Origin of the sequence: Neoroseomonas marina (assembly GCF_012927745.1) — a bacterium.
Taxonomy (GTDB): domain Bacteria; phylum Pseudomonadota; class Alphaproteobacteria; order Acetobacterales; family Acetobacteraceae; genus Neoroseomonas; species Neoroseomonas marina.
In genome coordinates this window covers 441,091-495,574 of sequence record NZ_JABBKX010000003.1, presented here as the reverse complement: position 1 = coordinate 495,574, position 54,484 = coordinate 441,091, and the positions used below count along the sequence as shown (strand labels likewise).

At 69.8% G+C, this 54,484-nt stretch carries 53 protein-coding genes and 1 pseudogene (2 of these 54 running past the window's edge); 28 read left to right on the top strand and 26 right to left on the bottom strand.

The features are described 5' to 3' along the window. The 8 genes in view from GWK16_RS12500 to GWK16_RS12465 are tightly spaced (at most 9 nt apart) and all read left to right on the top strand, a layout consistent with a single transcriptional unit that may run on beyond the window. A protein-coding gene (locus GWK16_RS12500) for an SUF system Fe-S cluster assembly regulator (protein WP_170054285.1) crosses the window boundary here: on the top strand, positions 1-373 show its 3' portion. Its footprint begins 74 nt before the window's first position; only the last 373 of its 447 coding nucleotides appear in the window; its start codon lies off the left edge, out of view; the stop codon is at positions 371-373. Positions 374-378: 5 nt separating this feature from the next. Beyond that, positions 379-1,875: a Fe-S cluster assembly protein SufB gene (gene sufB / locus GWK16_RS12495; protein WP_170054284.1), complete on the top strand. Its 1,497-nt coding sequence runs from the start codon at positions 379-381 to the stop codon at positions 1,873-1,875. Then, positions 1,875-2,621 carry a Fe-S cluster assembly ATPase SufC gene (gene sufC, locus GWK16_RS12490; protein WP_170054283.1) on the top strand — a complete coding sequence of 249 codons (747 nt, stop codon included), beginning with the start codon at positions 1,875-1,877 and terminating at the stop codon, positions 2,619-2,621. The genes sufB and sufC overlap by 1 nt, the downstream gene beginning before the upstream one ends. Next, complete coding sequence (sufD, locus tag GWK16_RS12485; protein WP_170054282.1) at positions 2,618-3,910, top strand: Fe-S cluster assembly protein SufD; 1,293 nt, start codon at positions 2,618-2,620, stop codon at positions 3,908-3,910. The genes sufC and sufD overlap by 4 nt, the downstream gene beginning before the upstream one ends. Then, positions 3,910-5,157: an aminotransferase class V-fold PLP-dependent enzyme gene (locus GWK16_RS12480; protein ID WP_170054281.1), complete on the top strand. Its 1,248-nt coding sequence runs from the start codon at positions 3,910-3,912 to the stop codon at positions 5,155-5,157. The genes sufD and GWK16_RS12480 overlap by 1 nt, the downstream gene beginning before the upstream one ends. Then, positions 5,154-5,627, top strand: a complete 474-nt coding sequence (gene sufU, locus GWK16_RS12475) for a Fe-S cluster assembly sulfur transfer protein SufU (RefSeq protein ID WP_170054280.1) — start codon at positions 5,154-5,156, stop codon at positions 5,625-5,627. The genes GWK16_RS12480 and sufU overlap by 4 nt, the downstream gene beginning before the upstream one ends. After that, positions 5,620-5,994, top strand: coding sequence for an SUF system Fe-S cluster assembly protein (locus GWK16_RS12470; RefSeq protein ID WP_168039540.1), 375 nt, complete (start codon positions 5,620-5,622; stop codon positions 5,992-5,994). The genes sufU and GWK16_RS12470 overlap by 8 nt, the downstream gene beginning before the upstream one ends. 9 nt (positions 5,995-6,003) lie before the next feature. Beyond that, complete coding sequence (locus tag GWK16_RS12465) at positions 6,004-6,372, top strand: HesB/IscA family protein (protein ID WP_170054279.1); 369 nt, start codon at positions 6,004-6,006, stop codon at positions 6,370-6,372. On the opposite strand, the gene GWK16_RS12460 is transcribed toward GWK16_RS12465, so the two are convergent. The 8 genes from GWK16_RS12460 to GWK16_RS12425 all read right to left on the bottom strand — a co-directional run bounded on the left by GWK16_RS12460 (position 6,373) and on the right by GWK16_RS12425 (position 12,982). After that, positions 6,373-6,681, bottom strand: coding sequence for a putative quinol monooxygenase (locus GWK16_RS12460; protein WP_170054278.1), 309 nt, complete (start codon positions 6,679-6,681; stop codon positions 6,373-6,375). Positions 6,682-6,766: 85 nt separating this feature from the next. Then, entirely contained in the window at positions 6,767-7,909 is a 1,143-nt protein-coding gene (locus GWK16_RS12455) for an ABC transporter permease (protein ID WP_170054277.1), read from the bottom strand. Continuing rightward, positions 7,906-8,850 carry an ABC transporter ATP-binding protein gene (locus GWK16_RS12450; protein ID WP_170054276.1) on the bottom strand — a complete coding sequence of 315 codons (945 nt, stop codon included), beginning with the start codon at positions 8,848-8,850 and terminating at the stop codon, positions 7,906-7,908. The genes GWK16_RS12455 and GWK16_RS12450 overlap by 4 nt, the downstream gene beginning before the upstream one ends. Then, a complete protein-coding gene (locus GWK16_RS12445; RefSeq protein WP_170054275.1) occupies positions 8,847-9,794 on the bottom strand; it encodes an HlyD family secretion protein in 948 nt (315 codons plus the stop codon). The genes GWK16_RS12450 and GWK16_RS12445 overlap by 4 nt, the downstream gene beginning before the upstream one ends. Next, complete coding sequence (locus tag GWK16_RS12440) at positions 9,791-10,423, bottom strand: TetR/AcrR family transcriptional regulator (protein WP_170054274.1); 633 nt, start codon at positions 10,421-10,423, stop codon at positions 9,791-9,793. The genes GWK16_RS12445 and GWK16_RS12440 overlap by 4 nt, the downstream gene beginning before the upstream one ends. 232 nt (positions 10,424-10,655) lie before the next feature. After that, positions 10,656-10,970: a hypothetical protein gene (locus GWK16_RS12435; protein WP_170054273.1), complete on the bottom strand. Its 315-nt coding sequence runs from the start codon at positions 10,968-10,970 to the stop codon at positions 10,656-10,658. Between the two features lie 67 nt (positions 10,971-11,037). Then, positions 11,038-11,988, bottom strand: a complete 951-nt coding sequence (locus tag GWK16_RS12430; RefSeq protein WP_170054272.1) for an MBL fold metallo-hydrolase — start codon at positions 11,986-11,988, stop codon at positions 11,038-11,040. Between the two features lie 28 nt (positions 11,989-12,016). Next, positions 12,017-12,982: an MBL fold metallo-hydrolase gene (locus GWK16_RS12425; RefSeq protein ID WP_170054271.1), complete on the bottom strand. Its 966-nt coding sequence runs from the start codon at positions 12,980-12,982 to the stop codon at positions 12,017-12,019. Positions 12,983-13,139: 157 nt separating this feature from the next. Between GWK16_RS12425 and GWK16_RS12420 the strand changes: the two genes are divergently transcribed. Further along, the gene (locus tag GWK16_RS12420; RefSeq protein ID WP_170054270.1) at positions 13,140-14,183 is read left to right on the top strand and encodes an FkbM family methyltransferase; all 1,044 of its coding nucleotides are present in this window, start codon (positions 13,140-13,142) and stop codon (positions 14,181-14,183) included. Here GWK16_RS12420 and GWK16_RS12415 read toward each other — a convergent pair. From GWK16_RS12415 to GWK16_RS12400, 4 genes are all read right to left on the bottom strand, one after another. Beyond that, positions 14,146-15,453 carry a class I SAM-dependent RNA methyltransferase gene (locus GWK16_RS12415; RefSeq protein WP_338144461.1) on the bottom strand — a complete coding sequence of 436 codons (1,308 nt, stop codon included), beginning with the start codon at positions 15,451-15,453 and terminating at the stop codon, positions 14,146-14,148. The two genes, GWK16_RS12420 and GWK16_RS12415, sit on opposite strands and share 38 nt — an antisense overlap. Then, entirely contained in the window at positions 15,450-15,872 is a 423-nt protein-coding gene (locus tag GWK16_RS12410; protein WP_170054269.1) for a DUF2721 domain-containing protein, read from the bottom strand. Before GWK16_RS12410 ends, GWK16_RS12415 begins: the two co-directional genes overlap by 4 nt. 16 nt (positions 15,873-15,888) lie before the next feature. Continuing rightward, positions 15,889-17,085: an acyl-CoA dehydrogenase gene (locus GWK16_RS12405; RefSeq protein ID WP_170054268.1), complete on the bottom strand. Its 1,197-nt coding sequence runs from the start codon at positions 17,083-17,085 to the stop codon at positions 15,889-15,891. Between the two features lie 98 nt (positions 17,086-17,183). Continuing rightward, positions 17,184-19,091 (bottom strand): DEAD/DEAH box helicase, encoded by a 1,908-nt coding sequence (locus GWK16_RS12400; protein WP_211187338.1) that lies wholly within the window; start codon positions 19,089-19,091, stop codon positions 17,184-17,186. Between the two features lie 188 nt (positions 19,092-19,279). Between GWK16_RS12400 and GWK16_RS12395 the strand changes: the two genes are divergently transcribed. Next, positions 19,280-19,975: an alpha/beta fold hydrolase gene (locus tag GWK16_RS12395; protein WP_170054267.1), complete on the top strand. Its 696-nt coding sequence runs from the start codon at positions 19,280-19,282 to the stop codon at positions 19,973-19,975. 62 nt (positions 19,976-20,037) lie between these two features. Here the strand turns inward: GWK16_RS12395 and GWK16_RS12390 are convergent. The 3 genes and pseudogenes from GWK16_RS12390 to GWK16_RS12380 all read right to left on the bottom strand — a co-directional run. Further along, a pseudogene (locus tag GWK16_RS12390) lies at positions 20,038-20,358 on the bottom strand (DUF1214 domain-containing protein); the annotation flags it as partial. 97 nt (positions 20,359-20,455) lie between these two features. After that, positions 20,456-21,412: a Bug family tripartite tricarboxylate transporter substrate binding protein gene (locus GWK16_RS12385; protein WP_170054266.1), complete on the bottom strand. Its 957-nt coding sequence runs from the start codon at positions 21,410-21,412 to the stop codon at positions 20,456-20,458. A gap of 2 nt (positions 21,413-21,414) precedes the next feature. Continuing rightward, the gene (locus GWK16_RS12380; RefSeq protein WP_170054265.1) at positions 21,415-22,368 is read right to left on the bottom strand and encodes an ATP-grasp domain-containing protein; all 954 of its coding nucleotides are present in this window, start codon (positions 22,366-22,368) and stop codon (positions 21,415-21,417) included. Between the two features lie 207 nt (positions 22,369-22,575). Between GWK16_RS12380 and GWK16_RS12375 the strand changes: the two genes are divergently transcribed. The 7 genes from GWK16_RS12375 (at position 22,576) to parE (ending at position 31,163) form a co-directional block, all read left to right on the top strand. Further along, positions 22,576-22,965 (top strand): PH domain-containing protein, encoded by a 390-nt coding sequence (locus tag GWK16_RS12375; protein WP_170054264.1) that lies wholly within the window; start codon positions 22,576-22,578, stop codon positions 22,963-22,965. Positions 22,966-23,016: 51 nt separating this feature from the next. Beyond that, positions 23,017-23,904 (top strand): DUF817 domain-containing protein, encoded by an 888-nt coding sequence (locus tag GWK16_RS12370; RefSeq protein ID WP_170054263.1) that lies wholly within the window; start codon positions 23,017-23,019, stop codon positions 23,902-23,904. Positions 23,905-23,954: 50 nt separating this feature from the next. Beyond that, on the top strand, positions 23,955-25,541 hold the full coding sequence (locus GWK16_RS12365) for an MFS transporter (protein ID WP_170054262.1): 1,587 nt from the start codon (positions 23,955-23,957) through the stop codon (positions 25,539-25,541). A 64-nt stretch (positions 25,542-25,605) separates the two neighbouring features. Continuing rightward, the gene (gene dps / locus GWK16_RS12360; RefSeq protein WP_170054261.1) at positions 25,606-26,109 is read left to right on the top strand and encodes a DNA starvation/stationary phase protection protein Dps; all 504 of its coding nucleotides are present in this window, start codon (positions 25,606-25,608) and stop codon (positions 26,107-26,109) included. Next, positions 26,096-26,995: an SH3 domain-containing protein gene (locus GWK16_RS12355; RefSeq protein ID WP_170054260.1), complete on the top strand. Its 900-nt coding sequence runs from the start codon at positions 26,096-26,098 to the stop codon at positions 26,993-26,995. The genes dps and GWK16_RS12355 overlap by 14 nt, the downstream gene beginning before the upstream one ends. Before the next feature lie 1,000 nt (positions 26,996-27,995). Beyond that, positions 27,996-28,922, top strand: coding sequence for a hypothetical protein (locus GWK16_RS25270; RefSeq protein WP_248291320.1), 927 nt, complete (start codon positions 27,996-27,998; stop codon positions 28,920-28,922). A gap of 258 nt (positions 28,923-29,180) precedes the next feature. Next, positions 29,181-31,163: a DNA topoisomerase IV subunit B gene (gene parE / locus GWK16_RS12340; RefSeq protein WP_170054257.1), complete on the top strand. Its 1,983-nt coding sequence runs from the start codon at positions 29,181-29,183 to the stop codon at positions 31,161-31,163. Positions 31,164-31,366: 203 nt separating this feature from the next. On the opposite strand, the gene GWK16_RS12335 is transcribed toward parE, so the two are convergent. Next, positions 31,367-32,506, bottom strand: a complete 1,140-nt coding sequence (locus tag GWK16_RS12335; RefSeq protein WP_170054256.1) for an acyl-CoA dehydrogenase family protein — start codon at positions 32,504-32,506, stop codon at positions 31,367-31,369. A gap of 21 nt (positions 32,507-32,527) precedes the next feature. Here GWK16_RS12335 and GWK16_RS25870 point away from each other — a divergent pair, with 21 nt between their 5' ends. Then, positions 32,528-33,181 (top strand): winged helix-turn-helix transcriptional regulator, encoded by a 654-nt coding sequence (locus tag GWK16_RS25870; RefSeq protein ID WP_408903918.1) that lies wholly within the window; start codon positions 32,528-32,530, stop codon positions 33,179-33,181. Between the two features lie 6 nt (positions 33,182-33,187). On the opposite strand, the gene GWK16_RS12325 is transcribed toward GWK16_RS25870, so the two are convergent. Beyond that, complete coding sequence (locus tag GWK16_RS12325; protein ID WP_170054254.1) at positions 33,188-34,474, bottom strand: NCS2 family permease; 1,287 nt, start codon at positions 34,472-34,474, stop codon at positions 33,188-33,190. Positions 34,475-34,577: 103 nt separating this feature from the next. Continuing rightward, positions 34,578-34,961, bottom strand: coding sequence for a helix-turn-helix domain-containing protein (locus GWK16_RS12320; protein WP_170054253.1), 384 nt, complete (start codon positions 34,959-34,961; stop codon positions 34,578-34,580). Positions 34,962-35,249: 288 nt separating this feature from the next. On the opposite strand from GWK16_RS12320, the gene GWK16_RS12315 reads away from it, so the two are divergent. Both GWK16_RS12315 and GWK16_RS12310 read left to right on the top strand, forming a co-directional pair. Next, positions 35,250-36,404: an aminotransferase class V-fold PLP-dependent enzyme gene (locus tag GWK16_RS12315; protein WP_170054252.1), complete on the top strand. Its 1,155-nt coding sequence runs from the start codon at positions 35,250-35,252 to the stop codon at positions 36,402-36,404. Between the two features lie 4 nt (positions 36,405-36,408). After that, positions 36,409-37,251 (top strand): hypothetical protein, encoded by an 843-nt coding sequence (locus GWK16_RS12310; RefSeq protein WP_170054251.1) that lies wholly within the window; start codon positions 36,409-36,411, stop codon positions 37,249-37,251. On the opposite strand, the gene GWK16_RS12305 is transcribed toward GWK16_RS12310, so the two are convergent. From GWK16_RS12305 to GWK16_RS12295, 3 genes are all read right to left on the bottom strand, one after another. Continuing rightward, entirely contained in the window at positions 37,235-37,939 is a 705-nt protein-coding gene (locus tag GWK16_RS12305; protein WP_170054250.1) for a hypothetical protein, read from the bottom strand. The genes GWK16_RS12310 and GWK16_RS12305 overlap by 17 nt on opposite strands. 169 nt (positions 37,940-38,108) lie before the next feature. Next, positions 38,109-39,548: a type I glutamate--ammonia ligase gene (glnA, locus tag GWK16_RS12300; RefSeq protein WP_170054249.1), complete on the bottom strand. Its 1,440-nt coding sequence runs from the start codon at positions 39,546-39,548 to the stop codon at positions 38,109-38,111. A 206-nt stretch (positions 39,549-39,754) separates the two neighbouring features. Beyond that, positions 39,755-40,093: a P-II family nitrogen regulator gene (locus GWK16_RS12295; RefSeq protein ID WP_168039481.1), complete on the bottom strand. Its 339-nt coding sequence runs from the start codon at positions 40,091-40,093 to the stop codon at positions 39,755-39,757. Between the two features lie 312 nt (positions 40,094-40,405). On the opposite strand from GWK16_RS12295, the gene GWK16_RS12290 reads away from it, so the two are divergent. Continuing rightward, positions 40,406-41,599: an aminotransferase gene (locus GWK16_RS12290; RefSeq protein ID WP_170054248.1), complete on the top strand. Its 1,194-nt coding sequence runs from the start codon at positions 40,406-40,408 to the stop codon at positions 41,597-41,599. Between the two features lie 443 nt (positions 41,600-42,042). Next, entirely contained in the window at positions 42,043-42,240 is a 198-nt protein-coding gene (locus GWK16_RS12285; RefSeq protein WP_170054247.1) for a hypothetical protein, read from the top strand. A gap of 97 nt (positions 42,241-42,337) precedes the next feature. On the opposite strand, the gene GWK16_RS12280 is transcribed toward GWK16_RS12285, so the two are convergent. The 3 genes from GWK16_RS12280 to pdxR form a co-directional block, all read right to left on the bottom strand. After that, positions 42,338-42,589 (bottom strand): DUF3297 family protein, encoded by a 252-nt coding sequence (locus GWK16_RS12280; RefSeq protein ID WP_170054246.1) that lies wholly within the window; start codon positions 42,587-42,589, stop codon positions 42,338-42,340. Between the two features lie 359 nt (positions 42,590-42,948). Beyond that, complete coding sequence (locus GWK16_RS12275) at positions 42,949-44,196, bottom strand: Hsp70 family protein (RefSeq protein ID WP_211187337.1); 1,248 nt, start codon at positions 44,194-44,196, stop codon at positions 42,949-42,951. 81 nt (positions 44,197-44,277) lie between these two features. Further along, positions 44,278-45,708 carry a MocR-like pyridoxine biosynthesis transcription factor PdxR gene (pdxR, locus tag GWK16_RS12270; protein ID WP_170054244.1) on the bottom strand — a complete coding sequence of 477 codons (1,431 nt, stop codon included), beginning with the start codon at positions 45,706-45,708 and terminating at the stop codon, positions 44,278-44,280. 75 nt (positions 45,709-45,783) lie between these two features. Between pdxR and GWK16_RS12265 the strand changes: the two genes are divergently transcribed. Further along, complete coding sequence (locus GWK16_RS12265; protein ID WP_170054243.1) at positions 45,784-46,503, top strand: pyridoxamine 5'-phosphate oxidase family protein; 720 nt, start codon at positions 45,784-45,786, stop codon at positions 46,501-46,503. A 143-nt stretch (positions 46,504-46,646) separates the two neighbouring features. Then, entirely contained in the window at positions 46,647-47,675 is a 1,029-nt protein-coding gene (locus GWK16_RS12260) for an amino acid ABC transporter substrate-binding protein (RefSeq protein WP_170054242.1), read from the top strand. 42 nt (positions 47,676-47,717) lie between these two features. Here GWK16_RS12260 and GWK16_RS12255 read toward each other — a convergent pair whose 3' ends face one another. Then, on the bottom strand, positions 47,718-49,862 hold the full coding sequence (locus GWK16_RS12255) for a malate synthase G (protein ID WP_170054241.1): 2,145 nt from the start codon (positions 49,860-49,862) through the stop codon (positions 47,718-47,720). A gap of 178 nt (positions 49,863-50,040) precedes the next feature. On the opposite strand from GWK16_RS12255, the gene GWK16_RS12250 reads away from it, so the two are divergent. From GWK16_RS12250 to GWK16_RS12240, 3 genes are all read left to right on the top strand, one after another. Further along, entirely contained in the window at positions 50,041-51,612 is a 1,572-nt protein-coding gene (locus tag GWK16_RS12250; RefSeq protein ID WP_170054240.1) for a gamma-glutamyltransferase, read from the top strand. Positions 51,613-51,764: 152 nt separating this feature from the next. After that, positions 51,765-52,073: a PilZ domain-containing protein gene (locus GWK16_RS12245; RefSeq protein WP_170054239.1), complete on the top strand. Its 309-nt coding sequence runs from the start codon at positions 51,765-51,767 to the stop codon at positions 52,071-52,073. 135 nt (positions 52,074-52,208) lie between these two features. After that, positions 52,209-53,201 carry a Bug family tripartite tricarboxylate transporter substrate binding protein gene (locus tag GWK16_RS12240; protein ID WP_170054238.1) on the top strand — a complete coding sequence of 331 codons (993 nt, stop codon included), beginning with the start codon at positions 52,209-52,211 and terminating at the stop codon, positions 53,199-53,201. A 125-nt stretch (positions 53,202-53,326) separates the two neighbouring features. Here GWK16_RS12240 and GWK16_RS12235 read toward each other — a convergent pair whose 3' ends face one another. Further along, the gene (locus GWK16_RS12235) at positions 53,327-54,226 is read right to left on the bottom strand and encodes a polysaccharide deacetylase family protein (RefSeq protein ID WP_170054237.1); all 900 of its coding nucleotides are present in this window, start codon (positions 54,224-54,226) and stop codon (positions 53,327-53,329) included. Between the two features lie 104 nt (positions 54,227-54,330). On the opposite strand from GWK16_RS12235, the gene rutA reads away from it, so the two are divergent. After that, a protein-coding gene (gene rutA, locus GWK16_RS12230; protein ID WP_170054236.1) for a pyrimidine utilization protein A crosses the window boundary here: on the top strand, positions 54,331-54,484 show its 5' end (the start). It continues 932 nt past the right edge of the window; 154 of the gene's 1,086 nt are visible here — the first part of the coding sequence; its start codon is at positions 54,331-54,333; its stop codon lies off the right edge, out of view.

Genomic DNA, 54,484 nt, shown 5'->3' with positions numbered 1-54,484 from the left:
GGTGCTGACCGCGCCGGGCCTCGCCGCGGCGACCGGGCTGGGAGAGCCGACGGTGGCGAAGGTGCTGAAGATCCTGTCCCATGCGGGCCTGGTCGAGGGGCGGCGCGGGGCGGCGGGCGGCTACCGCCTGGCGCGGCCGCTGGCCGAGATGCCATTGACCGACGTGATCGCCGCGATAGACGGCCCCATCGCGCTGACCGCCTGCGTGGACAATTCGATCGGCCTTTGCGATGCGGAGGCGACATGCCCCGTGCGCGGCCGGTGGGACCCTGTGAACGATGCCATCCGCCGGGCGCTGTCCGGCATTTCCATCGCCGACCTCGCGCGCGTGCCGGCCATCGTGCCGCACCCCGACGTCGTCGCCGCGGAGTAGAGACGATGCCTGCCGTCACCGAGACGATCGAAACCGTCCAGTCCGTCACCGAGTCCGGCTACAAATGGGGCTTCGAGACGGACATCGAGATGGAGTTCGCCCCCAAGGGGCTGAACGAGGACATCGTCCGCTTCATCAGCGCGAAGAAGAACGAGCCCGAATGGCTGCTCGAATGGCGCCTGCGCGCCTTCGCCGCCTGGAAGGCGATGGAGGAACCGCGCTGGGCGGCGGTGAAGTATCCGCCGATCGACTACCAGGACAGCTACTACTACGCCGCGCCCAAGCAGAAGGTCGCGCCGAAGTCGCTCGACGAGGTCGACCCGGAGCTGCTGAAGACCTACGCCAAGCTTGGCATCCCGCTGCGCGAGCAGGAGATCCTGGCGGGCGTCGAAGGCGCGGGGTCCACCCCGGCCGAGGGGCGCATGCCGGTCGCTGTCGATGCCGTGTTCGACAGCGTCTCCGTCGCGACCACCTTCAAGGACCGGCTGGAGAAGGAAGGCATCGTCTTCTGCTCGATCAGCGAGGCGGTGCAGACGCATCCCGAACTGGTGCGGAAGTATCTCGGCACCGTGGTGCCGCAGGGCGACAATTTCTTCGCCGCGCTGAACAGCGCGGTCTTCACCGACGGGTCCTTCGTCTACATCCCGAAGGGCGTGCGCTGCCCGATGGAGCTGTCGACCTATTTCCGTATCAACGCCAAGAGCACCGGGCAGTTCGAGCGCACGCTGATCGTTGCCGACGAGGGCTCCTACGTCTCGTATCTGGAAGGCTGCACGGCCCCGATGCGCGACGAGAACCAGCTGCACGCCGCGGTGGTGGAGCTGGTCGCGATGGATGACGCGACCATCAAGTATTCCACCGTCCAGAACTGGTACCCCGGCGACGCCGAGGGCAAGGGCGGCATCTACAACTTCGTCACCAAGCGCGGCGCCTGCCGCGGCGCGCGGTCCAAGATTTCCTGGACGCAGGTGGAGACGGGGTCGGCCATCACCTGGAAGTATCCCTCCTGCATCCTGCAGGGCGAGGATTCGGTGGGTGAGTTCTACTCCGTCGCCATCACCAACAACTACCAGCAGGCCGACACGGGCACGAAGATGTTCCACATCGGCCCGCGCACCAAGTCGACCATCGTGTCGAAGGGCATCAGCGCCGGGCACGGGCAGAACACCTATCGCGGCCTGGTGCGCATCGGCGCGAAGGCGACGGGCGCGCGCAACTTCACCCAGTGCGACAGCCTGCTGATCGGCGATCTGTGCGGGGCGCACACCGTGCCCTACATCGAGAACCGCTGCCTGTCCGCCAAGGTGGAGCACGAAGCGACTACCAGCCGCATCGCGGAGGACCAGCTTTTCTATTGCCGCCAGCGGGGCCTGAGCGAGGAAGAGGCGGTCGGGCTCATCGTCAATGGCTTCTGCCGCGAGGTGCTGAAGGAACTCCCGATGGAGTTCGCGGTGGAAGCGCAGAAGTTGCTGCAGATTTCTCTGGAAGGGAGCGTGGGCTGATGCTCCGCATTGAAGGACTCACCGCCGAGATCGACGGCAAGCAGATCCTCAAGGGGATCGACCTCGAAGTGCCGACCGGCGAGGTGCACGCCATCATGGGCCCGAACGGGTCCGGCAAGTCGACGCTGTCCTACGTGCTGTCCGGGCGCGAGGGCTACGAGGTCACGGGTGGGTCCGCCACCTTCGACGGCCACGACATCCTGGCGATGGAACCTGAGGAACGCGCGGCCGCCGGCCTGTTCCTGGCCTTCCAGTATCCGGTGGAGCTGCCGGGTGTCGGCAACGCCACTTTCCTGCGCACCGCGCTGAATGCCCAGCGCAAGGCGCGCGGCGAGAGCGAACTCGACGCGATGCAGTTCCTCAAGCTCGCGCGCGAGCGGATGAAGGCGCTGTCCATGTCCGACGACATGCTGAAGCGCGGCGTGAATGTCGGCTTCTCGGGCGGCGAGAAGAAGCGCAACGAGATCCTGCAGATGGCGCTGCTCAAGCCGTCGATCGCCATCCTGGACGAGACGGATTCCGGCCTCGACATCGATGCGCTGAAGATCGTCGCCGACGGCGTGAACGCGATGCGCGGGCCGGATTTCTCGGCGCTGGTCATCACGCACTACCAGCGGCTGCTCGACTACATCGTGCCGGACCGGGTGCATGTGCTGATGCAGGGCCGCATCGTGAAGTCCGGCGGGCCGGAGCTCGCGAAGGAGCTGGAGGCGCAAGGCTACGCTGCCGTCCAGGCGGCGGCATGACGGCACCCGTCGCCACTGGCGCCGCCGGCTTTCTCGCCCGCTATGAGGGCCTGAAGGTCCACCTGCCCGGCGCCCGCAAGCCCTGGCTGAACACGCTGCGCGCCGACGCCGCCGTCCACTTCGCCGCGCGGGGCTTCCCGACGCGGCGCATCGAGCAGTGGAAGTACACCGACCTCGCCCCCGTCGCGCAGTCCTCCTTCGCGGAGCCGCTGACGATGGTGGAAGGCGCGATCGCCCTGCCGGTGGCGAACGCGGCACATCGCGCGGTCTTCGTGGACGGGCGATTCCGTTCCGATCTCTCGACGCTGGATGGGCTGGCCCATCGCGTCGGCAGCCTGGCGCAGGATCTCAACGCCGCGGAGCCCTTCCTCGGCGCGCTGGCCAAGCCGGGCAGCGAGCCGCTGGTCGCGCTGAACACCATGCTGTTCGAGGACGGGCTGTTCATCGACCTGCCGGAGGGTCTCGATGGCGGGCTGCTGGAACTCGTCTCGATCGCCGTCGATCCGGGGCGTCCCTTCGCCTTCCATCCGCGGCACCTGATCCGCCTCGCCGCCGGTGCCAGGCTGACGCTGATCGAGACGGCCACCGGCCGCGGCCAATGCCTGCACAACCCGGTCTTCGAGATCGAGGTCGCCGAGGGCGCAACCTTTACGCACGGCCGGATGCTGCAGGAGGAAGCGACCGTCTTCCACCTGTCCACCATCTACGCGGCGATCGCCGCGGGTGGCACCTACGACAACTTCACCGTCGCCGCGGGCCCGCGCCTGACGCGCAACGAGATCCATGCCGCGCTGACCGGCCCCAAGGCCGCCTGCCACATGAACGGTGCGCAGATGGCCGCCGATGGCCAGCATGTGGACACCACCACGTCGCTCGATCACGCCGCACCCGATTGCGCGTCCCGCCAGACCTACAAGACGGTGCTGGCCGGCCGGTCGCGCGGGGTCTTCCAGGGCAAGATCTTCGTGCATCAGGCCGCCCAGAAGACCGACGGCTACCAGATGAACCAGGCGCTGTTGCTCAGCGAGAACGCCGAGATCGACAGCAAGCCACAGCTGGAAATCTACGCCGACGACGTGAAGTGCAGCCACGGTGCGACGGTGGGCGCGCTGGATGCGGACAGCCTGTTCTACCTCCGCTCCCGCGGCATCCCCGAGAGCCAGGCCAAGGCCATGCTGGTGGAGGCCTTCCTGCATGAGGCGGTGGAGACCGTGACCGACGAGACGCTCCGCACCGCGCTGACGCGGGCGCTGGACAATTGGTGGGCCCGCCAGGGGGCGGCTGCGTGATGGACACGCTGACCCCGGCCACCTTCGACGTCGCGCGCATCCGGCAGGATTTCCCGATCCTGTCGCAGCCGCAGGCGCGTGGGCGGCCGCTGGTCTTCCTCGATTCCGGCGCGAGTGCCCAGAAGCCGCGCGCCGTCATCGATGCCATGGTCCGTTGCATGGAGACGGCCTACGCCAACGTCCATCGCGGCGCCTATCGCCTGTCCGAACTCGCGACCGATTCCTACGAGGCCGCGCGCACCGCGACCGCCCGCTTCCTGAACGCCGCCGACGCGCGCGAGATCGTCTTCACGAAGAACAGCACCGAGGCGATGAACCTCGTCGCCCATTCCTGGGGCCGCGGGGTGATGACGCCGGGCCAGGCTGTGCTGATCTCCGAGCTGGAGCACCACGCGAACATCGTCCCGTGGCAGATGCTGCGCGACGACAAGGGCATCGAGCTGCGCGTCTGTCGCGTGACCGACGCCGGCGAACTCGACATGGACGACCTCGAGCGCAAGCTCGCCGACGGCAAGGTCGGGCTGGTCGCGGTCGCGCACATGTCGAACGTGCTCGGCACCGTGACGCCGGTCGAGCGCATCGTGGCGCTCGCCCATGCCCATGGCGCCAAGGTCCTGTTCGATGGCTCCCAGGCCGCGGTGCACCGGCGCGTGGACCTGCAGGCGATCGGCTGCGACTTCTACTGCTTCACCGGCCACAAGCTGTATGGCCCCACGGGCATCGGCGTGCTCTGGGCGAGGCTGGAGCACCTAGATCGGATGCCGCCCTTCCTCGGCGGCGGCGACATGATTTCCGTCGTCACCTTCGAGAAGTCGGAATGGGCCGCCGTCCCGGCGAAGTTCGAGGCCGGCACGCCGCCGATCATCGAGGCCGTCGGCCTGCATGCCGCGATCGACTATGTCACTGCCATCGGCATGCCGGCGATCGAGGCGCATGAGCGCTCGCTGGTCGACCACGCCATGGGCGCGCTGTCCGAGGTGCCGGGCCTGACGCTGCTGGGCCGCGCGCAGGATCGCGGCGGCGTCTTCGCCTTCGCACTCGACGCTGCGCATCCGCACGACCTCGCGACGCTGCTCGACCGCGCGGGCATCGCGGTGCGCGCCGGGCGGCATTGCGCCGAACCGCTGCACGCGCGCTTCGGGCTCGACAACGGCACGACGCGGGCTTCCTTCGGGCTCTATACGACGAAGGAGGAAGTGGATCTGCTCGCGCGCGCGCTGACCGAGGCGCGGGAGTTCTTCAAATGAGCGGCCTCTTCGACGACCTGCGCGACCTCTATCAGGAGGTCATCCTCGACCACGGCCGCAAGCCGCGGAACTTCCGGCGACTGGAAGATGCGGACGCGACCGCGCGCGGCGACAATCCGATGTGCGGCGATCGCATCGAGCTGTTCCTCAAGATGACGCCCGACCACCACATCGCCGAAGCCGCCTTCCAGGGCCGCGGTTGCGCCATCTCGACCGCCTCCGCCTCCCTGATGACCGAGGTGGTGAAGGGCAAGACGGCCGATGAGGCGAAGGACCTCGGCGCGAAGTTCCGCGAGTTGGCCATGACAGGCACCTGCCCGGATTGCGGCGCGGCGCTGCAGGACGACATGGAGCGCCTGGCGCCGCTCTCGGGCGTTCATGAGTTTCCGTCCCGCGTGAAGTGCGCGACGTTGGCGTGGCACACGCTGAACGCCGCCCTCGACGGGACCAAGGAGGCGAGCAGTGAGTGAACCCGCCACCACCGAGACCCGCGCCGCCTGGACGCCGGACGGCGAAGTGAAGCCGCCGGCGCCGAAGGTGAGCGAGGATGCGGTGATCGCCGCGATCTCCACCGTCTATGATCCGGAGATCCCGGTCGACATCTACCAGCTCGGCCTGATCTACGCGATCGAGATCGAGGACGACGGCAAGGTGAAGGTCGAGATGACGCTGACCACGCCGTCCTGCCCCTCCGCCCAGGAACTGCCGGGCCAGGTGGAGGACGCGGTGCGTGGCATCGAGGGCGTGTCCGACGTGCTGGTCGAGGTCGTCTGGGATCCGCCCTGGGACCAGTCCCGTATGAGCGAGGATGCCCGCCTCGCGCTGAACATGTTCTGAGGTGCGCCGATGAACACGACGATCGAAGCCCCGCGCGCGAAGCGTGCCCTGCCGCCGGTGATGTCGCTCACCCATGCCGCGGCGGACCGGCTGCGGGGGCTCTATGCCAAGGGCGAGCACGGCAAGCTGCTGCGCATCGGGGTCAAGACCAAGGGCTGCTCAGGATTGTCCTACGACCTGTCCTGGACGGACGAGCCCGCGCCGACCGACGAGGTCATCACCGACAAGGACGTGACCGTCCTGATCGACCGCAAGGCAACGCTGTTCCTCATCGGGACCATCATGGACTACGAGGTGAAGGCGATGACCGCCGGCTTCACCTTCACCAACCCGAACGAGAAGGGCCGCTGCGGCTGCGGCGAATCCTTCCACGTCTGATCAGGCGCGCCGGTCGGTTCGGACCGGCGTCCACATCCCGATGTCCCGCGGGGCGTCCAGCAGCTCGGGCAGTGTCGCGTGCCAGGCGGCGCGGTAGGGGCGCGCCAGCTGTACCTCCAGCACGTCCCGGTGGTCCTGCCAGACCTCGTGCAGCAGGAAGTGCCGCGGATCGGACGGATCCTCGTGCAGCGTGACGCTGACGAAGGTCGTTTCCACGCGCATGGCGTCGAGCACCCCGTTCAGCAGATCGAGGAACCGGTCGCGCTGACCGTCCCGAACCCGGAAGGCGATGACATAGGCCACGGACATGGATGGCGGCTCCTGACGATGGGAGCAGCCTAGCGGGCCGCATGTTCGTGGCGATGACCTTGGAGGTCATATCCGGGCCGCGACGTCAGTCCAGCGTCTGCCGGTAGCGCATCACCGCGAGCACCGAGACCGCGCCGAGGAAGGCCAGCATCGGCCATATGTCCGGCCAGGTGTCGACCAGCGTGTTTCCCTTCAGCATGACGCCGCGCACCACGCGCAGGAAATGCGTCAGCGGCAGTGCCTCCCCGATCGTCTGGGCCCAGTCCGGCATGCCGCGGAAGGGGAACATGAAGCCCGACATCAGGATGGAGGGCAGGAAGAAGAAGAAGCTCATCTGCATCGCCTGGAGCTGGTTGCTCGCGACGGTCGAGAACAGGAAGCCCACGGCGAGGTTCGCCACGATGAAGACCAGCAGCCCTGCGGCCAGCACCAGCGGGTCGCCCACCATCGGCACGTGGAACAGCAGCGTCGCGGCGGTCAGGATCACCAGCACCTGGATGCCGCCCACCAGGATGAAGGGCGTGAGCTTGCCGATCATCACCTCGACCGGCCGCACGGGCATGGCGAGCAGGTTCTCCATCGTCCCGCGTTCCCGTTCCCGCGTCACGGCGAGCGCGGTCATGATGATCATGGTCATCGTCAGGATCGTGCCCATGAGCCCGGGGACGATGTTGTACTGGGTCAGGCCTTCGGGGTTGTAGCGGCGCTGGATGCGCAGATCGACCGGCGGCTGCCCCTGCGCGAGGCCGGCCAGCGGCCCGTCGAGCAGCGGCGCCAGCGCCGACTGCACGATCCGGTCGAGCGCGCCGGCGGCATTGCCCGTCGCGGCCGGGTCCGTCGCATCCGCCATCACCAGCAGGGCAGGGCGGTCGCCGCGCATCAGGTCGCGCCCGAAGCCGGTCGGAATCTCGACGGCGAACTGCACCTCTCCGCGCGCGAGCAAGCGGTCGAGCAGGTCGGGATCCTGCGCGACGGTGGTGACGCGGAAGTAGGTGCTGGTCTGCAGCGCCGTGACGATCGCGCGCGAGAAGGAGGAATTATCCTGGCTCAGCACCGCCGTCGGCAGGTTGCGCGGGTCGGCGTTGATGGCATAGCCGAACAGCGTCAGCTGGATAATCGGGATGCCGACCATCATCGCGAAGGTCAGCCGGTCCCGCCGCATCTGGATGAATTCCTTCACCACCATGGCGGCGAGGCGATGCCAGGCGAAATGCGGTCCTCTCCTCATCGCGACGGCGCTCCGCTCGGCACCGGCGCTTCCGCCATCAGGTGGATGAAGGCGTCCTCGAGCGAGGGCTTCGCCGCGGACCAGGCGAGATCCGGCTCGGCGCGGAAGGGCGCGATCGCCTCGGCGAGTGCTGCGGCCTGCGATCCGCTGACATGCAGCGTCGCGCCGAAGGGCGCGACCATCTCGACGCCCGGCCGCGCGGCGAGGTCGCGCGCCAGCGTGCCGATGCGCCGCTCGGGGCCGCTCACATGCCAGGTCGACAGGCCCGAATGGGCGATCACCTCCGCCACCGTGCCGACCGCGAGCAGCCGCCCATAGGCGAGGTAGGCGATGCGGTGGCAGCGTTCCGCCTCATCCATGTAGTGCGTGCTGACGAGGACGGTCATGCCGCCCTCGGCGAGCGTGTGGATCTCGTCCCAGAACTCCCGCCGCGCCTTGGGATCGACGCCGGCGGTGGGTTCGTCCAGCAGCAGCAGTTCCGGTTCGTGCAGCACGCAGGCGGCGAGCGCGAGCCGCTGCTTCCAGCCGCCCGACAGCGTGCCCGCCAGCTGCCCGCTGCGCTTCGCCAGCCTGAGGCGGTCCAACGCGCGATCCACCGTCTCGCGACGTCGATCCAGGTCATAGAGCCGCGCGACGAAGTCGAGGTTCTCGCGGATCGTGAGATCCTCGTAGAGGCTGAAGCGCTGCGTCATGTAGCCGACGCGCCGCTTGATCTCCCAGGCCTCGGTCAGGATGTCGCGGCCGAGGCAGGTGCCGCTGCCGCCATCGGGCACGAGCAGGCCGCAGAGCATCCGGATCGTCGTCGTCTTGCCGCTGCCGTTGGGGCCGAGGAAGCCATGGATCTGCCCGCGCGCGACATCGAGGTCGAAGCCGTCCACCACCGTCTTGTCGCCGAAGCGCTTGGTCAGGCCCCGGACGGAGATGGCGGGTGCGTCGGTCATGGCCGCGCCCGCACGCTCACCGGCTGGCCGGGCGTCGGGGCGCCGGGCAGGGGCGTGAGGATCGCCTCCATGCGCCAAACCAGTTTCGCGCGCGTCTCCCGGCTGTAGATGACCGGCGGGGTGTACTCGGCCTCCTGCGCGACGCGGCTGATCCGCGCGGTCAGGTCCTGCGGGCAGCCGGAGCAATCCACTGCGACGGTGTCGCCAGGGCGGAAGGCGGCGCGCCGGGCCTCGGGCACGAAGAAGACGACCTTGACCGCCTCCGGCGGCAGCAGGCTGATCACCGTGCCGCTCGTCGGCACCCATTCGCCGGGTCGCCGCAGCACGTCGTCGATGACGCCGGCGGCGGGGCTCGTGACGTTACGTTGCGTGAGGTGCCATTCGGCCTGCACCAGCGCCGCGCGCGCGGCATTCACCGCCGCACGGGCGGACGCAATGCGGTCCTCGCGCGCCGGCAGCCGCGCGGTGGCGAGATCGGCGCGGATGCGGTTGCGCTGGGCTTCGGCCTGCTCGGCCGTCGCGCGCGCCTGGTCGAGCGCCTGTTCCGAGGCGACGCGTGTGCGGGCGAGCTGGTCCTGCCGGCGGAACTGGATGCGCGCGAGGTCGAGCGCGGCTTCGGCTTCGGCGAGTTGCGCCTCGATCGAGGCGATCTCCTCCGGCCGCGCGCCCTTCAAGAGGTCCGCGAGGTCGCTTTCCGCCTTGTCGAGCGTCGCGCGCGCCTGCGCGACGGCGGCGCGCTGGAGGTCGCTGTCGAGCGTGAACAAGGACGCGCCAGCCGCGACCTGCGCGCCCTTGGTCACGTCGACGCTGGCGACCCAGCCGGCCTCGGGGGCGGCGATGCGCAGGTACTCGGCATCGACATAGCCCTGGAAGACGCCGTCGGGCGGCGGCTTGTCGCAGCCGGCGAGGGCGAGCAGCAGGAGGACGGGGGCGAGGCGCCTCATGACGCAGGCTCTGGGCGGAGGCCGCGGAGGAAGAGGTCGAGGTGCTGGCGCAGCAACGTCTCGGGCGGCAGGGGGGCATCCTCGATCGGGGCGAAGGTCGTCCGCCACAGCGCGGCGAGGATCATCGGCGCCATGAACAGCCGCGCCGTCACCTCGGGGTCGAGCGGGCGGAACTCGCCGCTTTCCATCCCGCCCCGCAGGATGCCGGCGACGAGGGCCAGGCCGCGGCCGATCACCTCGTGCCGGTAGAAGCGGGCGAGGTCGGGGAAGTTGCCCGCCTCGGCCAGCACCAGCTTGGGCAGGGCGACGAGCCTCGCATCGGCGGCGACCTGGGCGAAGGCAGCGATGATCATGTGCAGCCGCTCGGTCGCCGAGCCCCGGGTGGTGGCCATCAGCCCCTGGATGCGCTCGATGCGCGGCACCAGGTTGGCGCGGACCAGCGCCTCGAACACCGCCTCCTTCGAGGGGTAGTAGAGGTAGATCGTGCCCTTGGAGACGCCGGCGCGGGCGGCAATGTCCTCCATCCGCGTGGCGGCGAAGCCCTTCTCGCGGAAGGTGTCGAGCGCGGCATCGAGCAGTTCGGCCGGCCGGGCGTCCTTGCGCCGGCGGCGGGGGGTGGGGGCCTGCATCGGGGCCTCTTTTTGACTGACCGGACAGTCAGTAAAGAATAGCACAGCTTACGTCAAGCACGCGGTTGCGCAGCCTTCTGGAGCAGACGGCGATCGGACGGCGCAACCTCGTCGGGAAGGCGGGGCGACGATCCGGCGCGCGGTGGAGCGAAGCGCCGGTGCCGATCGAATGGCCCCGATTGCGCGCGCAAACGATGGGTTGGGGACGTCGCCGAGAGCGCTGGCGAAGGAACTAGCTAGTCGGCGGGCCGCAGCGGCGCCAGAGCGGGTCGAGCCCCGCAGCCTCGACCTGCATCAGGTTCTCTCCGCGCAGGCGCATCGTCACGCGCTGGCTGCCCCCGGGATCGGAGGCGGGGGCGGTGTAGGCGAAGTCATGCCGTCCATAGTCGCCTTGGAGCCGCGCGCCGCCCGGCGTCACGATGCTGGGCCCGGCGATGGACAGGCGCAGCCCGCCCTCGGTGCACCAATGCCCGTCGATGGCATCGGCGCGGGCGGGCGTGGCGAAGGCAAGACCCGCGACGGCGGCGGCAAGGGCGACGAGGCGCATGGCGATCCTCCTGCGGCGGAGAGGCTAGCCTCTCCGCGCTTGCGGCCGCCACATCCGACCGTATCGGTCAGGCGTTGGCCGGCACCAGTCGGTAGCCGGTCCCGGCGCGCTCCACGCGGCCCGTCGCCGGCATGTCGAAATGGTACCCGATGACCGGCATGCGCTCGGTGGCCGCGCGATCGAGCAACCGCTGCCGCGTCTCCACCGCCATGGTCGGGTCCATGTCGAAGACCGGGTACCAGGTGGGGTTCGCCATGAAGAAGGGCGGCGTGGTCACGGCGTCCCCGATCACCAGGACCTGCTCCCGCCCCTCGGCGATGAGGAAGGAGGTGTGGCCGGGGCTGTGGCCGTTGGTTGCGATGGCATGGATCCCGGGTGCGACCTCGGCGCCCGGCGCGAAACGCTCGACGCGCGCGGCGTAGGGCGCGAAGCGGCGCCGGACCAGGGCGAAGCCGGGGCGGCGCGCCTCGGCGGCGCGGGTTTCCTCGCCGGCATCGGTCCAGAAGGCCCATTCGCGCTCAGGCACCGCGATGCGCGCCTGGGGAAAGAGCGCCGTGCCGTCACTGGTCGCGAGGCCGCCGATATGGTCGCCATGGAAATGCGTGTGGACGATCAGCACCACCTGCGCGGGGTCGAGCCCAGCGGCCCGCATGTTGGCCGGCAGCGCGCCGGTCTCGGCGCCGACGCCGCCGGTGCCGGCGTCGAAGGCGACAAGCCCGCGGGGCGTCTCGACGAAGGTGACGTTGTAGGGGTTGCGCATCGCGGTGCCGGAAAGGCCGGCCGACTGCATGGCGGCGGTGACCTGCTCGCCCGAGGCATTGACGACCAGGCCCTGGCGGACATCGCCGCGGACGTTGGATCCGTCGGTCACGACGGTCACGGTCAGCGCGCCGACGCGGAAGCGGTGGAAGGCCGGGCCGACGATCGGCGGTGCGGCGGCCTGCGCGGCGGCACCGCCGGCCCGCAGGACCAGGGGCGCGGCCAGCAGCGTGCCGGCGGCGCGACGGGTGATGCGCATCGGGGTGTCTCCTGCTCCTGAGGCCCTGTCAGACCACGCTCGACCAATCGGCGGGGACGAAGCGGAAGCCATTCCCGGCGCGCGCCACGTGGCCGCTCGCCGGGAAGGGGTAGTGGTAGCCGGTGACGCGGATCCGATCCGTCGCGACCATGTCGAGCACGCGGCGTCGCGTCGCGGCGGCCATGTCGCCATCGAAGTCGAAGACGATCTGCCAGTCCGGATGGGCCATCATGATCTCGGGCCGGTTCGTCACGTCGGCGAGGAACATCGCCTGCGCGTCGCCATCCGCGATGCGGAAGATGGTGTGGCCCGGCGTATGGCCCGGCGCGGCGAGCGAGGTGATGCCGGGGATGACCTCGGCGCCAGGACGGAAGGGCGCGACCTTGCCCTGGTACGGCCCGAAGCGCCGCGCGACGTTGGCGAAGGTCGGGCGCTGGCCTTCCGGCGTGCGCGTCTCGTTGCCCGCCGTCGTCCACCAGGCCCATTCGGGTTCCGGCACCAGCACGGCCGCGTTCGGGAAGGCGGCGCCGCCCGTCGCGTTCAGCAGGCCGTTCACGTGGTCGCCGTGGAAATGGCTGTGGATCACATGCGTCACGCGCGCAGGGTCGATGCCCGCGGCCGCCATGTTCGCGATCATCCGCCCGGCCGTCGCGCCGGCCGGCGTCACGCCGTTGCCCGCGTCGAAGACCGCCAGCGTATCGCCGCGTTGGACGAAGGTGATGGTGAAGGGGATGACAGTCGTGTCGGTCGGCAGGAAGGCGTCGCGGGCGGCCGCCTGCACGTCCGCGAGCGGCGCGTTCCGCACGAAGCCTTCCAGGGGCCGGGCGAAGAACCCGTCATGCACCGTCGTCACCGTGATGGCCCCGACGCGGAACCGGTAGAAGCCCGGCGCCTGGGCCGGTGCCGGCTGCCCCTGCGCTGCCGCGATCCGCGGCAGGGACGGTGCGGCAAGCGCGGATCCCGCGGCCAGCAGGGCGATACGGCGGTGCAGCATTCTTCGTGACCCTCTCCCAGATCGGTAGATGGTGGCCCTGCCCGCCGAACGATCAAGGGTCGCCGCGCGTCGAGGCGGGTTGCCTCGGCGCAGTCTTGGTGGGATTTTCATCCTTCGGGCGCTACACGCCGGAGACGGAAGGGGTCACGACACGCCGGTGCCGAAGGACGACACGCATTTCCCGACCTTGCCGACCGCGGCCAGCCGGCCCGGTCTCGTCCCGCGGCTGTTCTCCTGGCTGTTCGCCACCGGCGGATCGCGCCACGGGACGCTCGGCACGCATGAGGAGCTGTTCCGCATCCGCGGGGAGCTCGCCACCCTGCGCGCCGAGCTCGAGGCGATGCACGCCGCGGTGGGTCGCCGGGACATCGCGACGCTCGAGGAACTCTTCCGCGGCGGCAACCGCCGGCAGGTCGAGGCGCTGATCCGCGACCGCACCCAGAACGTGCCGCTGCCCGATGGCAGCGTGCTCTGCCGCACGCTCGGCCGCTTCAAGATGTTCACCGACGCTGCCGATGGCGGCATCGCGCCGCATCTGCTGCTCGACGGCTATTGGGAATACTGGATCACCGAGTTCATCTGCCGGAACGTCGCGCGCGGGGAGACCGCCTACGACGTCGGCGCCGTCTATGGCTACTACTCGGCGGTGCTCGCGGACCTGGTCGGTAGCGCGGGGCGTGTCGTAGCGCTCGAGCCGAACCCGTGGCTGCATTCCCTGCTGCGCCGGAATGTCGCGGTGAACGGCCTGGGCGACATCGTCACGCTCCACCGCTGCGCAGCCGCGGAGGCGAAGCACGAAGCGCTGCGGGTGCCGGCACAGCTCACCGGGCCGCTCCATGGTTCCTTCGCCAACTGGTTCACCTTCGAGCATGGCCGCGCGGGCTGTCCGGCGCCGGCGGAGGCGCTGCAGGATCTCGAACCTGGCAGCATCGACGTGCTGCGCATCGGGGTGGCGAGCGCTGCCGACAGCATCGTCGCGGGCCTGGGCGGGTTGCTCGACCGCAGCCCGAACCTGCGCATCCTGATGGAGTTCGACGCCAATCGCTGCAAGGAGGCGCTGGCGCTGCTCGCCGCGCTCTCGGCGCGCTATCCGCTGCGCTACATCGACGGGGATTCGCGCGCCAAGCCCTGCACGGCCGAGGAACTGATGACGCAGCGCCGCGTTACCACGCTTTACCTTTCGAAGGTCGAGCCGCGCTGAAGGCGACCACCGCCTCGGTCTGGGCGGAATGCACGAACTGGTCGATGGGGGTGGCGGTGGAAACGCGCCAGCCTGCCTGCGCGAAGACCCGTGCGTCGCGCGACAGCGCCGCCGGGTTGCAGGAGACATAGACCACCAGCGGCACCTGGCTGCGCGCCAGCAGCGCGACCTGTTCCGCCGCCCCCGCATGGGGCGGGTCGAGCACCACGGCCGCGAAGGCGATCAGTTCCTGCACGGTGAGCGGTTGGCGGGCGAGATCGCGCCGCGTCGCGGTGACCGGCACGCCGGCCCGTCCCGCGGCCCCGGACAGCGCGGCAACGGCCGCGGCATCGCCTTCGAAGGCGGCGACGCGCCCGCGCGCGGCCAGCGGGATCGACAGGGTGCCGAGCCCGGCATGGAGATCCGCGATCCGCCCGCGGCCCGTCAGCTTGGCAGGCAGGGCAGCCAGAACCGCGGCGACGATCGCCGCTTCCCCTTCGGGACTAGCCTGCAGGAAGGCGCCGGGGGCCGGGGCGATGGTCGCGCCGGACAGTGCGATGGTCGCCGGGCCGATCTGGGCCGCGATCTCGGCTGGCCCGTCCTTCAGCGCCCAGGCGATGCGCGGGATGCCGGCTTCCGCGGCGAAGGCGGCGAGCATGGCGCGGTCGCTGGGCGCCAGCGACCCGTCGGTGCGCAGCAGCAGGTCCGGGCCGGTGTCGAGCAGGTTCACCACGGCGGAGCCCTCGCGCCGCAGCGCCGGCAAACGCTTCAGCATGGCGCGCAGCGGAGTGAGCAGGTCGACCAGACGCGGGTCGAGGACGGTGCAGGCCGCGATGTCCAGCACCTCGGCGCTGCCGGCGCGGTGGAAGCCGGCGACGATGCCGCCGGGCCCACGGCGGAGCGCGAGGTCGGCGCGACGGCGATGGCCCGGCGCCGTCGTCACCGTGTCCGTCACGGGCGCATCGGGATAGCCGGCGCGGGACAGCGCCTCGCGCACCTTGTCGCGCTTCCAGGCGGCCTGCGCGGCCGGCGCCCAATGCTGCACCGTGCAGCCACCGCAGCCTTGCGCGAAATGCGGGCAGGGCGGGGCGACGCGATCGGGGCTCGACGCCACGATGTCGATGAGGGTGGCGGCGCGGCCGTCGCCACGCTTTGCGCCGGGCGTGGCGCGCACGGTCTCGCCGGGCAGCGCACGGGCCACGAAGCAGGGCGTGCCGTCGGGCAGCACGGACAGGCCGTCCCCGGCGGCGCCCATGCCGGTGACGCGCAGCGTGACAGGATCGACGGTCACTGCTGCGGCAGTGTGGGCAGCTTGTCGCGGCTCATCAGCACCTCGCGCAGGAAGCAGGCAAGCGAGGCTGTCAGGCTGAGCATCCCCAACAACAGCAGCCCCGCGATATGCCCGCCCGCGCGCACATGCGCGAGCGGTTCGACGAAGGCGGCGATGACAAGGATGCAGAGCAGAACCGCCGCGGCGATGGCAAAGGTGATGGCCCGATAGATCAGGCGCGCGCGCCGAGCCAGCAGGTGCAGGTCCGTCAGCGGCGATTCGATGCCGCTGCGGGCCTCCTCGTACAGATCGCCCAGGCGCTGCAGTCGCGACGAGAGCAGCGACAGCAGCGCCATGATGCCACCCAGGATGAAGGCGGGCGCAATGGCCAGCTGCAGCGTCCGCTCGATGGTGAGCAGATCCGTGCCGGTCAGCAGCATGCCCGCCCCTCCGGGGTCAGCCGAAGGCGTTGAGCCCCGTCTGCGCACGGCCGAGGATCAGCGCGTGCACGTCGTGGGTGCCCTCGTACGTGTTCACCGTCTCGAGGTTCATGACGTGGCGGATCACGTGGTATTCGTCCACGATTCCGTTGCCGCCATGCATGTCGCGGGCGACGCGCGCGATGTCGAGCGACTTGCCGCAGTTGTTGCGCTTCACCAGGGAGATCATCTCCGGCGCCGCCTTGTGCTCGTCCATCAGGCGGCCGACGCGCAGCACGGCATGCAGGCCGAGCGTGATCTCGGTCATCATGTCCGCCAGCTTCTTCTGGATGAGCTGCGTCTGCGCCAGCGGCTTGCCGAACATCTTGCGGTTCAGCGTGTAGTCGCGCGCGCGGTGCCAGCAGTCTTCCGCGGCGCCGAGCGCGCCCCAGGCGATACCGTAGCGTGCGCGGTTGAGGCAGGAGAAGGGACCGGCGAGCGACTTCACGCCCGGCAGCCTGTTCTCCTCCGGCACGAAGACGTCATCCATCATGATCATGCCGGTGACGGAGGCGCGCAGCGAGAACTTGCCTTCGATCTTCGGGAAGGAGAGGCCCTTCATCCCGCGCTCGAGCACGAAGCCGCGCAGGATGCCCTCGTCGTCCTTCGCCCAGACCACGGCGACGTCGGCGATCGGCGCGTTGGTGATCCAGGTCTTGGAGCCGTTCAGGATGTAGCCGCCATCGACCTTCCGGGCGCGGGTGCGCATCGAATTCGGGTCGGACCCGGCATCCGGCTCGGTCAGGCCGAAGCACCCGACCCACTCGCCGGTGCGCAGCTTCGGCAGGTACTTGTCCTTCTGCGCGTCCGACCCGAAGGCGTGGATCGGGTACATCACCAGCGAGGACTGCACCGAGAACGCCGAGCGGTAGCCGGAATCGACGCGCTCCACCTCGCGCGCCATCAGGCCGTAGGAGACGTAGCCGACGCCGGCGCAGCCATGGCTGTCGAGCGTGGCGCCGAGGAAGCCCATCTCGCCGAACTCGTTCATGATCTCGCGGTGGAAGTGTTCCTTGCGGAAGGCTTCCTGCACGCGCGGCAGCAGCTTCTCCTGGCAGAAGTCGCGCGCGCTGTCGCGGATCATGCGCTCGTCCTCGGTGAGGACATCATCGAGCAGCAGCGGGTCGTCCCAGACGAACTGCGACTTGGTGGCGGGCTTGGAGACGACGTTCATGGCATGTCCTCCGGCGAGTATGGCCGGCGGCAGGATGCGATTCCGCCGGCGCTCGGGCAATGGCGAAGGGGGCCGGGCGGGTCGCGCCCGGCCGGGCGTCAGGCGGCTTCGGTTTCCGGCGCCGCCTCGGGGGCGGCGGGCTTCTCGGCGCGCGGGCGGGGCAGCGGGATCAGCATGAAGGCCGGCACGGCATCGCCGAAGCCCTTCACGGCCGGTCCCAGGTCCTCCTGCCGGTAGCGGCGCTCGCGGCCGTCCCGATCGCGGTCGCGATCCCGGTCGCGCTCCCGGTCGCGCTCCCGCTCGCGGCGCGGCTCGCGGTCGGTGCGGGCGGCCTCGGCGGTCTCGCGTTCGATCCGGGCGCTGCGGTCGCGGTCGCGATCCCGCTCGCGACGTGGCGCCGCATCGGCAGGCGCTTCGTCGCGCTCGCGCTCGCGGCGTGGACGGGCCTCGGCGGCCTCGTCGCGGTCCCGTGGGGCGCGGTCGCGCGGCGGCCCGTCCCGGCGGCTGCCGTCGCGGCGTCCACTTTCGCGGCGATCCCCGCCGCGGCCCTTCGCGGCGGACGACGCGCCGCGGCCGCGGCCCTTCGGCGCGTTGCGCGCTTCCTCGATCTCCTCCTCCGGCACGACGTCGAGGCCCTCGACCGCCATGCGCGGGATCGGCTTGCCGGTCAGCTTCTCGATCGCCGCGACGTTCTTGGCGTCATCGGCGGTCGCGATGGTGTAGGCGTGGCCCTCGCGCCCCGCGCGGCCGGTGCGGCCGATGCGGTGCACGTAGTCCTCATCGCGGAAGGGAACGTCGAAGTTGAAGACGTGGCTCAGCCCGCCGATGTCGATGCCGCGCGCCGCGACGTCCGAGCAGACCAGCAGCTGAAGCTCGCCGGCCTTGAAGGCGTTCAGCGTCGCGAAGCGGGACGCCTGGTCCATGTCGCCATGCAGCGCGCCGACGCTGAAGCGGTGCTTCTTCAGCGACTTGTAGAGGATGTCGACCTCGATCTTCTTGTTGCAGAAGATCAGCGCGTTCTGGACCTTCTCGGACCGGATCAGGCGACGCAGCGCCTCGCGCTTGTCGTGCGGCTGCACGAAGACGATGCCGGTGGTGATCGTCGCCGCCACCGAGGCCGGCGGCGCGACCGTGATCTCCTTCGGGTTCGACAGGAAGGCGTCGGCGAGCTTGCGGATCTCCGGCGCCATGGTGGCGCTGAAGAACAGCGTCTGGCGCATCTGCGGCAGCAGGGAGACGATACGCTCGACATCGGGGATGAACCCCATGTCCAGCATGCGGTCCGCCTCGTCGATCACCAGCAGCTTGCAATCCGCCATCAGGATGCGGCCGCGGTCGAACAGGTCGAGCAGCCGGCCGGGCGTGGCGATCAGCACGTCGACGCCCTTCTCGAGCACGTCGCGCTGGTCGTTCATGCTCTCCCCGCCGATCAGCAGAGCGTGGTTGAGCTTGAGGTACTTGCCGTACTTCTCGAAGTTCTCGGCCACCTGCAACGCGAGCTCGCGCGTGGGCTCCAGGATCAGGCTGCGCGGCATGCGCGCCTTGGCGCGACTGCCGGCCAGGATGTCCATCATCGGCAGCACGAAGGACGCCGTCTTGCCGGTGCCCGTCTGGGCGCAGCCCAGCACGTCGCGGCCCATCAGCACCCAGGGAATGGCATTTTCCTGGATCGGCGTCGGGTGGACGTATCCGGATTCGGACACGGCCCGGAGCAGTTCCTCGGACAGGCCGAGATCGGCGAAGGTCGTGCGCGGGGGCTCCGGCTCGTCTTCCTCGGTGTACTCGGGAACCTCGTCCTCGACGGCGTCGTCGGCCGCGAGGGCGGCGGTCTCCTCGGCGACCGGGGTCGCCTCATCGGCGGCGGCGGGCGCCGCATCCAGGCCGGTGGTGGCCTCGTTCGCCACGGGGGCGGTGCCCGGCTGAGCCTGGGCGTCGGCCGCCTCGGCGGCCGCAATCTGCGTATCGTTCAACGTCGCTCTTTTCCATGGGCCCGCCGCGGCGGGCAACCGGATTGGGGGTGCGGTGGGTGGCCGAGCCCCGGGAGGGCGCGCAATCCGGGGCCGACGATCCGGCCCGCCAGTCCACGAGCGCGCCGGATATGCGCCGCTTCGGCCAGAAGATCAAGGTTTTCCGCCGTGGCCGGCCCGCGCGGGACGCATGGACGGCCCGACCGGGGCGGGATAGAGCCCCTCCCATGCAGCCCGTCACGCTCCTCCTCCTCCCTGGCCTGCTCTGCGATGCGCGGCTTTGGCGCGACCAGGCGGCGGCGCTGGCGCCGCTGGCGCGGCCGGTGATCGCGGACCTCACCCGGGATGACCGTATCGAGGCCATGGCGTCCCGGGCGGTCGCCGGCGTGCAGGGCGACTTCGCGCTGGCCGGCCTGTCGATGGGTGGCTACGTCGCGCTCGAGATCATGCGCCAGGCGCCGGAGCGGGTGACCCGGCTCTGCCTGCTCGACACCTCCGCCCGCGCCGACACCGAGGAACAGAAGCGCCGGCGGCGCGGCCTCATCTCCCTGTCGCGCTCGGGGCAGTTCCGCGGGGTGACACCGCGGCTGCTGCCGCAGCTGATCCACCCCTCCAGGCTCGACGGCCCGCTCGCGGCCGAGGTGATGGAGATGGCCGAGCGGGTCGGCAAGGACGCCTTCCTGCGCCAGCAGGAGGCGATCATGCACCGGGTCGATTCGCGTCCGGACCTCGCGCGCATCGCGGTGCCGACGCTGGTCGGGGTGGGGGCGGAGGATGCGCTCACGCCGCCGCACCTCGCCGCCGAGATGGCGGCCCTGATCCCTGGCGCCCGCCTGCGCCACTTCGAGGGGGCCGGGCACCTGCCGACGATGGAAGCGCCCGAGGCGGTCACCGCCGCGCTCGCAGCCTGGCTTGCGGCCTGAAGGCCGGAGGCTCCTTGCCCCGGAGTCTCCCTTCGAAAGCCCGATGAGGTCCTTGGGATCCGTCAGCCGACCTTGACGATGCCTGGCGGCTGCCAGGCGCCGCGACCGATGGGCAGCAGGGACGGCGCCTCGGTCTTCGGCCAGTAGAGCCGCATCACGAGGTAGATCGGCCCGTCCGGCGCCGGCAGCCAGTTCGGCCGCAGCTCCGCGCCCGGGTCGTCCGTCCGGATGTGGATCGTCACTCCGCCATCCGGGTTGCGCTTCATGCCGTTCAGCATGGGCGCGTTGATCAGGTAGCGGTCGATCGGGTTCTGCACGAGCAGCTGGTTGCCGCCGTGATACATGGTGACGGACCAGAAGGCATTGACCGGGGGAAGCTGGTTCGCCGCGAAGGTCTCGCGGTCGGCCCCGGATGCATCGTTCCTAGCACGGACCTATCGTGCCGGCAGCGGCGAAGCGGATCCGTTCCCGGCGATGCGACTAGTCGAGCGTGATCCCGACATCCCGTACCACCGTCCCCCATCGCGCATCCTCGGCCGCGATGCGGGCCGCGAGGGCGGCCCGGCCCGAGGCGGCCGGCTCGACGCCAAGGGCGCGGAACCGCTCGAGCAGCGCGGGATCCTGCATGGCCTGCGCCACCGCGGCTTCGATCTGCGCCGCGAGCGGCTCGGGCAGGCCGGCCGCGGCGCCGACCGCGATCCACGACAGCGCCTCGAAGCCCGGCAGGCTCGCGGCGATGGTCGGCAGGTCGGGCGCAAGCGCGCTTGGCCGGAGGGATGTGACGGCGACGCCGCGCGACCGGCCCGCGGCCAGGCCGGGCAGGGAGGTCGGCAGCCCGTCCATCAGCACGCCGACGCGCCCGGCGATGAGGTCGCGCTGCGCCTCGGGGCTGCCGCGGTAATGGACGAACTCGCAGCGCGCGCCGATCTCCCGCATCAGCCAGGCGAGCGCGAGATGCGGCACCACCCCCGCGCCACCCGTGGCGCAGAGCGGCGCCTGCGGCTGCGCTCGGGCCCAGGCGGCGAACTCGGCGAGGGTTTCCACCGGCACCGAGGGATGCACCAGCAGCACGCCCGGGAAGGACGCGAAATGGCTGATCGGCGTGAAGTCCCGCGCGGGATCGAAGCCGAGGTCGCGATAGAGGTGCCGGTTGATCGCGACCGTCGCGGCGAGCAGCGTGCCGAGCGTCGACCCGTCCGCCGGCGCGCGGGCGAGCGCCGCCGCGGCGATGTTCCCCGCCGCGCCGGGCCGGTTCTCGACCACGATCGGCCGGCCGAGTTGCGCCGCCAGCCGTTCGGCCAGCAGGCGCGTCAGCATGTCCGGTCCGCTGCCGGCGGGAAGGCCGACCAGCCAGCGGATCGGGCGGGCGGCGTCCTCGGCCCGCGCCGGCCCGGCAAGGGCCGCCGCGGCGAGGACCGCGAGCAGCAGCCGGCGCATCGTCAGGCCGCCTTGGCGGCGCGCGGCAGCAGCGCGAGGAGATGGCGCGCCAGCGCGTCGGTCGCGGAGATGCCGGCGCGGCGCTCGGCCTCCGCGTTGTAGTTGGTGTTGGTGTTGACGTCGTAGGCGAAGGTCTCGCCCGCCGCATCGGTGATGAACTCGATCGCGCCGACGCCGATGCCGTTCGCGGTGAGGAAGGATTCCATGCGCGGGATCAGCGGATGCGCGAAGTCCTCGACGATGCGGAACTTCTCGCCCGGCGCGACGGCGGGGCAGGCGGCGCCCTCGGGGATGGCGCAGGCATCCGCCGGGCAGAGCTCGAAGCCTTCCGAGGTGTCGACGCGCACGGCGTAGAGGAATTTCCCGCCGATGAACTCGGCACGGGTGATGAAGGGCTCGGGCGCCGCGACATAGCGCTGCACCAGCCAGATCCCGTCGCGGGGCAGGGCGTAGGGATCCTCGCTGGCGGCGATGCGGGCGACGGCTTCCTCGAGCGCGGCGGCGCTCTTCACCAGTTGCACGCCGAGGCCCTTGCCGGCGCGGTTGTGCTTCAGGATCAGGGGGAAGCCGATGCGGCCGGCGGCCTCGCGCAGGTGATCCTCGCCGACCACGGCGAGCGTCGGGGGCGTCGGGATGTCCCAGGCGGCGAGCGCTTCGTATTGCGCGACCTTCGAGACTTCCAGCTGCAGCGCGCGACGGCCGTTCACCACGGTGCGGCCGTGGCGCTCGAGCCATTCGACCACGGCGGCCGCGTATTCCGGCGCGTAGTGGTGCCCGCGCGTGTGCGAGGAGGCGGACATGCGATTGTAGAAGACGCCTTCGGGCGGCGGGCGCGTCAGGTCGAGGATGCCGCGGTCGAGGAACCATTCCTCGAGCGGCGCGCCGAGCCGCGCGAAGGAGGCGCGCAGGGGCGCGAGCCAGGCGTCGTTCTCGTGGATGACATGGACCTTCGGCATGGCGGGCGTCCCGGTGACATTGCGGTGCAGGAGAGAAAGTATTTTCGTGAAGCCGGCACAATAGCCGGATGAAAGAAAGATTCTTCTTCCATGCGGCGCTTGTCCGGGAGGTACCGCTTTCCGCCGCGCCCGCCGCCGCCGCAGGTCCTTCCCCGTTGCCCGCCGACCCGCGCGCCCGTATTCCGTGAGCGTTACGAGGAACACCGCATGACCGAGACCGTCATCCTGGAGGCGCGCGAGACGCGGCGCTCCTATGGGCCGCTCTGGCTCGTCCTGTCCGTCCTGATGCTCGGCCTGCCCTTCCTGGGGCGGCAGCGCATCACGGTCACGAACGAGCGGATCACCGTCACCTCCGGCTTCTGGACCAAGGTGCGCGACGATATCGAGATCTTCCGTATCCGCGACGTGGTGGTGAAGCAGAGCATCTGGCACCGGCTGACCGGCATCGGCGACATCGTCATCAAGTCGATGGAAGGCCGTTCGGAGGAAACCCACGTGCTGCGCGGCATCGCCGATCCGATCGGCGTCAGCGAGAAGATCCGCACCCTGTGGAACCAGACGGCGCGGCCCAAGGGCCCGGCCGCAACGCTGGACTGACGCGGGCAGGCCGTCCTTTCGCCACGGCGCGCCGCGACGCTCGGCGCCGGCATGACCCGCCCCGATGACAGCGCCGCGCGCGCCTGGCCGTTGCTCGCGCGGTTCGTCGCGGCGGAGCGGCGGCTCGGCGCGCGGGCCATCCTGGCCGGGCCCCGCGCGTCGGGCTGCTACGAGTTCCTCCGCTTCGGGGTGAAGCAGGGCTGGGCCTGCCTGTTCGGCGGGCTGCTGCTGGCGCTGCTGGTGGCGACGCACCTGTTCTATCCGCGCGGCGCCTGGCTGCCGCGCTACGACTTCCTGCTGCTCGCCTGCCTCGCCATCCAGGGTGCGCTGCTCGCGACGCGGATGGAGACCTGGGAGGAAGCGAAGGTCATCCTCGTCTTCCACCTCGTCGGCACGGCGATGGAGGTGTTCAAGACCGCGCAGGGATCCTGGACCTACCCGGAGCCGTCCTTCATCCGGATCGGCGGCGTGCCACTCTTCACCGGCTTCATGTATGCCGCGGTCGGGTCCTACATCGCGCGCGCCTGGCGGCTGTTCGACTTCCGCTTCACGCATCATCCGCCGGCCTGGGCGGTCCTCGCGCTGGGGGCGGCGATCTACGCCAACTTCTTCGCCCACCATTTCGCCTGGGATGCGCGCTGGCTGCTGTTCGCCGCGACGGGGCTGATGTTCGGCCGCTGCCGCATCTGGTTCCGACCCTGGCGACGCTGGCGCTGGATGCCCCTGCCGGTGGGCTTCCTGCTCGTCGCGCTGTTCATCTGGTTCGCCGAGAACCTCGGCACCTTCGCTGGCGCCTGGCTCTATCCGCACCAGCGCGGGGGCTGGTCGCCGGTGCCGCTGACCAAGCTCGGGGCCTGGTTCCTGCTGATGATCATCTCCTATGCCCTGGTCTTCGCGCTGCATGCCAGGAACGGAGGCGTGCGCGCGCCGCCGGGCTGAGGCGCGTTCTTTGCTTCCCCCAAGCCCCCTGCCTCTGGCAGTTGGAACCCATGCCCGCCGCTTTCGCGCCACTCCGCCATCCCGCCTTCCGCCTCCTCTGGTGGGCGAACCTCGCCGCCAATATCGGCCTGTGGGTCCAGAACACGGGGGCGGGGTGGATGATGACCTCGCTCGATCCCTCGCCGGCCATGGTCAGCGCGGTGCAGGCGGCCTCGATGCTGCCGGTCTTCCTGCTGGCGCTGCCAGCCGGCGCCGCGGCGGACATCATCGACCGGCGGATCTACCTGATCGGCGCGCAGGCCTGGGTCTTCTCGGTGGCGAGCATGCTGGCCCTGCTGACCTGGGCGGGAGTGGTCGGGCCCTGGACGCTGCTGTTCTTCACCTTCTGCATCGGCACGGGCAATGCGCTGAACTTCCCGGCCTGGGCGGCGACGACGCCGGAACTGGTGCCGCGCGAGGACCTGGTGCAGGCGATCGCGCTGAACGGCATCGGCTTCAATCTTTCCCGCGCGGTGGGCCCGGCGATCGGCGGCTTCGCCATCGCGCTGGCAGGCACCGAGGCGGCCTTCGCGCTGAACGCGGTCTGCTTCCTGACGCTGCTGCTCTCCCTGCTGTTCTGGAAGCGGGCGAAGCCCGAGAACCCGCTGCCGCCGGAGCACTTCCTCGGCGCCATGCGCGCGGGGGTGCGCTTCGTCTTCGCCAGCCCCGCGATGCGCGCGACCATCCTGCGCGCCTGCGTCTTCTTCTTCTTCACCGCGGCGGTGTGGGGGATGCTGCCGCTGGTGGTGCGGCACCGCCTCGGCCTGGGGCCGGAGGCCTACGGCATGATGCTCGGCGTGATGGGCGTGGGCGCCGTTGCGACGGGCTTTGCCCTGCCGGCGCTGCGCACCCGCCTGCCGACGCGCGGCGGGATGGTCACGGCTTTCTCGCTGGTTTCGGCGGCGGCGCTCGCCCTGCTGGGCGTGTCGGGGCATTGGCTGCCCGCGGGCATCTCCATGCTGATGTTCGGCGCCGGCTGGCTTGCCGCGGCGAGCACGCTGCAGGCCGCGGCGCAGTTCGCGACGCCCGCCTGGGTGCGGGCGCGGGCGATCGGCATCTATCAGCTGTGCTTCTTCGGCGCGATGACGCTCGGCGCGGTGCTGTGGGGGTGGGCGGGCAGTCATCTCGGCGTCGGCCCGGCCCTGCTGTTCGCGGCTGCCGCGGCCGCGGTGTCGGCGGTCGCGGTCCGCGGCTGGCGGCTCGACGCGGCGCCGGCGCCCGAGGCGCCGTCCGTCCCGTTGCCCAACCCCGAGGCGCCCGCGGCCGAATTGCGCAGCGTGCTCGCCGAGAACAGCGGCCGCGTCGTGGAGCAGGTGCGCTACAGCATCGACCCGAAGGACCGGCACGCCTTCCTGGTGGCGATGCGGGAGGCGCGGCGCGTCCGCCTGCGCAGCGGTGCGGCGGCCTGGCGACTGATGGAGGACGTCGCCCATCCCGAGCGATGGGTCGAGATCTGGGCGGTGGAATCCTGGACGGAACATTTGCGCGAGGCCGGGCGGCTCGATGCCGCCGACCGCGCGGCGCTGGCCCGGGCCGCGGCCTTCCACCAGGGGGACGAGCCGCCGGAGGCGACCCGCTACATCGCCATTGCACCCTAGTGCCCGGGGTTACCTCCCGATCGCCTGGCGCCATATGCTAGGCCAGCGAAACGAGGAGAGAGTGATGGCGAAGCCCAGGGCCGGAAAGCTGCATGCCACCCGCAACGACCTCGGCGCCAATGCGCGGGATGCGTCGGTCGCGGTCCTGAATGCGACGCTGACCGACACGATCGACCTGACCAACGCCGTGCGCATGGCGCACTGGACCGTGCGTGGCGCGCATTTCGCGGCGCTGCATGAGCTCTTCGGCACCTTCTATGAACAGCTCGCCGAGGTGACGGACGACATCGCCGAACGGACGGTCCAGCTGGGCGGCACGCCGGACGGCACGACCCAGGCGGTGGGTGAGAAATCCCGCCTCGAGCCTTATCCGGTCGGCCTGCGCGCCGGCCTCGATCATGTGAAGGCCTTGGCGGACCGGTATGCGATCCTGGCGAAGTCCGTGCGCGCGGCGATCGATGCGACGGATGAGGCCGGCGATGCCGATACGGCCGACCTGCTCACCGGCTTCTCCCGCACGCTCGACAAGGCGCTTTGGATGCTCGAGGCGCATCTTGACGGCGCCTGACCGGTCGGTGCTGCGCCTCGCCGGCGCGACGGCGGCCGTGTTGGGCCTGGCGGTCGCCGCCGGTTGCGCCGGTGGGCCAGGGGGCGGCTTCGCGTCCGGTGGCGATGGTTGCCGATCCCAGCAGGGGAGTTTCGTCGGCGCGGGCAATCCCTTCGTCGGTCAGCCGGAGGGCGGCGGGACGTGGACGCGCGCCCGCAACAACCAGAACTTCGGCCGCAGCGCCGGCGCCGGCACCGCGGTGCTCGAGGCGAGCCTGGCCCAGGAGAATTCCGACCTCGACGCATTGCAGATCGCCTTCGACGCGCTGCTCTATTGCCGGTGGATCGAGGCGCGGACGATCCGCGCCGAGCTCGCGGCCGGGCGCACGACCCGGCCGGTGGCGGACCAGCGCATGGCGGCGCTGCGGGCGCGGCTGCAGCGCGACCTCGCGCGCGCGCAGCAGGTGCTCGACGGCGTGCAGCAGCGTGCGGCCGAGCGGGAGGCCGCGGTCGAGGCGGTCGCGCCGGGCACGCGGGACGCCGAGCGCCGGGCGCGGTCGGAGACCGGGACGACCCGCCGCGTCGTCGCCGCCGCGACGGTGCCGCTGCGCCTGCGGCCGGAAAGCGGCGCACCGGAGATCGGCCGCGTGCCCGCCGGCACCGCGGTGCGCGTGCGGCCCGCCCAGTCCGGCTTCGCGTTGGTCGAAGGATCGGACGGGCTGCGTGGCTATGCGCCGACCGGGGCCTTCCAGATCGCCGACTACGCGGCGCCGCGGGCGGCGGCATCCGGGGCGGGCGGGCAGGTGCGAGTCCTGGCGGCCAGCAACATCGCGAAGCGGGACAATTTCGCCGAGAGCCTGTCTCTCGCGCGGGAGGCCGCTGTTTCCGGCTTCGAACTGGGCGCCTGAGCGCGGCTGGCAGTTGTTATGAAGCTGCCGCGGACTACCGTTCCCGGTCGGGTGACTCCTAATCGGACCCCGTTTCTGTATTTGACAGCGATTCTACTCGTTGCTCTTTCTATAATTCACTCTTTCGTAGATTTTCAAAGATTTGATGATGAAGGAGTATTAATGTATAATTTTATATTAATAAATAGAGATTATGTATTGTATGATGAAGTATATTCATTTTATGGCCCATTTTATTATTTATTTTATGGATATGCATATCAAATATTCGCGAAATCTGTAACGCATGATGCGGTTCGCGCGGTGTGCGTCTTCGTGCAGATCGCTTGCGTGGCGGGGGGGGGGCGGTTCTCGCCTGCCGATGTTCGGGTTCGCGTTTGGCTGGCTTGGTTGCCGCCGTCCTAGTTTTTGCTGCTCTTCGAGTGATGGCGAACTCTCCGGGCCACCCGGAGGGGCTCAGCGTTCTCCTGTCATTGCTCTTCTTATTGGCGGTAGGGCGGCTTGAGCGGACAGATCAGCGCCGTTGGGCGGTCGCCATCGGTGTGGCCATCGGGGGCGCGCTGCTCCTGAAGGTCAATGTTGGCTTGTTTCTTGGAGCAGTTTGGGCATTTCTTGCATCGCAGTGGCTTGATGACGCCAAAGCTGCGAGGATCGCTCGTATTTTGGTCGTTTGTCTTCTGGTCGTTGCCCCGGTTGCGATGATGTGGTCAGTGCGCTCGTTGTCGTGGGTGCCTAGCTATGCGGTGTTTGCGACCATCATGATCGGCTCTGCTGTGAGTCTTGGGGCTCTGGGCAGCAGGGGCAATAGGGCGCCGCGTAACACCCGGGTCCTAACTCATATTATAGCGTCGGCCGGGGGCTTGCTTGGGGCGTTCTCACTTGTCCTCGCGGTAACGATTGGCCGAGGGACGAGCTTTGACGCGCTCTTTGAGATGACGTTCACGCAGACCTTCAGGTTTGTGCGCAACTGGCAAATGGAGGCATTTATTGGATATCCCGCATGGATATCTCTCCTGGCGAGCCTCTCTTGCGTTGTTTTGCATTCTTTTCTCTCAGAATACAACAAGAAGTACACTATATCGATAATATCAATTTTAAAAATTATTTATATTTTTCTATATTTTATTATAATATTTCAAGAAGTTCTCCCATTGATTGTTTACTCGGAGGTCAAATTAGGGCATGGTTTCTTTATACTGATTCCAATGTCCCTTTTGATAATGCTTCCGTCATTGGGGGCGGCAGTTGCCTACCAACGACCCGTCTGGCTTTGGGTCTTACGGCAGCAATCTTCGTTCTCTATCCCTTTCCTGTCGCGGGGCACCAAGTGTTCATCGCTGCCGCCCCGTTGGGCGTGATTGCGGCACTTTTCGTCTCCGATATCATCATGCTGATTGCCCCGCCGCAGCGCGTGCGCGCCGAGGAACGGCTCCGGATCGGGCTGTTCATTGTCGTGCTAAGCGCTGTCGCAGTGAAACTCATTGTGTTGCAGGATCACAAGCCGCTGGACCTGCCGGGGGCGCGCTTTATCCGGGTGGAGGAGGGGCAGGGCGCAACTTTGCGTGCTGTCGTCGCGAGGCTCTCCCGGTGTCGGAACGCGTATTCCCTGCCCAGTCTCATGAGCTTGCATATCTGGGCAGCCAACCCGCCATTGACCGGTCTCAACATCAACCATCCGCTGGCCTTCCTGACGGATAGCCAGCAGGAGCAAGTTGTCTCGGCGCTGGACGCGGCGCCAGGCCTCTGCCTGCTCCATGATCCGGCTCTCATGGAGTTCTTTGATCGCGGCCAGATGGCTCAGCGTCCTCCCCTTCTGCGCTTCCTGGAGGAGCGGCTGGTGCCGGTCGAACGGATCGGGCCTTATGTCGTCTACGAGAAGCCGGACGGACCGGAAGCGTTGCCATCTCCTTCCGCAGCGACGCCCTAGGCCTCGCATCTGGCTTCCGACATGGCCGATCGGTCGCATCTTCGGCCGAAGGCGTACGATGGGCGATCCGCATGAGCGGCAGGTCGTTCGCAACGGCGCGGTTGTTCCGGTGCTTTTCGAGGCATCCTTGGTCTGCGCGGCCGCTGAGATCCATTTCGAGACGGAACGGAGCCCGGCGGGCGGAGAAAGACGACTCGTTGGTTGCGTTGTCTCCGCCGAGCCAGCCCGGTATTCTGCCCCCTCATAGGGGAACAAGACATGAACGACCTGTTCGGCCGGGGCGGTGCGCGAAAGGGCGCCGTTGGGCAGAGCGACGGCTATTCGGCCAAGGACATCGAGGTGCTGGAGGGGCTCGAACCCGTCCGGCGGCGCCCCGGCATGTATATCGGCGGCACCGATGAGAACGCCCTGCATCACCTGGCCGCCGAGATCATCGACAACGCCATGGACGAAGCGGTGGCCGGGCACGCCGACCGCATCGAGGTGTCGCTCGAGCCCGGCAACTGGATCGTCGTGCGCGACAACGGCCGCGGCATCCCGGTCGACCCCCACCCGAAATTTCCCAAGCTCTCGGCGCTCGAGGTCATCCTCACCACGCTGCATTCGGGCGGGAAATTCTCCGGCAAGGCCTACGACACCTCGGGCGGCCTGCACGGCGTGGGCTCCTCGGTGGTGAACGCGCTCGCCGAGCGGCTCGAGGTGGAGGTCGCGCGCGATCGTACCCTGTTCACCCAGGCCTATGAGCGGGGCAAGCCGGTGACGAAGCTGGTCAATGCCGGCAGCGTGCAGAACCGCCGCGGCACCACGATCCGCTTCAAGCCCGACCCCGAGATCTTCGGCACGCAGGATTTCCGGCCCGCTCGCCTGTTCCGCCTGTGCCGGTCCAAGGCCTATCTGTTCCGCGGCGTCGAGATCCGCTGGTCCTGCGACCCATCGCTGATCAAGGACGACACGCCGTCCGAGGCGGTGCTGCATTTTCCTGGCGGGTTGTCGGACTTCCTAGCCTCGGCGATCGAAGGCCAGGCGACCGTCGTCCCCGCCCCCTGGGCCGGCCAGGCCGAGTTCCCCGAAGGCGCGGGCCGCGTCGAATGGGCCGCCACCTGGGTCGAGCGCGGCGACGGCTTTCTCAACACCTACGCCAACACCATCCCGACGCCGCAGGGCGGCACGCATGAAGCGGGCTTCCGCGCCGCGCTGGTGAAGGGGTTGCGCGCCTATGGCGAACTCAAGAAGGAGAAGCGCGCCGGCAACGTGACGGCGGAGGACCTGCTCGGCGGCCTCGCCGGAATGCTGTCGGTCTTCATCCGCAATCCGCACTTCCAGGGCCAGACCAAGGACAAGCTTACCAACGCCGAAGCGGCGAAGCTGGTCGAGGCGGCGCTGCGCGACCATTTCGACCATTGGCTTGCCGGCGATCCCGCGACCGCCGACAACCTTCTCGCCTTCGCGATCGAGCGCGCGGAGGAGCGCCTGCGCCGCCGCGCCGAGAAGGACACGCCGCGCAAGACCGCGACGCGCAAGCTGCGCCTGCCGGGCAAGCTCGCGGACTGCTCGCGCGAGAGCGCTGAGGGCACGGAGCTCTTCCTCGTCGAGGGTGATTCGGCCGGCGGTTCGGCCAAGCAGGCGCGCGACCGCGAGACCCAGGCCGTCCTGCCGCTGCGCGGAAAGATCCTCAACGTCGCCAGCGCCTCCACCGAGAAGCTGCGCCAGAACCAGGAACTCAAGGACCTGATCGAGGCGCTGGGCTGCGGCGTCGGGGACCGCTTCGACATCGCGCGCCTGCGATACGGACGCGTCGTCATCATGACCGACGCCGATGTGGACGGCGCGCACATCGCCGCCCTGCTGATGACCTTCTTCTACAAGGAACTGCCCGAGCTGGTGCGCGAGGGCCGCGTCTACCTGGCGCAGCCGCCGCTCTATCGCCTGCAGGCCGGTGGCGTGTCGGTCTACGCGATGGACGACGCCGACCGTGAGCGCGTGCTCAAGAAGCGCTTCAAGGCCAACCAGAAGGTCGAGGTCAGCCGCTTCAAGGGCCTGGGCGAGATGCCACCGGCCTCGCTCAAGGAAACCACCATGGACCCGAAGAAGCGCACCCTGCTGCGCGTGGTCCTGCCGCCGGAGGACCGTGCCCGCACCTCCGACCGGATCGAGGCGCTGATGGGCCGCAAGCCGGAACTGCGCTTCCAGTTCATCCAGGAGAACGCGGCGAGCGTGGAGGCGGAGGCGCTCGACGCGTGAGGGTGGCTTTCGGGAGGGCTCTGCCCTCCCGAACCCTCCCGCCGGGGGCATACGTGCCCCCGGACCCGCGTGAACTGGATGGCCGGTTGGCGGGAGGGGCTCCTGGTCGCGACCTTGATCCAGGTCGCTCGCTGCCCCTCCCGCCAACCGGCCATCAGCTGACCCCGGGTCTGGGGGGCGGTGGCCCCCCGATGGCCCACCCATCACCCGTCGATCCCCATCCCCAGCGCCATGCGCCCGGTAAGTTCCAGCTGCGGCACTTCCTGCAGCGGGTGGAAGCGCGCGCCCTGCACGTCGCGGAAGGCGCGTTCGAGGCCCAGGTCCCGGTAGAAGGACGCGCCGCCGACCAGTTCCATCGCGCGTTCGACGGTCGCGATCGCCGCCTGTGTCGTCAGTGTGTGGGCGATGGCCGCGCGGCTGGTGCGCTCGGCGCCGGGGGCTTCCGTCTCGGCGATGGTGATCATCCGGTCGAGCGACATCTCCGCCTGCATGAAGGCGTTCTCGAGCCGTCCGGCCGCGATGGTCAGCGCGTGGGTCTTCGGCTTGTCGCGCGCGATCTCGAGTGCGCGGGCGCGTGCGCCTTCCGCCACGCCGACATAAGCCGAATAGACCAGCGGGAAGGCGAGGGCGAAGATGTGGTGGAACAGGAGGTGCCACTTGCCGGGCTCGCGCCGCGCGACGACCGCGGCATCCGGCACGAAGACGTCCTCCAGCACCACGTCGTGCGATCCGGTGCCGCGCATGCCGAGCACGCGCCAGGTGTCGACCCGGCGGACGCCTTCCGCCGTGAAGGGCACGGCGAAGTGCAGGACCGTCGGGCCCTTCTCGGGGTCGTCGTGGATCGCGCTCGTGACCAGCAGGTCGCCCATCTGGCAGCCGCTGGAGAAGACCTTCTTCGCGCTGACGCGGAAGCCGCCGTCGACCTTGGTCGCGCGACCGTTGCTCGGCAGCCAGTCGGAACCGCCGCTCGAGATCAGGATCAGGTTCTCGGCGGCGACGCGCTTCAGCATGCCTTCGACTGGCGCCTTCTCGTGCCGCCAGCGCCACGCCGGCACGGCGACCAGATGCGAATGCATGGAGAAGGCGAGGGCGGTCGACCCGCAATAGGTGCCGAGGCGGCGGATCGCGTTGCAGACATCGCGGTAGTCGGCGCCGAGGCCGCCGAGTTCCGCGGGGATCAGCGCCTTGAAGAAGCCAGCGTCCTTGAGCGCGCGGAAGCCTTCCTCGACGAAGCTGCCCTCCTCGTCGTGGCGCGCGGTGGTGGCGGCGATCTCGCGGCCGACCTGGTCGGCGAGGGCGACCCAGTCCGTCCTGGGCAGGTCGGTGGTGATGGCGTCCGGCATCGTGGTCTCTCCCGTCCTGGAATGACGATGGCGCGGACGGTCGCTTTTCGGACGCGCGTGCTTCAAGGACAGAAAATGGACCTGCTTGCGTCGTCTCGCGCAGCCCGAAGCGTCGCCATGACCGGCGACGGACAACTCTGTTCCGTCGTGAAGACCAGCGAGTTCGTCGCCGAACGCTGGACATGGTTGATCTGGCGCGAGTTCCGATGCGGGCCGGGGCCGTGCAATGATCGGCGCCGTCGCCTGCCGCTCATGTCGAAGGCGTCGTTCGCGCAGAGGTTGCGGGCGTTGGAACAGCGCGGCGTGATCTCGATCACCACGAAGGTCATCGGGCCTAGCGACGTCCGTGCATCCACGACCGCCGGCGAGGACGTCCGCCGATCCTCGAAGCGTTGGGGCTCTGGGGGCGGGGCCTACCCGGGCGATCCTGCAGCCCGAGGATGTCGCCCCGCATCTCCTCCTGCTGTGCGTAGGTGGCCAGATCCCGCGCTCGTCCTTCCCGGCCCGGCGCGGCGTCATGAGCTGCGACGTCCGCAGCATTGCTTCGGCGCGCGACGGCATCGCCTTCGAGAGGCCACCCCATCCGGCCGAGCGCGGCTAGGCGCTGCTCGGCCTCTTCGACAGGCCGCGCAAACGGAGGTTCGTCTTCCGCCCGCCGGAGGTCTGGAGGCCTGAGCGGCCTCAGATCAGCGAGAACTTGATCGCCGAGAGCACCGCGATCAGCCACACCGCGCCATGCACGTCCCCGGCGCGCCCCGCCAGCGTCTTGCCGCCCGCATAGGCGATGAAGCCGAGCCCGATGCCGGTCGCGATCGAGAAGGTGAAGGGCATCGCGAGCGCGGTGACGATCGCCGGCATGTATTCCGTCGCGTCCTCCCAATCGAGCTCCTGCAGCGCCTTCGCCATCAGGCAGGCGACGAAGACGAGCGCGGGCGCGGTGGCGAAGGCCGGGATGGAAGTCGCGAGGGGCGCCAGGAACAGCGCAAGCAGGAACAGCACGCCGACGGTGACCGCCGTCAGACCCGTGCGCCCGCCGGCCTGGATGCCCGCCGCGCTCTCGATGTAGCTGACGGTTGTGGAGGTTCCGAGCACCGCGCCCGTCATCGCGCCGGTGGAATCCGCGACCAGCGCGCGGCCCAGGTTCGGCACCGTGCCGTCCTTGTTCATCAGCCCCGCCCGGTGGACCGTGCCGATCAGCGTGCCGGTGTTGTCGAGCAGGTCGACGATGAAGAAGGTGAAGACGATGCCGGTGATGCCGAGCCCGAGCGCGCCGGCGATGTCGAGCTGCATGAAGGTGGGCGCGAGGGAGGGCGGCAGGCTCGCGATGCCCGCCAGCTTCGTCAGGCCGAAGGGAATGCCCGCCGCGGCGGTGGCGAGGATCCCGATGATGATCGCCCCCGGCACGCCGCGCGCCGACAGGCCCGCGATCACCAGGAAGCCCGCGCAGGCGATCAGCGTCGAGGTCTGGGTGAGCGACCCGAGCCCCACCAGCGTCGCCGGATCCGCCACCACCAGGCCCATGTTCTTCAGCCCGATCAGGCCGAGGAAGAAGCCGATCCCCGCGGCGATGCCGAACTTCAACGAGACCGGGATGCCGTTCACCAGCCATTCCCGCGCCTTGAGGATCGACACGGCGAAGAAGATCAGCCCCGACAGGAACACCGCGCCGAGGGCGACCTGCCACGGCACGCCCATGCCCTGCACGACCGCGAAGGCGAAGTAGGCGTTGAGCCCCATTCCCGGCGCCAGCGCGATCGGGAAGTTCGCGATCAGCCCCATCAGCATCGAGCCGATCGCCGCGGCGAGGCAGGTGGCGACAAAGGCCGCGCCCTGGTCGATGCCGGCCGCGGTCATGATCGAGGGGTTCACCACGACGATGTAGGCCATGGTGAGGAAGGTCGAGAGGCCGGCGAGGATCTCGGTGCGCGGGTCGGTGCCGCGCTCGCTCAGCCGGAACAGGCGCTCCATGCGGGGGACCTCCATGAGGGTTTCGCCGCAAGGCTACGCCGCGAATCGCCCGGAGATCGCCGGGGTGCGAGGCCGGGCCGCGACGGGCCCGGCACTTGGCGGCCTAGTGTTGCATCCCCGCCGCGCCCGCTTCGGCCAGGCGCATCGCGAGCGTCTGCGCCCAGTGGGACTGCGCCTCGTCGAGCGCGATGCCGATCGCTTCGGGCAGTGCGGCGGCGTCGAGGTGCAGGAACCACCCCGCCGGCATGCCGAGCGCCACGCCGAGACCGATGGCGAGCCGGAGCGTCAGCGGCTCGAGCCCCAGTTCCAGCCGCGCCATGCGGCGCTGGGAGATGCCCACGCGGCGCGCGACCTCGGTCGCCGTCAGCCCAAGGCCGCGACGCCGGCGGTGGAGCGCGGCGCCCGCCTGGCCGTCGAATTCGAGTTGCGCGGGGTCCTGCTGCGCCTCGCGCTCGCAGGCACCGGGCAGGGGGTTGTGGTGGGACATCCTGTCTCCCTCATGGCCGTCTCTGCTGCCGCCGCCGTCGCGGGGCCAGGGCCGGAGGGGCGGCGCGGGTCCGGCGCGACCGCGCGGCAGGGTCGGAACTGCGCCCGATTCGGCTAACGAGGGATGAAATCCGGCCGGTCGCCTCAACCTTCGCTGCGGTCTCCGCTGAGCGGCGCCGCGTAACCCCCTGTGCCGCCGAGGCCGCCCTGCCGACGAGGTTAACCGGGGGATTTCGCGCGGATGAAACCATGCCTAGGCTTCCCGCGTCCAAGGCCCAGGAACCGCCCGATGCTGCCCTCCCAGCGCCATCTCTTCGACCTGCCGCGCGAGGTCGCCTACCTCAACGCGGCGGCCTGGTCGCCGCTGCCGCTCGCGGTGCAGGAGGCCGGGCGCATGGGCGTCGGCCGCAAGGGCCGCCCCTGGGAGGTCGATCCCGCGCTGCCGGGCCGGGTGATCGAGCGCGCCCGCGCCGCCGCCGCCGCGCTGATCGGCGCCGCGGCGGAGGATGTCGCGGTGGTCTCCTCGGTCGGCTACGGCGTGGCGTCCGCGGCCAAGGTCTTCGCTCCGCCGGCCGGCAGCCGCGTGGTGGTGCTGGAGGACGACCATTCCTCCCCGGTGCTCGAATGGATGGTGCGCGCGCCCGCCCAGGGCTTCACGGTCGATACGGTGAAGCGGCCCTCCGACGGCGACTGGACCGCTGCCGTGGAAGCCGCGATCGCGAAGCCCGGCGCGCCGGTCTCGCTCGCCTCGATCTCCAACGTGCACTGGTCGGACGGGTCGGCGCTCGACATGGATCGCATCGCCGCGGCGCTGAAGGCGAAGGGCGCGGCGCTGCTGATCGATGCGACGCATGGCGCGGGGATGATGGACCTCGACGTGAAGCGCATCGACCCGGATTTCCTGATCTTCCCGACCTACAAATGGGTGCTCGGGCCCTATGGCCGGGCCTTCGCCTATGTGGCGAAGCGCTGGCAGGGCGGCGTGCCGCTCGAACAGACCGCCTTCGGTCGCAAGGGCGTGGCGGCGGAGCGCGTGCCGTACTTCGCCGATCTCTCCTACGTCGATTCCGCGCGCCGCTACGACATGGGCGAACGCGACCATTTCGTCGGGCTCGAGATGGCGGCGGTCGGGCTCGAGATGATGGCCGGCTGGACGCAGCCCGCGATATCGGAGCGCTGCGCGATGCTGACTGCGCGGCTTGAGGACGGGCTCGCCGCCGCCGGCGCGCTGCTGCCGAAGCGGAGCCTGCGCGCGCCGCATGTGCTCTGCGTGTCCTTCGCCGGCGGCATGCCGGCGGGCCTCGCGGAAGCGCTCGGCGCGCAGGGCGCCTATGCCGCGCCGCGGCTCGGGCGGCTGCGCATCAGCCCGCATGTCTACAATGACGAGGAGGATGTCGACCGCTTCGTCGCCGCCTTCGCCCGCGTCGTGAAGCGCGCGGCCTGACGCGATGCGCGCGAGGAAGGGGCTCCGCGCCGCCGCAGGGTGGCGCCGTCTCGCCCTGTGCCTTGGTCTCGTGGGCTGCGCGGCGGAGGAACCCGGGCTGCGGCCGGTGCCGCTCGCCCAGGCGCAGCAGGAGGTCGCGGAGCGCTGCACCTACATGGGCGGCACCTTCATCGCCGATCCCGATGCCAGGCGGAGCGTCGGCGGCCCGTCCGGCAGCGCGGAGGTGACGCTGCCCGGCCCCGACTGGTGCGAGCGCGCAGAGCCACCGTCGGGCGCGATGTTCCTCCGCTTCGCGCCGGCCGTGGCGCTGCGCACCGAGGGCCGGATGCCGACCGCGTCGGAACTCGCGCATACGCTCTCCCTCGCCGCGGCGCGTTTCGGGCCGGAGCAGGTGCCGCCATCGACCCTGCGGAACCTGGCGGCGCTCCGCGCGGTGCTCGAGGCCGACCTTCGCGCCGGCATGGCGGGGGAGGAGACGCCCGCCGGCGGCCTGCGCCTGCTGCCGGTCGAACAAGGCCCGCAGCTGCGCGTCATCGAGGCGCAGGTCGGCACGGCCGATGCCGGCACCGCCTGCATTCCCGCCCGCATCGTCTATGAGGAACGCGACCATCCGAGCTTTCCCGCCGGGACGGTGCTGCGCATGACCTCGAACAGTCGGTACTGCCTGGCACCCGCCGGCGCGGCGGGCTTCGCCGTGCTGCGCGCGAGCGAGCGGCGCGTCGCGCAGGACACGGAAGCCGATCCGCGCAGCGTCGAATGGGCGGCGCTGATGGAGCGCTACTTCGCCTCGCTGCGCTTCGTGGCCGGCCCGCAGCCCGCCCCGGGACGCGTCAGGCGAGGCCGGTGATCTTCATCCGGCGCTGGAACCGGTCGAGGATCTCGCCGTAGATCTCGGGGTTGTGCTGCCGGGTGAAGCCGCAGACCTTGAGGGCGTTCTCGGCGCCGAAGTAGGGCGCGCGGGCGGCCTCGTTCATGGCCCGCCAGTCGCCATCCGCCGGACGGCCCGGCGCGCCCGCGACATGCGCGAGCTCATGGACGATCGTCGCGGCGAGGGAGACCGGCGACCGCGCGGCATAGGCCGAGATGGAGATGATGGCGTTGCCCGCGACGTTGTTCGACGAGAGGACCTCGCCCATCGTGACGCCGGCGCTGCCGTCGGTGACCCTGAAGTCGTCCGCCGGGTTCGCCGAGCCGTTGCGGAAGAAGATGAGCTTGTAGCCCAGCAGGGCGGTCAGCGTGCGGCGCACCGACTGCGCGCGCCCCCGTCCGAGCTCCAGGAAGTAGGAATCGCATTGCGGGTTGCGGGCGTCGCCCACCGAACGATGCACCAGCGCCATCGCTTCCTCGAAGCAGGTCACGACGTTGATCGGCCGGCCCGACCCGCGAAAGGAGGTCGGGACCGTCACCTGCGTCGGCCATTTCTGCCAGCGGGGGTCCGCGGGATTGTCGGCGGGGTGGTTGCAGCTCATCCCGGCATCGGCGATGCCGACGATGCTGATCTGGCCGTTCTTCGTGATGTAGCGATTGGCGGGCATGGCGCCTGTCCCGTGGGAATGCGCGCGATGTTTCGCCGCAGGGCGACCGCGCTTCAAGCGACATCGCGCACAGGCCGCACGGCGGCCTGACCCGTTTCACACCCCCCGAACAGCAGAAGGGCCCCGCGCGATGCGCGGAGCCCCCAGCTGCCGTCGGATCCGAGAAGGATCAGACGGAGTAGTACATCTCGAACTCGACCGGGTGCGGGGTGTGCTCGAACTTGTACACCTCGGACCACTTCAGCTCGATGTAGGACTCGATCTGGTCCTTCGAGAAGACGTCGCCGGCCAGCAGGAACTCGTGGTCGGCGGCGAGCGACTGCAGCGCCTCGCGCAGCGAGCCGCACACCGTCGGGATGCCCTTCAGCTCCTCCGGCGGCAGGTCGTACAGGTCCTTGTCCATGGCGTCGCCCGGATGGATCTTGTTCTTGATGCCATCGAGGCCGGCCATCAGCATCGCCGCGAACGCGAGGTAGGGGTTCGCGCCCGGATCCGGGAAGCGCACCTCGACGCGCTTCGCCTTCGGGGACGTCGCGTAGGGGATGCGGCAGGACGCGGAACGGTTGCGCGCCGAGTAGGCGAGCAGCACCGGCGCCTCGAAGCCCGGGATCAGCCGCTTGTAGGAGTTGGTCAGCGGGTTGGTGAAGGCGTTGAGCGCCTTGGCGTGCTTGATGATGCCGCCGATGTAGTACAGCGCCGTGTCGGACAGGTCGGCATAGCCGTTGCCGGCGAAGACCGGCTTGCCGCCCTTCCAGATCGACTGGTGGACGTGCATGCCCGAGCCGTTGTCGCCGTAGACCGGCTTCGGCATGAAGGTCGCGGTCTTGCCGTAGCTGTGGGCGACGTTGTGCACGCAGTACTTGTAGATCTGCATGAAGTCCGCCTGCTCCACGAGCGGGCCGAACTTCGTGCCGAGCTCATGCTGCGACTGCGCCACCTCGTGGTGGTGCTTCTCGCCGGGCAGGCCCATCTCGATCATCGTCGAGAGCATCTCGGCGCGCAGATCCTGCTCGCTGTCCACCGGCGGGACCGGGAAGTAGCCGCCCTTCACGCCCGGGCGGTGGCCCATGTTGCCTTCGGGGAAGTCCTTCAGGCTGGCCTGCGGGCCCTCGATGCTGTCGAGTTGGTAGATGCCGTAGGTGCCGCCGGTGCCGAACTTCACGTTGTCGAAGATGAAGAACTCGGCTTCCGGACCGAAGAAGGCGATGTCGCCGATGCCGGTCGACTTCAGGTATTCCTCGGCCTTCTTCGCCGTGCCGCGCGGGTCGCGGTTGTAGCGCTGGCCGGTCGACGGCTCATAGATGTCGCAGAAGAGGATCATCTGCGGCTTGGCCGAGAAGGGATCCATCACCGCCGTGGTCGCGTCCGGCATCAGGATCATGTCGGACTCGTTGATCGCCTTCCAGCCGGCGATCGAGGAGCCGTCGAACATGATCCCTTCCTCGAAGATCTCGGGTTCGATCGTCGAGACGTGCTGGGCGGTGTGCTGCCACTTGCCGCGCGGGTCCGTGAAGCGGAAGTCCACGTACTCGACGCTGTGCTCCTTGATCATCTCCATCACCTTGGAGACGGCGGAGCCACCTCCGGCGGCGGCGGGCTTCTTGGCCATGATGTGCGGTCCTGTTCCCTGACTGCGAAAACCCCGAAGTCCTTGCATCCCCGTCGCGGCTTCGGTGCTCCGCGACGTGGCCCGGCTTCCCTGGCGGGTCGGCGCATGCCGGCCAGCCTGGATACTGCGGCCCGGCGGGCGCCTGGCGCCTCACGCGGACCTCGCGCCGCCCCTCACCGAGAAAGGGGGCGGCGTAACCACCAGGGCTAGACGGCGTCCTCGCCGCGCTCGCCCGTGCGGATTCGAATGACCTCCTGGATCTCGGAGACGAAGATCTTGCCGTCGCCGATGCGGCCGGTGCGGGCGGCGGCCTGGATGGCCTCGACCGCGCGGTCGAGCATCTCGTCGCCGCAGATGACCTCGATCTTCACCTTGGGCAGGAAGTCCACGACGTATTCGGCCCCGCGGTAGAGCTCGGTGTGCCCCTTCTGGCGCCCGAATCCCTTGGCCTCGATGACGGTCAGGCCCTGGAGCCCGATCTCGTGCAGCGCGTCCTTCACCTCGTCGAGCTTGAACGGCTTGATGATGGCCTCGATCTTCTTCATCGGCTCCTGTCCAACGCCCCTGCGCCTTGCGGCGCCCAGGACTTCCTCCCGGCTTTCAGCCCGGTTCGTTGCTGACCCTGATCCTGGCGTGCGCCGCGGGCGTGCCCGCAGTCACGCCCGGGGTATTGCACGCGCCATGCCGGGCCAGCAATCGGCGGGACCCAGGGAAAATCGGTGGTTCAAGCATGGTGTTGCACATACATTGTGCGAATCGCTCAATAATAGGGCAGCATATGCCTGCGGGTTGCCGCCCTCCGCCGGTGGCCCCATAAGCGGCGCTCCCTCGACCTTCCAGGACACCGCGCCCGGACGATGCGCCCGCAGAACGCCCTTCTTTCCGCCACCGGCACCACGATCTTCACCGTCATGTCGGCGCTGGCGAACCAGCACCAGGCGATCAACCTCGGCCAGGGTTTCCCGGATTATGACGGGCCGGACGACGTGGTCCGCGCTGCGGCCGACGCGCTGCTCGACGGCCGCAACCAGTATCCGCCGATGACCGGCGTGCCGGAACTGCGCAACGCGGTCGCCGCCCACAACGGGCGCTTCTATGGCCTCGAGGTCGATCCGAATGCGGAGGTCGTCGTCACCTCCGGCGCCACGGAAGCGATCACCGCCTGCCTCATGGCGGTGCTGAACCCGGGCGACGAATGCGTGCTGATCGAGCCGCTCTACGACACGTATCTTCCGGTCGTGAAGCTCCTCGGCGCGGTGCCGAAGCTGGTGCGCCTGTCGCCCCCGAACTGGGAGCTGCCGCGCGCGGAACTGGCCGCCGCCTTCGGGCCCAAGACCAAGGCGATCCTGTTCAACACCCCGATGAACCCGACCGGCAAGGTGTTCACCGCCGCCGAGCTCGCCTTCATTGCCGACCTCATTGCCCGCCACGATTGCTACGCGATCTGCGACGAGGTCTACGAGCACCTGACCTTCGACGGCTGGAAACACATCCCGCTGATGACGCTGCCGGGCATGCGCGAGCGCTGTATGCGCATCGGCTCCGCCGGCAAGACCTTCAGCCTGACCGGGTGGAAGGTCGGCTACATCACCTGCGATCGCTCGCTCGCGCCCAATGTCGCCAAGGCGCATCAGAACCTGACCTTCACCACGCCGCCCAACCTGCAGCGCGGCGTCGCCGTCGGACTGGTGAAGGACGATGCCTATTTCGCCGGACTGTCGAGCCATCTGCAGCAGAAGCGGGACCGCCTGGCGGCGGGGCTGGCGCGGCTGGGCTTCGGGGTGCTCGAGACCAAGGGCACCTACTTCATCACCACCGATGTCCGCCCGCTGGGCTGGAACGGCGACGACGTGTCCTTCTGCCGGACGCTGACGGAGGAGGCGAAGGTGACCGCCATCCCCGTCACCGCCTTCTATGCCAGCGAGGATGCGCCCAGCCACTACGCGCGCTTCGCCTTCTGCAAGGGCGATGCGCTGCTGGACGAGGCGCTGGCGCGCATGGAGCGTTGGCTCGCCGCGCGCGGCTCGAGGCCCGTCGCCGCCGCCGGTTGAGGTCGGCCGGGAAGCCGGTGGCGTGACGTGTCGCCGCGCCGCGTCCCGGTTGTGGATTGCGACAGATACCCGCATTGCGCACATCGTCCTGCGGTTGTGCGCCGCGGGGCGTTAGGCGGGCGCCGTGACGGGATCAGGACAACCGCGCCGAGGCATGTCTCGCCTGTCACGATAAATGAGACGTACCGTGAATTCAGCGTCAAACAAGATGTGGTGGTTCGATACCGCACAATTCCACCAGATATAGTAGTCGATGGCAAAATTCTCAATATTGAGAGCATCTTCGAGATTGCAAATCATCACGGGATCGTGTTCACATACCCGCGTTGATTGTGATCTGGGGGTGCAAAATGCGCGATCAGATGCAGATGGGCCGGTCGACCGCCCCTGAGTCGTATGGCTACGGCCTCTCGCCCGAAGGGCGGGCAGCGGTGGCCCTCGGAATGATCGCCCTCGTTCTCGGTTTCGGGGCGGTCGCTGCCGCCGCCTACGTCGGGATCTTCACCACGGCTGCGGTGATCCAGCTGCCCGGCGGCCTGCCGACGCTCGATCCACGTGTCGTGGCCCTGGTGATGGCGGTGCTGGGCACCATCACCACGGCGCTGGGCGGTCTGACCCTCTACAAGTCGCAGGACATGTGACGTCGCTCCGGCCGGTAGGGGATCGGCCGGGCGAGAGCACGCCACGACTGCGACCGCACTGGGCCGGGCCCCGGGGGGGTGCCCGGCCCATCGTGCGTCAGGCCTCTTCCGATGCGCCGCGCAGATACGGTTCGACGGTGCCCGTCAGCTTCAGCGTCAGCGGCCGGCCCTTGCGGTCGACGCTCTTGCCCATGCTGACGCGGACCCAGCCTTCGGAGACGCAGTACTCCTCGACATTGGTCTTCTCCTGGCCACGGAACCGGATGCCGACGCCGCGCTGCAGCAGCTCCTCGTTGAAGTAGGGGCTGGCGGGGTCGGTCGAGAGGCGGTCGGGAAGCGTGTCGGTCATGGTGCGAAATCTCGATGGGCCGGCGGGGAGCCGTGCGTGGTTGGCCATGGCACCGGCCAGGCCGGGCGCCCCACCCTCTCGGGGTGGGCCGATGGGGGACGCCCGTACCACTCCGCGCGGGCGAGGTCGATGCCGCCCGCGCCGGTCAGCGTCGTGTACTGCTGCGTTTCGACCCCTTGCTCCTGCAGCCGAAGCGAGGCCGATGCTGTAGCCGTCGCAGGCGCTGCCCCGGGAGGCCGGGATGGCTCTTGGTCCTGGCATCCGTCCGCATCGGATCCCGGTTCACCGGGACGTCTCCCGAAGATGGGACGTCGCACCGTGCAGGCCCGTCGGGACTGAAACCGATCAGACGGCAGCCGTCACATCGCCGGGCGCGCCATGAGCGCGAGGCCCTCGGCGACCGAGACGAACTCGCCACCTGACAGGACCCGTTCCATCCCGAAGCGGTCGGTGAAGATCCGTCTTACCGCCGGCACCAGGGAGGTTCCCCCCGTGAGGAACACGCGGTCGACCGCGTCGGGTGCCGTCCCCGCATCGGCGAGCGCCGCATCGACCGCCGCGGCGATGCGCGTCAGCTCCGGCGCGATCCAGGCCTCGAAGTCGGTCCGCGCGATGCTGGCGCGCAGCGCGAAGTCGCCATGGGCGAAGTCGAGCACCGCCGCCTCCTCGGCCGACAGCGCCGCCTTCACGCCGGCGACGGCGCGGTACAGCGCGTAGCCCGCCTCCTCCTCGATCAACTGGATCAGGTGCTGCAGGCGCTCGGGGTGCTCGGCGGTGCGTGCGACCTCGGCGATGTCGCGCAGCGTGCGGGGGGCGCGCATCATCGACAGCTGGTTCCAGCGCGCGAAGCTGGTGAACCAGGCGGGGGGCACCGGCAGCATATCCCCGCCCATCACGCTGTAGCCCGTCCCCTTGCCCAGCCGCGGCGAGACGACGTGGTCGATGATCCGGTAGTCGAAGGCGTCGCCTGCGATGCCGACGCCGGCATGGCCCAGCGCGGTGACGCGCCGCGGCGGCCCGGGATCGAAGCGCATCACCGAGAAGTCGCTGGTGCCGCCGCCGAAATCCGCGACCAGCACCGTCGCCGCGTGGTCGAGGTCCTGGGCGAAGCGGTGTCCTGCCGCGGCCGGCTCGAGCCCGACGGCGACCGTCGAGAGCCCCGCCGCGGCGAAGGCGCCGCGCAGCCGCGTTTCGGCCAGGACGCCGTCGTCGCGTTGCGCCACGAAGCGCACCGGGCGGCCGACCGTCACCTCCGCGCCGTCGAGCTCGCCGCGGAAGGGCGCGAGGAGCGTGCGCAGGAACAGCCCGATCAGGGATTCGAGCGACCAGGACCGGCCAAGGATGCGCGTCTCGGTGAAGCTGCCCTGCGCCAGGTAGCTCTTCATCGACATGATCAGCCGGCTGGCGAGCGGATCGTCGAGATAGGCCTCGATCGCCTCTGGCCCCGCGGCATTGCGCGGGCGGCCATCCTCCCCGGCCCAGAAGCAGAGCACCGAGCGGAACACCTCGCCCGTCGGATGACGCAGGGTCACGACTGAGCCATCGGGCCGCGCCATCGCGACCACGCTGTTCGTCGTGCCGAAATCGATCCCGATCGCGGGGCGCATGAAAGGAGTGTCCGGCAGGAGGAGGGCGCGCCTTGAAGCCCGTTGCGCGCCTCCTGGCAAGGGCGGCTCGTCGCGACGCCCTCAGGCGCAGTGGCGGCGGATGGCGGCGCCGAGCCGTCTCGCGGCGTCGCGCAGGGCCGCGGGCGCATGGCCGGAGTAGCCGATCAGGAAGCCGTCGGGGCCTTCGGGCAGCAGACGCAACTCCGACAGCAGCCAGCCCTCGACCCCGGCCTCCGCCTGGATCCGCCTGGCGGTGCCGGGCGGGAGCCCCTCGGGCAGGGTCCCGAGCAGATGCAGCCCGTGATCCGGGCGCTCGAAGGCCAGGTGGGGACCGCAGGCGAGGGCCAGCTCCTCCGCCACCAGATCCCGCGCCAGCCGGTACTGCGTGCGCATCCGCCGCAGATGCGCCGCGAAGTCACCGCCCTCCATCACCTCGGCCAGCGCGCCGCCCATGATGGGCGAGGGGAAGCGGTCCGACACCGCGCGCACGGCCATCACGCGGTCCATCAGCGTCGCCGGCACCACGACGAAGCCGATGCGCAATCCGGGGAACAGCGTCTTGGAGAAGGTGCCGAGATAGATCACCCGCCCCGCGCCATCGATGCCGGCGAGCGCGGTCAGCGGCGGGCCGGCGAAGCGGAACTCGCTGTCGTAGTCGTCCTCCATCACCCAGGCTTCCTCGGCCCGCGCCCAGTCGAGCAGCGCGAGCCGGCGCGCCATCGACATCGTCACGCCGGTGGGGAACTGGTGGGATGGCGTGACATAGGCGACCCGCGCGCCCGGGGCGCGGCGCCGCCCCGCGGCGACGTCGATGCCCGCCGCGTCGACCGGCACCGGCACCAGCGTCGCGCCGAGCGCGCTCAGCGTCCGCCGCGCGGTGACGTAGCCCGGATCCTCCATCCACACCTCGTCGCCGCGCCGCAGGAGCGCCTCGGCGCAGAGACGCAGCCCCTGCTGCGTGCCGCTGGTGATGAGGATGCGGCTCGGGTCGCAGGTGATGCCGCGCGTCGCGGCCAGGTGCTCGGCGATGGCGCGGCGCAGCGCCTCGCTGCCGCGGGGATCGCCGTAGCCGAGCTCGGCCTCGTCGGCGTGCCAGACACGGTCGCGCAGCGCGCGCGCGAAGCGGCGCAGCAGGATCGGGTCGGCGGTGGTCCGCCCGACGGCGAAGGGCGCGCCCCGGGGCGCGCTCTCCGGCATCGTGACGGGATCGGCCACGGCCGCACCGCGCGGCACCCGGGCGGCGACATAGGTGCCGTCGCCGACCCGGGCTTCGGCCAGCCCATCGCTCAGCAGCAGTTCGTAGGCGACCACCACGGCGTTGCGCCGGACGCCGAGCTGTTCGGCCAGCAGGCGGCTGGACGGCAGGCGCAGCCCCGCCGCGAGGCGACCATCGAGGATCGCCGCCCGCAACCCCGCATGCACTCGGCTCGACTGGCTGCCGCCGGCGCTCTCATCCTCGAGGCGCAACGGCAGGTCGAGCACGGCAGCATGGCGCTCCCGAATGGTCGGCATATACGGCTCCGAATTGGTCCTCGCGTCGACCAATTTCGCAGTGCGACAAGGGGCCGGTCAATGAGGGGACCCACCATGTCCGACGCCGTCGAAGCCCCGGCCTATCCGGTCGACCAGGTCAACCGCGTGAAGCGCCTGCACGAACGCGCCCGCTACGACCATGAGACCGTCCACCGCATTCTCGATTCCGCGGCGCTCTGCCACGTCTCCTACGTCATCGACGGGCAGCCCTACTGCACGCCCACGCTGTTCTGGCGGGAGGGCACGCGGCTCTACTGGCACGGGTCGAGCGCGAGCCGGATGCTGCGCAACCTGTCCGACGGGGAGCCCGCCTGCCTGACGGTCGCCCATCTCGACAGCCTCGTCATGGCGCGGTGCGGCTTCAATCATTCCGCCGACTATCGCGCGGTCATGTGCTTCGGGCAGGCACGACTGGTCACGGACCCCGAGGAGAAGGTCCGGGCTTTGACCATGATGGTCGACCGCTTCTTCCCCAACCGCACCGCGGGGCTGCGCCAGAGCACGACGCAGGAGATCAAGGCGACCGCGGTGGTGTGGATGGAGATCGAGCGCGCCTCGGCCAAGATCCGCGCCAAGGGCGTGGGCGACGACGAGGAGGATTACGCGCTGCCGATCTACGCCGAGCGGCTGCCCGTGCGCACGGTGCTCGGGGAACCGGAGCCGTGCCCGCGCCTGGTCGCGGGTGTGGAGCGCGGCGCGGATCTCGATGCCTATCGGCCGGGACGGCTGCTGGAGGAGGCGCTGCGCGAGGCCCACGCCGAGGCCTATCGCTGACCGGGCACCGCAGCGCGGACGAATCTGCGCGCCGGTTGCGCGGCATCAAGGACACCTGATGCCGTAGCGGTTCCCACTGTCATCGACCGGAGCCGCCAGGCATCGGGCGTGGCTGGCTTCCGCGATGTGGGGGAACCGCCAGGATGTCTCGTGAACGGACCGCTTCGACCGGTTTGGCCGTGGCGCTCGCCCTTGGCCTTGCACTGCCCGCCGCCGCGCAGCCGGCGCCGGATACACTGGCCGCGGTGCGGGAGAGGGGCGTCGTCACCTGTGGCGTCACCCCGTCGACGCTGGGCTTCGCGCAGCCGGACGCGAGCGGGGTCTGGCGCGGCATCGATGTCGACTATTGCCGCGCCGTGGCCGCGGCCGTGCTCGGCGATGCGAACAAGGTGCGCTTCGTCACGCCGACCACGGCGACGCGTTTTGCCGTGCTGCAATCGGGCGAGATCGACATCCTGCTGCGGACCACGACATGGACGATGGGGCGGGAAGCGACGCTCGGGGCGGCCTTCGTCGGCGTCAGCATGTATGACGGCCAGGGCTTCATGGTGAAGCGATCGTCGAACATCTCGACGCTGCGCCAGCTCGACGGCAGCACCATCTGCCTGCTGCCCGGCACCACGACGGAGACCATCACCGCCGAATACTTCCGCGGCCACGGCATGCGCTTCACGCCGCTCGCCGTGCCGACCATCGAGGCGCTGCGGGAGGCCTTCCTCGCCGATCGCTGCAACGTCTACACCCTCGACCTGTCGGCGCTCGCCGCCTTCCGCGCGAGCCGCGGCGCCGAGGCGGATCAGTTGGTGCTGCTGCCCGACGTGATCTCCAAGGAACCGCTGGGCCCCGCGGTGCGCCAGGGGGACTGGCGCTGGTTCAACATCGTGCGCTGGACGCACTACGCGATGCTGACGGCCGAGGAACTCGGCGTGACGAGCGCCAACGCCGACGCCGCGGCGGCCAGCACGAACCCGGATGTCCAGCGCCTGTTGGGTCGCACCGGCGATCTTGGCCAGGGGATTGGCCTCGACAACGCCTGGGCCGCGCGGATCGTCGCCCAGGTCGGCAACTACGGCGAGGTGTGGGAGCGCAACATCGCGCCGATCGGCATCGCGCGCGGCGTCAACGCGCTCTGGACCCAGGGCGGGCTGCACTACGCGCCGCCGATGCGCTGAGGGCGTGAAGGGCGCCCGGACGATCCGGGCGCCCGCCGGTGGTCAGCCCGCCTTGGCTTCGCGCCGGCGGCGGGTGAGCACGAACTCGGTGTAGCCGTTGGGCTGCTTCGCGCCCTCGAACACCAGGTCGCAGGCCGCCTTGAAGGCCGGACCGTCGAAGCCGACGGCCATGGGCCGGTAGGCCGGGTCGCCCGCGTTCTGCTGGTCCACCACCGCGGCCATGCGCTTCATCGTCGCCATCACCTGGTCGGAGGTGACGATGCCGTGGCGCAGCCAGTTGGCGATGTGCTGGCTGCTGATGCGCAGCGTCGCGCGGTCCTCCATCAGGCCGACATCGTTGATGTCAGGGACCTTCGAACAACCGACGCCCTGGTCCACCCAGCGCACGACATAGCCCAGGATGCCCTGCGCGTTGTTGTCGAGCTCGGCCTGCACGTCCGAGGGCGACCAGTTGGTGTTCTCGGCGAGCGGCACCGTCAGGATGCTCTCGAGCGCCGCGCGGCGGCCGCCCTTCTGCAACTCGTCCTGCCGCGCCGCGACGTCGACCAGGTGGTAGTGCAGCGCGTGCAGCGTCGCCGCGGTGGGGGAGGGCACCCAGGCGGTGTTCGCCCCCGCCTTCGGATGGCCGACCTTCTGTTCCAGCATCGCGGCCATCATGTCGGGCATCGCCCACATGCCCTTGCCGATCTGCGCCCGCCCGCGCAGGCCGCACATCAGGCCGGTGTCGACGTTCCAATCCTCATAGGCGCCGATCCAGGCGGCCTTGCGCATGTCGTTCTTGCGCACGACCGCACCCGCTTCCATCGAGGTATGGATCTCGTCGCCCGTGCGGTCGAGGAAGCCCGTGTTGATGAAAACCACGCGGTCCTTCGCCGCGGCGATGCAGGCCTTGAGGTTGACGGTGGTGCGCCGCTCCTCGTCCATGATGCCCATCTTGAGCGTGGCGCGCTTGAGGCCGAGCGCGTCCTCGACGCGCGCGAACAGCGTGTCCGCCCAGGCCACTTCCTCCGGCCCGTGCATCTTCGGCTTCACGATGTAGACGCTGCCCGCGCGCGAATTCATCCGCTTGCCGCGGATGTCGTGCAGCGCGATCGCGACGGTGCAGAGCGCGTCGAGGATCGTCTCCGGCACCTCGGCGCCATCGAGCGTGACGGCATCGGTCATCATGTGGTGGCCGACATTGCGCACCAGCATCACCGAGCGGCCATGCAGCGTGACCGCCCCGCCCGAGGGCTTCTGGAAGATGCGGTCCGGGTTCAGCCGGCGGACCATCACCTTGCCGTCCTTCTCGAACTCGGCGGTGAGGTCACCCTTCATCAGGCCGAGCCAGTTCCGGTAGACCTCGACCTTGTCCTCGGCGTCGACGGCGGCGACGGAATCCTCGCAGTCCTGGATCGTCGTCAGCGCGGATTCCATGACCACGTCGGCGATGCCGGCCGCGTCGGTCTTCCCGATCGGGTGGGCGCGGTCGAACTTCACCTCGATGTGCAGGCCGTTGTGCACGAAGAGCAGCGACGTCGGCGCGTGCGCGTCGCCCAGGAAGCCGACGCACTGACCCGGGCGGGCGAGGCCGGTCCTGGACCCGTCCTTGAGCGAGACCTCGAGCGCGCCGGCTTCGAGCCGGTAGCCGGTCGCGTCCGCGTGGCTGCCCTTGGCGAGCGGCACCGCCTGGTCCAGCACCTGCCGGGCGCGGGCGATCACCTTGGCGCCGCGCGACGGGTCGTAGCCCTTCGCCTTCGGTCCCTCCTGCGGAATGGCGTCCGTGCCGTAGAGCGCGTCGTACAGCGAGCCCCAGCGTGCGTTCGCGGCGTTCAGCGCGTAGCGGGCATTCGAGACCGGCACCACCAGCTGCGGGCCGGCGAGGCTGGCGATCTCGGCGTCGACATCGGTCGTGCCGACCTTCACCTCGGCGGGCTCGGGCAGCAGGTAGCCGATGTCCTTCAGGAAGGCGGTGTAGCCGGCGAGGTCGACCGGCTTCGCCGGGTGGGCGCGGTGCCAGGCGTCGATCTGCGACTGCAGGCTGTCACGCTTCCTGAGCAGCGCGGCATTGGCCGGCGCCAGCTCGCGCAGCACGCGCTCCATCGCTTCCCAGAAGCGGGCGGGCTCGACGCCGGTGCCGGGGAGGGCCTCGGTCTCCATGAACGCCTTGAGCACCGGGGCGACGTGCAGACCCTTCGTTGCGGTCATGGTGCTGATCTCCTGAACGCTTAGGCCCCGCATGGAGGCATGATTCGCCGCTACCTAGGGGCAAAGGCGCGGATGGGCAAACGCCGCGCGTCGCCGCCGCGAGAGCGGCCGCCGGGGGGCTTGCCGGCGGCGCGGCGCGGCGCAAGGCTCCGGCGCCCACGAGGATAGGATCGTCGCCATGGCCTGGACGCCGCCCCCCCATGTCACGCAGCACTGGCAGGTCACCAAGCCCGGCGCCACGGGCAAGCGCGGCATGGTCGCCTCCCAGGCCCGCGACGCGGCGGAAGCGGGCATCGCCATCCTCGAGGAAGGCGGCACGGCGGCCGACGCCGCGGTCGCCACGGCCTTCGCGCTGGCGGCGGTGGAGCCCTGGAATTCAGGCCTCGGCGGGATCGGCTTCACCCAGGTCGCGGGGCCGGACCTCGCCCCGCAGACCCTGGATTTCGGGCCCGTCTCTCCGCACGCGCTCGATCCTTCCGCCTACCCGATGACCGGTCGGCAGAAGGCGGACCTGTTCACCTGGCCGGAGGTGTTCGAGGACCGCAACGTCCACGGCCCGCTGTCCTTCGCCATCCCCTCCTCGGTCGCCGGTTATGCCGAGCTGCACGCGCAGCATGGGCGGTTGCCGCTGTCGGTGGTGATGGCGCCGGCGATCGCCTTGGCGAAGCGCGGCCTGGCGCAGGACTGGTTCACCACGCTGAAGGTCGCGAACAGCGCCTCCGTGCTGCGGCTGTACGACGAAAGCGCGCGCATCTACCTGCCGAACGGATTGCCGCCGGTGCCGCCCTACCAGGGCAGCCCCGGCTTCTTCCGGCAGGGCAAGCTGGCCGAGACGCTCGAGCGCCTGGCCCATGCCGGGCTGCGCGACTTCTACGAAGGCGAGGTGGCCGGCGAACTGCTCGCCGATTTCCGCGACATGGGATCGCCGATCAGCGCGGCCGACCTGATGGGCTGCAAGGCGAGCGTGAAGCCGGCGCTCGAGGCGGAATGGCGGGGCAAGCGGCTGTTCCTCGCCAACGGCCTGACCGCGGCGCCGACCCTGCTCGCCGTGCTCGACGGCATGCGCGGGGCGGACTTCTCGGGCAGGGCGCCGACGGCGGGCTGGTATGCGCAGCTCGCCCGCGTGATGCGGTCGGCCTATGCGGATCGGCTCGCGGGCCTCGGCGACGCCGAGCCCAAGGCAGCGGAATCCTGCACGACCCACCTGACCGTCTGCGACAAGGACGGGATGATGGTGGCGATGACGACGACGCTGCTGTCCTCGATGGGCAGCCGCGTCGTGCTGCCGCGCTCCGGCGTGCTGATGAACAACGGCATCATGTGGTTCGATCCGCGGCCGGACGCGAAGAACGCCATCGGGCCCGGCAAGCGTCCGCTGACCAACATGTGCCCCGTCATCGGGGCGGAGGGCGATGCGCCCACGATCGCGCTCGGCGCCTCGGGCGGGCGCCGCATCATGGCCTCCGTCTTCCAGATGCTGTCCTACGTCGCCGATTTCGGCATGAGCCCGGAGGTGGCGGCGCATCATCCGCGCCTGGACGTCTCGGGTCCGGACGGGGTGACGGCGGACCGTCGCCTGGGGGCGGAAACCATCGCCGTCCTGGCCCGCGACGCCGAGGTGACCGAGGTCGAGCACGCCGTCATGCCGGTGAACTTCGCCTGCCCGAACCTGATCCGCATCGCCAAGGACGGCACGCGGGAGGGCATCACGGACGCGATGAGCCCCTGGAGCGCCGCCCTCGCACAATAAATCGTGAGGGAATCCTTGCCCTTCCCTCGCCGGGCGCGCCAAATGGCGCGCGGCGGCGGAAGACCGCGGGTGGGGGGCGCATGTCAGGCAATGGTCCTGGGTCCACTCCGGACGAGACTGGATCCGAGGCAGAGCGCCAGGCGCCGGCCTCGGTGCCGGGTACCTATCCCGATGATCGGCGGCGGACGCCGCGTTTCCTGGTCGACCAGCCCTGTACGATCTTCACCGGACGCCATGTCTGGGATGGGCATCTGCGCGATGTCTCCGACGGCGGCGCCATGCTGCGCGGCGTCCCGGGGCTCGTCGCCGACGACCAGCTGCTGGTGCGGCTGATGCGCCGTCCCGAGGTGGCGTTCCGGGCGCGGGTGCGCGGCGTCAGCCTGCTCGGCGCGCATATCGCGATCGAGGAACCGTCCGAGGCCGAGGCCTGGCGCCGGGCGATCGCCGAACTCGCCACCTGACGTCGCGGTCCCGGCCGCGCGGCACGGAGCTTGCCATCCCTGTCTCCCGAGCGCCGGGCCGCCGGGGTCTGAGCCACTGCAATGCCTGCTTCTTGATCATCCGGCGGCGACGGCGCCCTGACAGGGAGCAAGGTCATGAATCGTCGCTCATTTCTCGGGCTCGCCGCGGCCGGAGCGCTGGGGCCCTTGGCCACCCCGTGGGTTGCCTCCGCGCAGTCGGGCGCCTGGCCGACCCGCGGTTCGGTCCGCCTGGTCGCCCAGTTTCCCCCGGGCGGGCTGGTCGACACCGTCAGTCGCCTGATGGCCCCGGTGATGTCCCAGGCGTTGGGGCAGACCGTGGTGGTCGAGAACCGCGCCGGCGCGGGCGGGGTGATCGGGACCGACTTCGTCGCGAAGCAGCCGGCGGACGGCTATACGCTGCTCGTCAGCCATGCCTCGGTGCATGTCTTTTCGACAGCGACGATGCCGACGCTGCCCTTCCATCCGGTCAGCGACTTCACCCATATGGGCCTGCTGGTCGAAGCCGCGAACGTCCTTCTGGTGAAGGCGGATTCGCCGTACCGGACGCTCGACGAATACCTCGCCGCGGCGCGTGTGCGGCCGGTCCGCTACGGGTCCTCCGGCATCGGCTCGGCGCCGCATCTGCTCGGCGCGATGCTGACGGGGGAGGCCAACGCCCTCAACCTCGACCACGTGCCCTATCGCGGGTCGGCGCCGGCCATGCAGGACCTGATGGCGAACCAGATCGAGTCCATGATCGACCCGATCACGACCAATGTGCAGCTGATGAAGGACGGGGTGTTGCGCGCGCTCGCTGTGTCCACGCTCCAGCGCCTGCCGGCCTTCCCGAACGTGCCGACCTTCGCGGAGCTCGGCTATCCGAAGCTGACCTCGGCGCAGTGGCTTGGGCTGTCGGCGCCGAAGAACCTGCCGCAGCCGATCGTGGAGCGGCTGACGGCGCTGATCCCGACGATGGTGCAGCGTCCGGAACTGATGGCGCGCTTCGAGGAACTGCAGACCCTGCCGCGCAATCCGCCGCCGACGGGGACGGATTTCGTCGCGATCATCAACCAGCAGATCGGCGAATGGACCGCCGTGGCGCGGCAGTACAACATCGTCGTGACGTGAGACGAAGCGCGGGGGAGGGAACCCTCCCCCGCGCCCGCGACCGGAGACTGACCTCGGAGGTCAGTTCCCAATTGCCAAAGAAGGTTGGGGGGCTCGGGGGGAAGTTCCCTTCCCCCCGCCTTCCTTCACAACCCGCCCTGCTGCGCGCACCAGCGCGCGACCTCCTCATGCGTGCCGAACCACACGCCGGGCTGGGCCTTCATGTAGGCGACGAGCCGGTCGAGCAGCGCGATGCGGCTGCGGTGCCCGGTGACGTGCGGGTGCATGGTCAGCAGGAACAGCCCGCCTTCGGCATAGGCGCCGTCGAATTCGGCGCGGAAGATCTCCTCGACCGCCGAGGGCGGCGTGTAGGGCCGCAGCGCCGAGAAGCGCACCATGTTGAAGTAGACCGCGTCGTCGCGGATCCATTCGGGCGGCAGTTCCACGATGCCGGTCGGCTCGCCCTGGACTTCGAGCTCATAGGGATCGTCGTCGGCCATCAGCGATGAATCGTAGAGCAGCCCGAGCTCCCGGATGATGTCCATGGTGTCGACCGAGAAGTCCCAGGACGCCGTGCGGATGCCGACGGGGCGCTTGCCGGCGATCTTCTCGAGCGTGTCTGCCGCGCGGAAGGTGAGCTCGCGCTCCACCCCGGGCGGCAATTGCGTGTTGGCTTCGTGGATCCAGGAATGGATGCCGATCTCGTGCCCTTCGTCGGCCACCGCGCGCACCTCGTTCGGGTGCAGCCGGGCGGAGACGGCGGGATAGAAGAAGGAGGCGCGCACGCCGTGCCGGTCGAGCAGCGCGCGGATGCGCGGCACGCCCTGCCGGTTGCCGTACTGGCCCTGGCTGATGCGCATCGGGCTTTCGTCGGAATCGCGCAGCGGGATGGTCTCGTGATCGGCATCGAAGGACAGCGAGACGGCGCAGCGCGCCCCGCCCGGCCAGGCCTTCGGCGCGAGGGAACGCCCCGCACGCGCGCGGCCGACGATGTGGCGCCAGCGGGTCTCCGGCCATTCCCAGGGCTTCGCCGTCTCGTCGCTCATTGGTGATCTCCGTGCAACCGCGCATGGCACGGTAATTGCGGCGTCGGCGGGGTCAATCCGCCGCGCGCCAGGCGCCGGCGGTCCACAGCCAGCGGAGCCGCAGCATGGACATCGGCGTCTTCATCCCGATCAACAACAACGGATGGATCATCTCCGCCACCTCGCCCCAGTACATGCCGAGCTTCGAGCTCAACAAGGCGGTGGTGCAGAAGGCCGAGGGCTACGGCTTCGACTTCGCCCTGTCGATGATCAAGCTGC

What these genes read in the sequence shown, in the direction of transcription:
- parE (WP_170054257.1), top strand. Translation starts at nt 29,181, where the DNA reads ATGAACGACCTGTTCGGCCGGGGCGGTGCGCGAAAGGGCGCCGTTGGG.
- GWK16_RS12410 (WP_170054269.1), bottom strand. Translation starts at nt 15,872, where the DNA reads ATGCTGCTGACCGGCACGGATCTGCTCACCATCGAGCGGACGCTGCAG.
- GWK16_RS12405 (WP_170054268.1), bottom strand. Translation starts at nt 17,085, where the DNA reads ATGAACGTCGTCTCCAAGCCCGCCACCAAGTCGCAGTTCGTCTGGGAC.
- sufU (WP_170054280.1), top strand. Translation starts at nt 5,154, where the DNA reads ATGAGCGGCCTCTTCGACGACCTGCGCGACCTCTATCAGGAGGTCATC.
- GWK16_RS12395 (WP_170054267.1), top strand. Translation starts at nt 19,280, where the DNA reads ATGCAGCCCGTCACGCTCCTCCTCCTCCCTGGCCTGCTCTGCGATGCG.
- GWK16_RS12465 (WP_170054279.1), top strand. Translation starts at nt 6,004, where the DNA reads ATGAACACGACGATCGAAGCCCCGCGCGCGAAGCGTGCCCTGCCGCCG.
- GWK16_RS12250 (WP_170054240.1), top strand. Translation starts at nt 50,041, where the DNA reads ATGGCCTGGACGCCGCCCCCCCATGTCACGCAGCACTGGCAGGTCACC.
- glnA (WP_170054249.1), bottom strand. Translation starts at nt 39,548, where the DNA reads ATGGCCAAGAAGCCCGCCGCCGCCGGAGGTGGCTCCGCCGTCTCCAAG.
- GWK16_RS12305 (WP_170054250.1), bottom strand. Translation starts at nt 37,939, where the DNA reads ATGCCCGCCAATCGCTACATCACGAAGAACGGCCAGATCAGCATCGTC.
- GWK16_RS12435 (WP_170054273.1), bottom strand. Translation starts at nt 10,970, where the DNA reads ATGCGCCTCGTCGCCCTTGCCGCCGCCGTCGCGGGTCTTGCCTTCGCC.
- GWK16_RS12265 (WP_170054243.1), top strand. Translation starts at nt 45,784, where the DNA reads ATGTCCGACGCCGTCGAAGCCCCGGCCTATCCGGTCGACCAGGTCAAC.
- GWK16_RS12310 (WP_170054251.1), top strand. Translation starts at nt 36,409, where the DNA reads ATGCGCGCGAGGAAGGGGCTCCGCGCCGCCGCAGGGTGGCGCCGTCTC.
- sufB (WP_170054284.1), top strand. Translation starts at nt 379, where the DNA reads ATGCCTGCCGTCACCGAGACGATCGAAACCGTCCAGTCCGTCACCGAG.
- GWK16_RS12325 (WP_170054254.1), bottom strand. Translation starts at nt 34,474, where the DNA reads ATGGAGCGCCTGTTCCGGCTGAGCGAGCGCGGCACCGACCCGCGCACC.
- GWK16_RS12480 (WP_170054281.1), top strand. Translation starts at nt 3,910, where the DNA reads ATGGACACGCTGACCCCGGCCACCTTCGACGTCGCGCGCATCCGGCAG.
- GWK16_RS12380 (WP_170054265.1), bottom strand. Translation starts at nt 22,368, where the DNA reads ATGCCGAAGGTCCATGTCATCCACGAGAACGACGCCTGGCTCGCGCCC.
- GWK16_RS12365 (WP_170054262.1), top strand. Translation starts at nt 23,955, where the DNA reads ATGCCCGCCGCTTTCGCGCCACTCCGCCATCCCGCCTTCCGCCTCCTC.
- GWK16_RS12285 (WP_170054247.1), top strand. Translation starts at nt 42,043, where the DNA reads ATGATCGCCCTCGTTCTCGGTTTCGGGGCGGTCGCTGCCGCCGCCTAC.
- GWK16_RS12260 (WP_170054242.1), top strand. Translation starts at nt 46,647, where the DNA reads ATGTCTCGTGAACGGACCGCTTCGACCGGTTTGGCCGTGGCGCTCGCC.
- GWK16_RS12295 (WP_168039481.1), bottom strand. Translation starts at nt 40,093, where the DNA reads ATGAAGAAGATCGAGGCCATCATCAAGCCGTTCAAGCTCGACGAGGTG.
- GWK16_RS12280 (WP_170054246.1), bottom strand. Translation starts at nt 42,589, where the DNA reads ATGACCGACACGCTTCCCGACCGCCTCTCGACCGACCCCGCCAGCCCC.
- GWK16_RS12240 (WP_170054238.1), top strand. Translation starts at nt 52,209, where the DNA reads ATGAATCGTCGCTCATTTCTCGGGCTCGCCGCGGCCGGAGCGCTGGGG.
- GWK16_RS12455 (WP_170054277.1), bottom strand. Translation starts at nt 7,909, where the DNA reads ATGAGGAGAGGACCGCATTTCGCCTGGCATCGCCTCGCCGCCATGGTG.
- GWK16_RS12255 (WP_170054241.1), bottom strand. Translation starts at nt 49,862, where the DNA reads ATGACCGCAACGAAGGGTCTGCACGTCGCCCCGGTGCTCAAGGCGTTC.
- GWK16_RS12370 (WP_170054263.1), top strand. Translation starts at nt 23,017, where the DNA reads ATGACCCGCCCCGATGACAGCGCCGCGCGCGCCTGGCCGTTGCTCGCG.
- GWK16_RS25270 (WP_248291320.1), top strand. Translation starts at nt 27,996, where the DNA reads ATGGATATCTCTCCTGGCGAGCCTCTCTTGCGTTGTTTTGCATTCTTT.
- GWK16_RS25870 (WP_408903918.1), top strand. Translation starts at nt 32,528, where the DNA reads ATGACGATGGCGCGGACGGTCGCTTTTCGGACGCGCGTGCTTCAAGGA.
- dps (WP_170054261.1), top strand. Translation starts at nt 25,606, where the DNA reads ATGGCGAAGCCCAGGGCCGGAAAGCTGCATGCCACCCGCAACGACCTC.
- GWK16_RS12320 (WP_170054253.1), bottom strand. Translation starts at nt 34,961, where the DNA reads ATGTCCCACCACAACCCCCTGCCCGGTGCCTGCGAGCGCGAGGCGCAG.
- GWK16_RS12375 (WP_170054264.1), top strand. Translation starts at nt 22,576, where the DNA reads ATGACCGAGACCGTCATCCTGGAGGCGCGCGAGACGCGGCGCTCCTAT.
- sufD (WP_170054282.1), top strand. Translation starts at nt 2,618, where the DNA reads ATGACGGCACCCGTCGCCACTGGCGCCGCCGGCTTTCTCGCCCGCTAT.
- GWK16_RS12430 (WP_170054272.1), bottom strand. Translation starts at nt 11,988, where the DNA reads ATGCGCATCACCCGTCGCGCCGCCGGCACGCTGCTGGCCGCGCCCCTG.
- GWK16_RS12290 (WP_170054248.1), top strand. Translation starts at nt 40,406, where the DNA reads ATGCGCCCGCAGAACGCCCTTCTTTCCGCCACCGGCACCACGATCTTC.
- GWK16_RS12450 (WP_170054276.1), bottom strand. Translation starts at nt 8,850, where the DNA reads ATGACCGACGCACCCGCCATCTCCGTCCGGGGCCTGACCAAGCGCTTC.
- sufC (WP_170054283.1), top strand. Translation starts at nt 1,875, where the DNA reads ATGCTCCGCATTGAAGGACTCACCGCCGAGATCGACGGCAAGCAGATC.
- GWK16_RS12335 (WP_170054256.1), bottom strand. Translation starts at nt 32,506, where the DNA reads ATGCCGGACGCCATCACCACCGACCTGCCCAGGACGGACTGGGTCGCC.
- GWK16_RS12385 (WP_170054266.1), bottom strand. Translation starts at nt 21,412, where the DNA reads ATGCGCCGGCTGCTGCTCGCGGTCCTCGCCGCGGCGGCCCTTGCCGGG.
- GWK16_RS12445 (WP_170054275.1), bottom strand. Translation starts at nt 9,794, where the DNA reads ATGAGGCGCCTCGCCCCCGTCCTCCTGCTGCTCGCCCTCGCCGGCTGC.
- GWK16_RS12440 (WP_170054274.1), bottom strand. Translation starts at nt 10,423, where the DNA reads ATGCAGGCCCCCACCCCCCGCCGCCGGCGCAAGGACGCCCGGCCGGCC.
- GWK16_RS12275 (WP_211187337.1), bottom strand. Translation starts at nt 44,196, where the DNA reads ATGCGCCCCGCGATCGGGATCGATTTCGGCACGACGAACAGCGTGGTC.
- GWK16_RS12460 (WP_170054278.1), bottom strand. Translation starts at nt 6,681, where the DNA reads ATGTCCGTGGCCTATGTCATCGCCTTCCGGGTTCGGGACGGTCAGCGC.
- GWK16_RS12425 (WP_170054271.1), bottom strand. Translation starts at nt 12,982, where the DNA reads ATGCTGCACCGCCGTATCGCCCTGCTGGCCGCGGGATCCGCGCTTGCC.
- GWK16_RS12235 (WP_170054237.1), bottom strand. Translation starts at nt 54,226, where the DNA reads ATGAGCGACGAGACGGCGAAGCCCTGGGAATGGCCGGAGACCCGCTGG.
- GWK16_RS12315 (WP_170054252.1), top strand. Translation starts at nt 35,250, where the DNA reads ATGCTGCCCTCCCAGCGCCATCTCTTCGACCTGCCGCGCGAGGTCGCC.
- pdxR (WP_170054244.1), bottom strand. Translation starts at nt 45,708, where the DNA reads ATGCCGACCATTCGGGAGCGCCATGCTGCCGTGCTCGACCTGCCGTTG.